The sequence below is a fragment of the Agromyces aurantiacus genome, from assembly GCF_016907355.1.
Lineage (GTDB): Bacteria > Actinomycetota > Actinomycetes > Actinomycetales > Microbacteriaceae > Agromyces > Agromyces aurantiacus.
In genome coordinates, this window is the sequence record NZ_JAFBBW010000001.1 from 3,667,929 (window position 1) to 3,723,694 (window position 55,766).

The window sequence follows — 55,766 nt, forward strand, 5'->3', positions numbered from 1 at the left end:
CCGGCCGCGCGAGGAGGCCGTGCTCGCGTCGGCGCGGAGCCTCATCGAGCTCGGCCTCGTCCGCGCGTAGCGGCTCAGCTCTCGTAGTGCGCGAGGCCCGCGGTCTCGCCGCCGTCGGCGACGAACTCGGCGCCGGTCGAGAAGCTCGACTCGTCGCTCGCGAGGAAGAGGACGAGGTTCGACAGCTCGATGGGCTCGCCGACGCGGTGCAGGGCCACGTGGTTCTGCGGGGTGTCGAGGTCCTCGGTCATCGGCGTGCGGATGACGCCCGGGTGCACCGAGTTGACGCGGATGTTGTAGCGCCCCAGGTCGAGGGCCGCGTTCTTGGTGAGTCCGCGCACGCCGAACTTTGCGGCGTTGTACCCGGGCAGCGCCTCGTAGCCCTGGAGGCCCGCGGTCGACGAGATGTTGATGATGGACCCGGCGCCCGACTCCTTCAGGGCGGGGATGGCCGCCTTGATGCCGTAGAAGACGCCGGTGAGGTTGATGTCGATGATCTTCTGCCAGGCCTCGATCGTGTACTCCTCGATCGGGCCGAAGTTGGCGATGCCGGCGTTGTTCACGACCACGTCGAGCCGCCCGAACGCCTCGGTCGCGGCGGCGACGGCCGCCTCCCACTGCGCGTAGTCGGTGACATCCAGGTGGACGTACTTCGCGTTCTCCGCGCCGAGCTCGTCGGCGAGCGCGCTGCCCTCGTCGTCGAGCAGGTCGCCGATGACGACCTTCGCACCCTCCTGGACGAGCAGTCGCGCGTGCGACGCTCCCATGCCCCGGGCTCCGCCGCTGATGAGCGCGACTTTTCCGCTGACTCGTGCCATGCGATGACTCTCCTTGTCGTTCGGGAGGTCGGCATCGCGGCTCGGATTCGTGGAGCGGGTCTCGGTGTCGACCTCGGCGTCAGGCTTCTAATCTACATCTGTCGAATAGCGGATGGCTGGGCGTGCGCTGTGCATCCGGGGCCACGCATCCGGAGGGCGACCACCCGCTTGTGATCCCTCCGTGACCGTCGTGACCGGATCGCAATCGTCGTGATCGGATCGCAACCGTCCACGGCGGCATCCGCGGCGATCCGCTGCGCCGCGCACGGGAGGATGACATCAGACCCGCCGGTCGCGCGGGCTCGAGGAGGGGGCACGCCGCATGTCGGCCATAGCGCGCCATCCCGCCTCGCCCGAACCGCCCGCGGACCCGCCCGCCCTGCGCGGCCCGCTGCGCGTGCTGGGACTCGTCTCGCTCGGCCTCGGCGCGGTCGCCGCGGCGGTGGCCTTCGTCACCCCGCTGCGCTCGCCGGCGGCGACGGCCGCGCTCGCCGCCCTCGCCATCGCCGCGGTCGCGCTCGCCGCGCTCGTCCAGGCGGGCGCACGACGCACGGGCCGACGCACGAGCGGCCCGGCCACCGCCGGGTTCATGCTCGGCGTCGCGGCACTCGGCATCCTCGCGGTCTCGTTCGTTCCCGCCGCGCTCGGACTCGGGCTCTCGGCATGACCGGGCCAGGCGGCGCCGCCCGGGAGGTGCTCCCCGCGCCCGACTCGGCCCGCGAGGTGGGCTGGGCACGGGCCGCCGCCGTCGTCTCGCTCGGTCTCGGCATCCTGGCGCTCGTCCAGCTCCGGTGGACCCTGCTCCTCGACCTGCCCGGCCTGGTGTGGCTGGCCGCGCTCGCGGTCGCCGCCGTGGTGCTCGGTCTCCTCTCCCGGCGGTGGTCGCGCCGCGCGCGACGCAGGACCTCGGCCATGGCGATCGCGGGGATCTGGCTCGCCTCGGCGTCGCTGTTCCTGGGCATCGTGCCGACGGCGGTCATCACCGTGCTCGCGGAGCGACCCGCCGACGATCCGGTGACGCCGTCCGAGTCGGCCCGCGCGCTCGACACCGAACAGCGAGCACTCGAGGAGGCGGCCGCCCTCGCCGAGGACCGCCTCACCCGGCTCGCCGAGGACGACGCCGCGGCCGAACCCGACGCCGGCGCCGCGACCTACCCGCCCCGGCTGGCCGTCACGACCGACGGCGACCTCCTGCTCACGCTCGACGGCGACGTCCTCGCCGAGCTCCCGTACGGCGCTCGCGTGGGCTACCAGACCTTCGCCGACCAGCAGCACTTCGAGCTGGTGCTCACCGGGTCGCTCGGCGCCTCGGCGGAGGTCACCGACCAGGCGTCGACGCCGACGCCCTCGCCGTCGCGCTGAGCGGGCTCGCGGCCCGCCTCAGGCGTCGCGCCATCCGTGCTCGGGCTCGAAGCCGAGCTCGGTCCGCGCCCGCTCGATCGAGAACAGCGACTCGTGCTCGCCGAACTCGCGGCGCAGTTCCACGCCGGGGAAGAACTCCGCCACGAGCTCGCTCGTGGGCCGCGACATGACGGTGTCCGCGTTCGCGATCACGTAGGCGCGGGCCCCCGCGACCTCCGCTTCGAGCGCTCGGCGCACCGACTGGGCGGCGTCGCGCACGTCGATGTACCCGAATGCGTTGAAGAGGCGCGACGCCGGATCCACCTCGAATGCGGCGAACTCGCCGTACCGATCCGGGTCGATCACGTTCGAGAACCGCAGCGCGACGAACGGGATGCCCGACCATGCCGAGACGTGCTCGGCCATGGTCTCGCCGAGCACCTTCGACAGCGAGTACGTCGACGTCGGCCGTGGGTAGTGGTCCTCGTCGAGCGGGAGGTACCACGGCTGGTTGCCGGGCCCGAAGTCGAGGCCGAGCGTGGTCTCGCTCGACGCCCACACCACGCGTTCGACGCCCGCCTGCGCGGCCGCGAGGAACACGTTCGAGTTCATCGCGTTGTTGACGTTCAGCGTGCGGGCGGGCGTGAAGATCGTCGGCGCCGGGATCGCGGCGAGGTGCGCGACGGCGTCGACCCCGCTGATCACCTCGAAGGCGTCGCCGAAGTCGGTGAGGTCGGCCTGCGTGTACACGAGGTCGGGCCGCGACCAGCGCGCCGGCAGCAGCGGCGACGGCGGCACCACGTCGGTCGCGAGCACCTCGTAGCCGTGCTCGAGCAGGTCGTGCACGACCGCACGCCCCGCGAGTCCCGAGGCGCCGGTGACGCAGATCCGCTTCGACATGTGCTCCTCCTCGGCGCGCGGTCGGGTGCGCTCGCTGTCGGATGCTACCGCCGACCGCTGCGCCCCGCCGCCGCCGCCGTGCCGGAGATCGGCCGGTTCGCAGGACCGGATCCGCGGATCGATCCGGGATGACGGTGATCTCCGGCGAAACGGATGGCGCCGCCTCGTACGATCGAGGCATGACCGACCCGGCCGAGCGCGACGACCGCGACCACCCCGACGGGCACGTCCCGACACCCTGGTGGCAGGACCAGACCGACGTCGGCGGCATCGGCATGGCGCGGTTCTTCGCGTGGGCCGGGCTGCTGCTCGGCGTGGGCGCGCTCGGGATCGCGCTGTTCGCCCCGCTCGAAGGGCAGGCCCTGCGCACCGTCTGGCTCGCCGGCTTCGGCACCGCGGCGATGTGGGTGCCGTGGATGGCGGTTCCCCGCTACCGGCGCGAGGGCGTCCGGGTGTCGTGGGTGGTGCCCGTCGCGATGGGGCTCGGCGCCCTCGCGATCCTCGTCGCGATCTACGCGTTCGTCGTCATCGCCGCGGCATCCTCGGGCCTCATGCTGCCCGCGCCCGAGTACTGGCTGCCGCCGGCCGCACCCGGCGCCCCCGGCATCCCGACCTGATCAGGGCTGCGCCGAGGGCCGGTTGAAGTTCGCGATGGAATCCTCGGCCGCGTCGCGCGAGACGGTGCCGAACTCCTGCCACTCGGGTTCGCCGATCGTGCCGCCGAGGATGCACTCGCTGCCCGCGGCATCCACGAGGTCGGCCGGGCGATTCCCGTCGTCGACCTCGATGTAGACGAACCACTGGCCGTCGTCGCGCTGCAGCACCGTGGCGTCGGCGAACGGCGCGTACTCGAGGAGCCCGAAGTCGCCGGGGTAGTAGGCGTACGTCTGGGCACGGCACAGCGCGTACGCGTCGATGGCCTCGAGCGGGTGGTCGCCGCCGGCTCCCGTCGGGGTGTCGGATGCCGGGGGCATCTCGCTCGCCGTCGCGGCCGGCGTCGTCGCGGCCGGCGTCGTCTCGGCGGGTGGGGCGGAGGTCGCGGGCGCCGGACCGCCCGGGGTGCAGCCGGTCAACGCCAGGAGCAGGACGACCGCGCCGGCTCCGGCGACGGCCAGGGCACTCCGGCGCCTCGTCGAGGTGGGTCGGACGTCGCGACGCATCGGTTCCATGCGGGCGAGGCTACTCATCCGACGCCTGCCCGGGATCAGGGCGCGCCCCGGTCGTCGACCATGCGACGGTGCCGTGCGCCTCAGACCCAGAACCCCGCGTGGACGTCGGCGGCCTCGGGAAGATCGGCGGGCCCCGCGACGACGACCGGCCGCCCGCCGCGGGCGAAGACCTCGCGAGACGGGAGGCTGAGGGTCGGAACGCCCTCCTGCTCGGCGACGATGTCGCGCAGACCCGACTCCGACAGCGCGAACACCACCCGCGAGATGCCGCTCCAGTAGATCGCGCCCGAGCACATGGCGCACGGTTCGGTGCTCGTGTAGAGCGTGCTCGCGGCGAGTTCGTCGGCATCGAGTTCGGCCGCGGCGAGGCGCACGACGTTGGTCTCGGCATGCCCGGTCGGATCCCGCCCGGTCACCACGGTGTTCATCCCCTCGACGACCCGGCCGTCGGCGGACACGACGATCGACCCGAACGGGTGGTCGCCGCGGTCGCGCGCCCGCCGCGCCAACTCGACGCATCGACGAAGGTGCACCACGTCGTGCTCGGTCACCTGCTCGAGGCCGTCCATGCGCCCATTCTGCCGGGGCTGCATGGCCTGTGGATGACTCGCCGCGGCTCGATCGCGATCCCCTACGGTGGACGGCATGCCCCGCACCCCGCGCCGCATCACGGCGCTCCTGCTCGCCGGCGCGACGCTCGCGACGCTCGCCGCGTGCGCGCCGGCCGAGCCGGAGCCGACCGCCGCGCCCACCTCCCCGTCGGAGACGGCGGACGCGCCGGTCTTCGCCTCGGACGAGGAAGCGCTGGCGGCGGCGGTCGCCGCGTACGAGGCGTACTTGGTCGCGAGTGACGCCATCACGGCTGACGGTGGGGAGGGAGTGGACAGGATCGATGGAGTCACGTCTGCAGAGTTCGCAAAGATGAGCAAGACGGATTTCGCAGCCTTCCGTCACGCTGGCCTCCGTACGGAGGGGGCGACAGCCATCGATTCGCCCCGCCTGATCGAGGTGGCGGACAACGCGCAGGCTGTCTCGTTCTACGCCTGCCAAGACGTGTCAAGCGTGCGCGTCCTCAACTCTGCACAGGAGGATGTCACTCCCTCGGACCGAGATCCACGGCTCCCTCTGGTCATCGAGGCCGTCGCTGAGGGGCCACAGTTGGTCATCGATGGGAATCAGGTGTGGTCTGGCGACGACTTCTGCTGACCGCGGCTCTCTCTGTTGGAGCACTTAGCCCCCTCAGCACAGGAGAGTTCTGTAGTCCTGCCATGCACTCGGCCGGGATGTGCGGTGTGACGGGGTCAGTGTCCACCGACGAGGTCCAGCTCGAGGCGGGTTACGAATCCGTCTCTTCGGGCCCGAAGACCGCGAACAACGACCCCGCCGACGGGTACACGCCGGAACTCGTCGGCGACGAGAACGCGAGCAGCGCCGAGCGACCGACCGCCCCACCCAGCGACATCTGCAGTCCGACGAATCCGACCGAGTGCGCGTTCACGGGTGCGGAGCCCGAACCGCCCGCCGCGGGCGAGCCGACGGTCACGCTGCGCGACATCGCGTCGTTCCGGCCCGTGGCGCCGGAGACGGCGATGCAGCCCGACGGCTGGGCGGTCGTCGGGCTGCCGGCGAACTTCGTGACGGAGGCTGCGGTGCAGACGCGGGCGGGCACGCTGCTCGGGCGGTCGGCCGAGGTGCGGTTCCACCCCGTCGGCTACCGGTGGACGCACTCCGACGGGTCGGTCGTCCAGGCGTCGGTGCCCGGCGCGAGGTGGGAGGAGCTCGGGCAGGCGGAGTTCAGCGAGACGGCGACGAGCCACTCGTATGCGGAGTCGGGCGAGTACACGGTCGGGCTCTCGGTGGTGTTCGTCGTCGAGTACCGGTTCGACGGATCGGCGTGGCGGTGGATCGACGGGACGCTGGTGGTCCTCGGCGCACCGCGCGAGGTGCTGGTCGGCGAGTTCGACACCGTGCTGGTCACCGGCGACTGCACCGTGGCGCCGAACGGCCCGGGCTGCTGAGTCCGCACCGCGCAGGATCTCGGCTTCCCTGGATCCCGCGCCCGCGCAGTCTCGGCGTTCGCTGGATCATCTGCGGGCGCGAACCGGGTGGAGAAGTATTCGGCGGATACCTTTCCACCCGATTCGAGCAGCGGATGGCCCGAGCGACCGCCGCGAGCTCGGGTCGCCGGAGCGAGTCCGTCCGCGCGGCCGCGGCCGTCGGCGGGACCGGCGCGCAGCCAGCCGACCGAGCGGCTCGCCGCGGCCGTCAGGTGCGGTCGAGCGCCGCGAGCACGCGCGGCACCGAACCCCCGAGGTTCCACTCGTCGGCGAGCGACTCGATCGCGGCGCGCGCGTCGCCGGTGACCGGCGCGAGCCGGGCGCCGAGCTCGTCGGCCGACGGCAGGTCGAGCGTCCGGACCACGTTCACGACGGTCGGCGCGACCGCGAGGTAGTCGTGCGCCCCGGCGAGCTTCGCGCGCATCGTCGCCGACATGCGGGGCGCCGCGTCGGTCACGTCGGGATCGCCCGACGCGACCACGAGCATCGCGTCGAGCGAGCCGAATTCGCCGAGCAGGCCCGCGGCGGTCTTCTCGCCGATGCCCGCGACGCCCGGCAACCCGTCGGAGGTGTCGCCGCGCAGCGTCGCGAAGTCGGCGTACTGCGACGGCTCGATGCCGTACTTCGCGACCACCCACTCGTCGGTCACGAGTTCGAGCCTGCTCATGCCGCGTGCGGTGTAGATCACACGGACACCGGCGTCGTCGTCGACGAGCTGGAACAGGTCGCGGTCGCCGGTCACCACGTCGACCGGCATGCCCGCGTCGGTCGCGAGCGTGCCGATCACGTCGTCGGCCTCGTGCGCCGCGACGCCCACGACCGGGATGCCGAGCAGCCCGAGCACCTCGCGGATCATCGGCACCTGCGCCTCGAGCGGGTCGGGCACCTCCTCGACGTCGGGCCCGCCGGGCACGACCTCCTCGACGCGATGCGCCTTGTAGCTCGGGATCAGCTCGACGCGCCAGTGCGGGCGCCAGTCGTCGTCCCAGCAGGCGACGACGTGCGTCGGCTCGAAGTCGGCCACGAGGCGGGCGATCATGTCGAGCAGGCCGCGCACCGCGTTGACCGGCGTGCCATCCGCTCGCTTCAACGAATCGGGCACGCCGTAGAAGGCGCGGAAGTACAGCGACGCGGTGTCGAGCAGCATCAGGCGATCGGGCATGTGGCGATCCTCCCATCCCCCGCCGACGCGCTCACAGCGAACCCACAGCCGACGGGCGCATCCTGCGGAACACTCAGGGCGCCGGCGCGGTTCTTCCCTGTGGACGCTCGCGTAACCGGCTCATCCGGTGTCGCGACATCCGGAGGGCGGCCCACCCGGCGCCGCTCGGAGAAGGAGCAACCGTGTCACACGACTACCGCAGGACTCCCGAGGCGCTCGACCGCCTGACCCCGCTGCAGCGCAAGGTCACGCAGGATGACGCGACCGAGCCCGCGTTCCGCAACGAGTTCTGGAACAACCACGAGCCCGGCCTGTACGTCGACGTGGTCTCGGGGCAGCCGCTCTTCGCGAGCGTGCACAAGTACGACAGCCGATCCGGCTGGCCGAGCTTCACGCGCCCCATCGACGACGACGCCGTGACCGAGCACGTCGACCGCTCGCTGTGGATGAAGCGCGTCGAGGTGCGCTCCTCGGGCGCCGACAGCCACCTCGGCCACGTCTTCGACGACGGCCCGGCCGACCAGGGCGGCCTGCGCTACTGCATCAACTCCGCCGCGCTGCGTTTCGTGCACCTCGACGACCTCGAGGCCGAGGGCTACGGCGACTACCGGCACCTGTTCACCACCAGCACTACGACCCCCGAGAGCGAGCACCGCGCATGACCACCCCAGGCACCATCGACACGCGTCCCGGAGCCGAGACCGCCGTCCTCGCGGGCGGCTGCTTCTGGGGCATGGAGGACCTCGTCCGCAAGCTCCCGGGCGTCATCGACACGCGCGTCGGCTACTCCGGCGGCGACGTGCCCAACGCGACCTACCGCAACCACGGCACGCACGCCGAGGCGCTCGAGGTCGTGTTCGACCCCGCGAAGCTGAGCTACCGCGAGCTGCTGGAGTTCTTCTTCCAGATCCACGACCCCAGCACGAAGAACCGCCAGGGCAACGACATCGGCCTGAGCTACCGATCGGCGATCTTCGCGACCAGCCCCGAGCAGTACGACACCGCGATCGACACGATCGCCGACGTCGACGCGTCGGGCATCTGGCCCGGACCCGTCGTGACCGAGGTCGCGCCGGCCGGGGCGTTCTGGGAGGCCGAGCCCGAGCACCAGGACTACCTCCAGCGCATCCCGTGGGGGTACACCTGCCACTTCGTGCGCCCCGGGTGGCGCCTGCCGAAGCGCGACGCCGCCGAGGCGAGCTGACGCGGCGGGGCGCCCGCTAGCGTGGGAGCCATGCGGTTCTCCCAACGGTTCCGCGCGACCAGGCGGGCGCCTCTGCTGCAGGTGCTGAAGTCGGCCGTCGCCACGGTGGCGGCCTGGCTGCTGGCGGGCTGGCTCATCCCGGGCCAGCTGCCGGTGTTCGCCGCGATCGCCGCGCTGCTCGTCGTGCAGCCGAGCGTGAACCAGTCGCTCGGCAAGGCGATCGAGCGCAGCGTGGGCGTGATCGCGGGCGTCGTGATCGCGTCGCTGCTCGGCCTCGCATTCGGGCAGGCGAGCTGGGTGATCCTCGTCGCCATCCTGGTGTCGATGATCGCGGCCTGGGCGGCGCGCATGACGACGCCGACGGCGAACCAGGTCGCGATCAGCGCGATGCTCGTGCTCGCGCTCGGCGGCACCTCGCCCGAGTACGCGTTCGACCGCATCGTCGAGACGCTCATCGGCGCCGCGATCGGCATCGTGGTCAACGCCCTGATCGTGCCGCCCGTGCTGGCGGCCCCGGCGCGCGACCAGCTCGCCGCGCTCGGGCGCGAGCTCGCGGCATCCGTCGATCGCCTCGCGGCCGCGCTCGAGACGCCGCAACGACGGGCCGACCTCGATGCGCTCATGATCGAGGTCCGCCTGCTCCGGCCTATGCGCGAGGCGGCGGATGGCGCGATCGCCGACGCCGAGGAATCCCTCACGCTGAATCCGCGCCGGTCGGCCCACCGCGACGACATCGCCGAGCAGCACCGGCTGCTCGAGCGCCTGAGCCCCATGGTCACGCAGGTCATCGGGATGACGCGCGCCTTCGTCGACCACTACGACGACGACCTCGCGGGCGAGCCCACCGTGCGGGCGATCGCCGAGCAACTGCGCCGCGTCGCGCACGACATCCGGCTCGCCGTGCACCTCGCCGACGTCGCCCCGGAGCCGGTGACCTCCGCGATCCCGGCGCTCACCGCGCCGCTCGTCGTCGCGGCGCCGAAGTCCGACCACTGGATCCTCGTCGGTTCGCTCATGGAGGACCTGCGCCGCATCCGCGACGAGCTCCTCGAGGACGAGCCGCCCGCGCCGGTCTGACCAACCCGCCGCGGTCGCGGCGCGAGGCTGTCAAGGGGCTTCTGCCGAGGCGCCGGGGCGCCTACGTTCGCGGGATGGTCCGATCAGAGGAACCCCCGTCCGTCGCGGTCGCCCACGGCATCGCCCGCACGCCGGCACCCGTCTACGTCGCCGTGATCGCGCCCGTCGTGATCGCCGTGATCGCGGCGGCGACGCAACCGTGGCTGCGGCCCACCGACCTGGTGCGCGACAGCCAGGCCGTCGCGGTCGCGCACGGCGACGCGAACACGGCGTACGGGCTGCTCTCGAACCTAGGGATCGTCGCGATCGCGATCGCGAGCGGCGCGGCGCTGGTCGGATGGCTCGCGACGCGCGGCCGCGGCGAGGCGCTCGGCGCGATGCTGGGCTGGAGTGCCGCGCTCGGCCTCGTCCTGGCCCTGGACGACCTGCTGCTCCTGCACGAGACGGCGACGCTCACGCCGTGGGCGGGCGCGACGTTCGTCGCGGCCTACGGCGTCGGGTTCCTCGTCTACCTCGCCCGCTTCCAGGAGGTGATCCGCGAGCGGCTCGACCCGGGCCTGCTCCTGCTCGCCATGGCCGCGTTCGGCGGCTCCGCCATGGTCGACCTGCTGCTCTCGCCGACGCAGGCGTCGGTCCTGGTCGAGGACGGCACGAAGCTGCTCGGCATCGCGGCGTGGTCGGCGTTCGTGGTGCGTGCGAGCCTGACGGCGCTCGTCGAGCCCGCCCCCAGCCCGACCGAGGCCAGGGCCGCGGCCACGACCGCCCTTCAGTCCAGCCCTTGACAATTTTTCCTGTCAAGGCGTAGCGTTCCGGATGTGGACGACCTCCGAGTACTCGCCGATGCCGCCGCCGTCGAAGCGGCGCTCGATCCGGCGCGGGCCGCGATCCTCGACGCGCTCGCGGAACCGGGCTCGGCGGCCACCGTCGCCGCGGCGGTCGGGTCGACCCGCCAGAAGGTCAACTACCACCTGAAGACGCTCGAGACCCACGGACTCGTCGAGCCCGTCGAGGAGCGCGCGTGGGGCGGGATCACCGAACGCGTGGTCCGCCGCACGGCCCGCCACCTCGTGCCCTCGCCCGGCGTGCTGCAGCTCGGACCCGTCGACCCCGAGGCGGTCTCCGACCGGCTCTCGACCGCGTACCTCATCGCCGTCAACGCGCGAGCCGTCTCCGAGGTCGGCGGGATGACCGACGACGCGGGCGCGGGGACGCGCGTGCCCACGCTGACCATCGACACGGTCATCGGCTTCGCCACGCCGGCGGATCGCGCCGCGTTCGCCGCCGAACTGCAGACCGCGATCGCGGGCCTGGTCGCGCGCTACCACCACGACGACGGGCGACCGCACCGCCTGACGGTCTCGTCCTACCCCCGACCGAAGGAGTCATCATGAGCGGGCCCGACCCGGCACGGCGCACCGAGCACCGGATGGAACGCACGTACCGCGTGGTCGCCACCCCGGAACAGGTGTGGGAGGCGATCGCGACGGCCAAGGGCATCTCGTCGTGGATGGCGCCGACGCGGCTCGACCCCCGCGTCGGCGGCGAGGTCTCGTTCGACTTCGGCCACCTCACCTCGACCGGGGTCGTCACGGCGTACTCGCCTCCGGAGCGGTTCGCGTTCGAGGAACCGTGGCCCCTCGCCGAGCGGCCCGAGGACGTCGACCCCGGCATGGCCGGGTGGCTCGCGTCGCTCGGCGTCCCACTCGACGCCGCGTGCGAGGCGCTCGGGGAGGCGTCGCCGGTCGCGACCGAGTTCCTGGTCGAGTCGGAGTCGGGCGGCAGCTGCGTGATCCGCGTCGTCACCAGCGCGTACGGCGGCAGCGCGGACTGGGAGCGGGAGTTCTTCGCCGAGATGGCGGCGGGCTTCGCACCGATGCTCGAGCGCCTCGCCTCACGGTTCGCGGTCGGGGTGTCGAGATGACGCGCCCCGTCACGGTCACGCCCGTGCTCGTCGCCGACCTCGACATCGAGGGCGAGCGGATGCCGGTCCACGTGCACCTCGTCGACCATCCCGACGGGCGCGTGCTGGTCGACACCGGCATGACCGAGGTCCACCCGGCGCTCTCCGACTTCGTCGCACGCGTGTACCCGCTCGACACGCTGGACCTCGACCTCGCCGGCATCGACCTCGTCGTCAACACGCACCTGCACGCCGACCACTGCGGCGGCAACCGGCTCTTCCCCGGCACGCCGATCCACGTGCAGCGCACGGAACTCGACGACGCCCGATCCGGTCCCGACTACACCATCCCGGAGTGGGTGGACGCGCCGGGGGTAACGTACGTGCCGGTCGACGGCGAACTCGAGCTGCTGCCCGGGCTCCGGCTCGTCCCGGCGCCCGGCCACACGCGCGGCTCGCAGATCGTCGTGATCGAGACCGCCGATCGTCCGGTCGTCATCGCCGGCGACACCGCGGTGTGGTTCGGCGAGCTCGACGAGCCCACCACCGAAGGCCAGCGACTCATTCGCGCCCTCGATCCGCAGCAGGTGTGGCTCGCGCACACGGACGACCCCTGGCGCCCGCCCGCGAGCTGACGGAGACCCCGACCACTCAGGCCAGCAGGTCGCGGACCGCCTCGCCCCACTCGAAGCCGCAGTCGCGGCAGTCGAAGATCGGCGCCTCGGCGTGCAGGCCGGTCGCCGCCACGTCGGCCTCGACCTCGAGGTCGAGCGGCCCGTAGACGATGACGCGCACCGCGGCGGAGCCGCAGCGCAGGCAGGGCTCGTCGAGCACGTCGGGCTCGAGCGTCGGATGCATCGGGTTCGTCATGCCGATCACGGTAGGCGAGTCCGCCGACATCGTCCGAAGGCCGTCCGCGCGTCGCCCCGACGGTGGACGAACGGCCCGCCGATCGACACGACGGCGCTCGGCCCGCGGCATCCGCCCTCGTTAGGGTCGTTGCGGAAAGGGGTGCGCCATGACCGGCTCCGCGGAAGCCAGGGGCTTCGACTTCTTCTCGGCGGGCGAGCTGCCCGCGCCGAACCTGCCCGCCGACGAGGTCGCCGGGATCGTCCGCGACCGGTGGGGACTCGAGGTGGAGCTCGACCCGCTGGGCAGCCAGCAGGACCAGAACTTCCTCGCGCGCGACGCGTCGGGCATGGGCACCCCCGTGGGCGTCGTGAAGATCACGAATCCCGCGTTCACGGCCGACGAGCTCGCCGCGCAGGACCACGCGGCATCCCGCATCGCCGAGGCGTCGCCCGAGCTGCGCATCGCGACCACCACCCGGGCCCCCGACGGCACCCCGCGCTCGGTCGTCGCCGACACGAGCGAGGGACCTCTCGCCATCCGCCTGCTCGAGTACCTGCCGGGCGGCACGCTCACGGGCGGCGCGCACCTCTCCCCCGCGGTCGTCGCGCGCATGGGCGAGCTCGCCGCGCACGCGAGCCTGGCCCTCGCCGGCTTCGAGCACGCCGGCCTCGACCGCGTGCTGCAGTGGGACCTCCGTCACGCCGACCGCGTCGTCGGCCTCCTCGCGCACCACCACCCCGATGCGGCCAAGCGCGCGCGGGTGACGGATGCCGCGGCCCGCGCCTGGACCGACGTGCAGGCCGTCGCGGCCGATCTTCCCCTCCAGGCCGTGCACCTCGACCTCACCGACGACAACGTCGTGTGCACGACCGAGCACGGCGTGCGCACGCCCGACGGCATGATCGACTTCGGCGACGTCACCGCGAGCTGGGCCGTCTCCGAGCTCGCGATCACGATCTCGTCGGTGCTGCACCACGCGGGCGCGGAGCCCGCCTCGGTACTGCCCGCCGTCCGCGCGTTCCACGCCCTGCGTCCGCTGTCGGCCGCCGAGGTGCGCGCGCTGTGGCCGCTGGTCGTGCTGCGCGGCGCGGTGCTCGTGGTCAGCGGCGAGCACCAGGTGCAGATCGACGGCGGAGCGAACGCCTACGCGGCCGCCGGCGTCGAGCGCGAGTGGCGCATCTTCGAGCAGGCGGTCTCGGTGCCGTCGGCCGTGATGACGGCGATGATCGCCGACGCGCTCGGCGTCGACCTTCCGACCGGTGCTCGAGGAGGCGCGGCGGAGGCGGCCCGGATCGAGATCTCGCCCGGGTTCGACTCGGCCCGAGCCGTCCGCCTCGACGTCTCGATCACCTCCGACGACGTCGACGGCGGCGCGTGGCTCGAGGCCGACCTCGAGGAGCGTCTGGCGTTCGCCGCGCTCGACGCGGGCGCGCCGGCGGCCTGGCTCGAACGCGGCACCCCGCGCCTCAGCGCGAGCCGAATCCGCTCGGCCGTATCGTCCGCGACGATCCCGACCGGGGTCGACGTGTGGTTCGCCGAGGCGCAGCACCTCGCCGCCCCGGGCACCGGGCTCCGGCTCGTCGTCGAGGGCGCCGACGGTGCGACCATCCTCGACGGCACGGTCCCCGCTCGCACGCGCGCGCGCATCCGGCTCGAGGCCGCACCCGACGGCGTGCGCGTTCCGCACCTCGTGCGGCCCGAGTATGCGGCAGGTTGGCTCACGCTCACCGCGGACCCCGCAGCCGGGATGGGCCTCGAGACGCGGCAGGCCGAGCCGGGCGCTCCCGGACCGGCCGGCTTCGAGCACGACGCCGCCGCGCTCGTGGAGCGCCGCGACCGCGCGTTCGCCGAGGTGCAGGAGCACTACTACGCCGCGCCGCCGCGCATCGAGCGCGGATGGCGCGAGCACCTGGTCGGCACCGACGGCCGCGTGTACCTCGACATGGTCAACAACGTGACCCCGCTCGGGCACGGGCATCCGAAGCTCGCCGCGAACGTCGCGAAGCAGCTGCGCACGCTCAACACGAACTCGCGCTTCAACTACGGCGCCGTCGTCGAGTTCTCCGAGCGCCTCGCGGCGCTCGCACCCGAACCGCTCGACACGGTCTTCCTCGTGAACTCCGGCTCGGAGGCGACCGACCTCGCGATCCGCGTCGCGATGGCCGCGACCGGACGGCGCGACATGGTGTCGCTGCTCGAGGCGTACCACGGCTGGACGTACGCGTCCGACGCGGTCAGCACGTCGACGGCCGACAATCCGAACGCGCTCGCGACGCGACCCGACTGGGTGCACGCGCTCGACGCGCCGAACCCGTTCCGCGGGCGCCACCGCGGCGCCGAGGCGGCCCGCTACGCGCCGGAGGCGGCCGAGCGCATCCGCGCCCTGGCCGCCGATGGCCGCGCGCCCGCCGGGTTCATCGCCGAGACCTTCTACGGCAACGCCGGCGGCATCCCGTTGCCCGACGGGTACCTCGCCGAGGTGTACGCGGCGGTGCGCGAGGTGGGCGGCCTCGCGATCGCCGACGAGGTGCAGGCCGGGTACGGCAGGCTCGGCCGGTGGTTCTGGGGGTTCCAGCAGCAGGGCGTCGTGCCCGACGTCATCGCCGTCGCCAAGGCCGCGGGCAACGGGTACCCGCTCGGCGCGGTGATCACGACGCGCGAGATCGCCGCGCGCTACCGCACGCAGGGGTACTTCTTCTCGTCGACGGGCGGCAGCCCCGCCTCGAGCGTCGCGGGGATGACGGTCCTCGACGCGTTCCGCGACGAGCGGCTCCAGGAGAACGCGGCCGACACGGGCGCGTACCTGAAGGGCCGGCTCGAGGCGCTCGCGGAGCGGCATCCGCTCATCGGCGCCGTGCACGGCCTCGGGCTGTACCTCGGCGTCGAGTTCGTGCGCGACCGCGCGACGCTCGAGCCCGCGACCGAGGAGACCGCGGCGATCTGCGACCGCCTGCTGACGCTCGGCGTGATCATGCAGCCGACCGGCGACTTCCAGAACGTGCTGAAGGTCAAGCCGCCGCTCGTGGTCTCGCGCGAGAGCGCCGACTTCTTCGTCGACATGCTCGACCGGGTGCTCGCCGAAGGCTGGTGACGCACCCCGCCGGCTCGCACAGCACGGATGACCGCAGGTCGGAAAGCCCTTGACACGACCTCCCGTGCGGCGCAGTCTGCCAGCAGCAGTCGCGCGGGCCGCTGGGGGGCGGAACCTGCGCGGCTGCGGGAGGGGCGGCGATGACGACGTTCGGCATCGAGGAGGAGTTCTTCTTCATCGACCCCTCGACGATGCTCCCAGCGGATGTCGCGGAGCAGGTCTACCGCCGGCTGGCGGCCGACCCGCGCTGGGGCGCCGTCACGCACCGGGAGTTCCTCGCATCGCAGGTCGAGCACGCGTCATCCGTCTTCACCGATCTCGGCGAGGCCGGCGCCGAGCTCGTCGGGTTCCGCCGCGAGGTCGACGCCGACGCCGGACGGTTCGCGGTGTCGGCCGCGAGCATCGGCACCACGCCCGACGCGCATCCGTTCCCCTCGATCACCGACACCGACCGGTACCACCGCATCGTCCGCGACATGGCGGGGGTCATCGCCGACCACCAGATGAGCGGACTGCACGTGCACGTCGGCATTCCGAGCCGCGAGCACGGCGTCGCGGTGCAGAACGCCGTGCGCCCGTGGCTGCCGCTCCTGATCGCGATGACGGGCAACTCGCCGTTCTGGCGCGGCAACGTCACCGGCTACGAGAGCTGGCGCACCATCCAGATGCGTCGCTGGCCGACGTCGGGCTGCCCGCCGCGGTTCCGCGACGCGGCCGACTACGACCGCCGGATCCGGCAGCTGCTCGGCCACGCCGGAACGACCGACCTCGCCCTCATCGCCTGGAACGTGCGCCTGTCGGAGCACCTGCCGACGATCGAGTTCCGGATGGCGGACGCGCAGCTCACCGCCGACGACACGCTGCTCGTCGCCGCGCTCTGCCGCGGGCTCGTGCTGCGCGCCGTCGACGAGTTCGACCGAGCGGGCCAGGATCACGAGGCGATGCTGCGCGGCCTGCGTCGGAGCGAGGATCCCGACCCCGACCTTCCGCCGGAGCTGCTCAGCGCGGGGATCGTGCACGGCGCGCACGCGGGGCTCGGGCGCGACGCGTTCGACCCCGCGACGGGCGACCTGCTGCCGGCCGCCGATCTGGTGCGGCGACTCGAGCGCTTCCTGGCCGAACCGCTCGATCGCGTGGGCGACCGCGCGATCGTCCACGACCTGCTGCGCCGGCTGCTGCGCGACGGCACCGGCGCCACCCGCCAGCTCGCGGCCTGGCGGCGCAACGGCAATGCCGGGCTGCGCCGGCTCTACGCCGCGTCGATCGCGGCGCCCGCATCGGTGCCGCCGGGCACCGCCCGGGTGTCGCGAGCCGCGGCGGCCGACGAGCCCGAGGAACCCCGGCTGGCCGGCGGGCTGGCGTGATCGCGGAGCGCTCGCGGCGGCCGCGAGATCAATCGAACGGTGGAGGCGACCGGGCGGCACTCGTCATACGGTGAGGGGACGCGATGGATCGCCGAGGGGATGCCGAGGAGGCGGGAGATCCGATGACCACGACCACGCACGACCGGAGCGCCGAGGCGACGACACGTCCCCCCGGCCCGTCCGACACGGTCCGCCAGCTCGTCGTGCTCGTCACGTCGCTGCTCGCCATCGCCGCCGCGTTCATCGGCTCGGGCGCCTTCGCGGGCCGGCCGATCCAGGAGGCCGCGGGCGGATGGCTCGACGCCGACTCCACGCTCATCGCCCCAGCCCGGCCGGCGTTCGGCATCTGGAGCGTCATCTACACGGGCCTGCTCGCCTACGCGCTGTGGCAGCTGCTGCCGGCCCAGCGCACGTCGGCGCGGCATCGGCGGATCGGCTACGCGGTGGCGGCGTCGCTCGTGCTGAACGCCGTGTGGATCGGCGTCGTCCAGTTCGACCTGCTCGGGCTCAGCGTCGTCGTGATCTTCGCGCTGCTCGCGGTGCTGGCCTGGCTGTTCGTGCAGATCCGGCGGATGCCGCCGCGCTCCGTCCTCGACGGGATCATCACCGACGGCTCCATCGGGTTGTACCTCGGCTGGGTCGTCGTGGCGACGGCGGCGAACACGACCGCGGCGCTCGCGGCATCCGGGTTCGACGGCTGGGGCATCGCACCGGTCGTCTGGGCCGTCATCGTCATCGCGGTCGCCGCGGGCGTCGGCGTGGCGATCGGGATCGCGGGCCGCGGCCGGCTCGCGCCGATGGTCTCGCTGTGCTGGGGGCTCGCGTGGCTCGGCGTCGCACGCCTGACCGACGAGCCGTCGTCGCAGGTCACCGGCATCGCGGCGTTCATCGCCGCGGGCGTGGTCGTCATCGCGACGGTCGGCGCGCGCATCGGCGCGATGGTCGTCGCGCGCGCCGACCGAATCGACCGCGAGGCGGAGGCCCGCGCGTCGACCTGACCCCCCGGGGGACGCTGCGCACGGCGCAGCACGCGGGACCGGGGTGTGGTTCGGGTCGCCCCGGTCTCGCGGTCCGTCCGGGCGGGGTCGTCCGGCGCCGCGGCGACCGGCGCCGCGGCGACCGGCGCCGCGGCGATCCGGTCCGGGCGCCCGGATGCCACGATGGAGGCATGCGCATCGACGAGGAGCCCCTCGAGATCGAGGTGGGCGACGGCATCGGCGCCGTGCCCGCGGTGCTCGCCCGCCCCGCCGGCGCCCGCGCCACGATCGTGGTCGCCCATGGCGCGGGCGCGGGGAAGGACCATCCGTTCCTCACCGGGTTCAGCCGGGCGCTCGCGGAACTCGGCTTCGCGAGCCTGCGGTTCGACTTCCCCTACGCGGCGGCCGGTCGCCGGTTCCCCGATCGCCCGCCGGTCGCCATCGCGACCTGGCACGCGGCGACGCAGGCCGCCCGCTCGCATGCGCCCGGCGACGAGCCGGTGTGGGCGTCGGGGAAGTCCTTCGGCGGTCGCATGGCCTCGATGGCGGCGGCCGAGGGGATGGAGGTCGCAGGGCTGGCCTTCCTCGGGTACCCGCTGCACCCCCCGGGCCGGCCCGACCGCTCGCGCGACGAGCACTTCGGCTCGCTGGTCGGCGTGCCGATGCTGTTCGTGCAGGGCCGCAACGACCCGTTCGCCATCCCGAACGAGCAGCTCGACGAGCTCGTGCGGCGCATCGGGCCGAGCGCGGTGCTCGAATGGATCGAGGGCGCCGGGCACTCGTTCGACGTGAAGGGCGCGAAGCGGCCGGCCGCCGAGGTGGGTGCGTCCCTCGCGCCGCGCGTCGCCGCGTTCGTCGACGCGCACGGCACGCCGGGGGCGACGGCGACGCCGCCCGGAAACTGAGGGACCTTCGACCTCGCGGCCGCCGCGCGCCGATCGCAGACTGGGCTCGCCGCGCACACCTGGCACGAGGGGAAGTCATCATGAGCGCCTATCCGCCCGCCGCGCCGGGACCGGCCGCGCCGAACCCGCACGTCGCACGCGCCTCGCAGGAGGCCACCTCCACCCGCTCGTTCATCGCGACGTGGCTGTTCGCGTGGTTCCTCGGGGTGCTCGGGGTCGACCGCTTCTACCTCGGCAAGGTCGGCACCGGCATCCTGAAGCTGCTGACCATCGGCGGGTTCGGCATCTGGTGGCTCGTCGACCTCGTGCTCACGCTCACCAACGCCCAGAAGGACAAGGACGGCCGCCGCGTGATCGGCACGCGGCAGGAGCAGACGATCGCCTGGATCGTCACGGCGGTCGGCGTCGTCGCCGGCTGGGTGATGAGCGCCGCGACGCAGGCCTTCTCGGTCCTCACCGACCAGGTGCTGCCGACGCTGCCGTGGTGGCCGGCGGGCTGAGCCGCGCCGGCCACCGGCCGCGGCTCAGACCGCCGTGTAGCCGCCGTCGACGAGGTGGTAGCTGCCCGTGATGAAGCTCGCGGCGTCGCTCGCGAGGAACGCGACGAGCGCCGCGACCTCCTCGGGCTGGCCGAGCCGGCCGATGGGGTGCTTGCCGACCAGGAACTCCTGCGTGGCCTCGTCGAGGTTCGCGTCGATCAGCGGCGTCTTGATGAACGCCGGCCCGACCGAGTTCACGCGCACGCCCTCCGTGGCGTACTCGAGCGCGGCGTTCTTGGTGAGGCCGACGAGGCCGTGCTTGGCGCTGACGTAGGCCGACGAGTTCGCGAACCCCACGGTGCCGAGGATCGACGCGATGTTGACGATCGCCCCACCGCCGTTCTCGGCGATCGCGGGCAGTTGCGCCCGCATGCCGTGGAAGACGGAGCTGAGGTTGACCGCGATGACCTTGTCCCAGCTGTCGACCGGGTACTCGCCGATCGGCGCGGCCGCACCGCCGATGCCGGCGTTGTTCACCGCGATGCGCAGCGGCGCGAGCGCGTTCGCGGCGTGGATCGACGCGTCGACCCACGCGGGGTCGGTCACGTCCCCGACCGACGCCTCGGCGTCGCCGCCGGCCGCGCGGATCTCGTCGACGACGGCGTCGGCGTGGTCGCCGTTCATGTCGTTGACGAGCACCGACGCGCCGTTCGCCGCGAGCAGCAGCGCCACGGCGCGGCCGATGCCGCTGCCTCCCCCGGTCACGATCGCCGATCGGTCCGCCACGTCGTACTGGGCCATGAGCCTGTCTCCTCCGGTCGATTGCTCGGTTCCGGCGGGCGGATGCCTCGGGCCTCCGCCCGCCGTCCCCTCACCGTAGGCACGTCGCGGCGCGCGCGGACAGGGCCTTGCGTCCCATCCGCGGCCGGAGTCGGTCGAGCAGCGTCAGCCGAACGGCGGCATCAGCCGAGCGGCGGCGTCAGCCGAGCGGCGGCGTCCGAGGCGGCGCGACGCGTCGGGGCGCGAGGGCCTCGAACGCGGCGGCCAGGCGCAGCAGGGCCGAGTCGTCGTGGGCGCGTCCGGCGAAGGTGAGGCCCACGGGCATCCGGATGTCGCTCATGAGGCCCATCGGCACGGTCACCGTCGGGATCCCGAGGTGGCGGGGCACGAGGTTGCCGTTGGCGACCCAGACGCCGTTGCGCCAGCCGAGGTCGGCCGAGGCGGGGTTCACGTCCATGTCGGCGGGGCCGACGTCGGCGACCGCGGGGAAGGCGACCGCGTCGAGTCCGAGCTCGTCCATCCACTGCTCGAGGTCGACGCGGCGGGTCTCCTCGAGGCCGCGCAGGCCCCCCTCGAGCTCGGCCATGTCGGCCCACGTCGCTCCGGGGTGCGCGCGCACCCAGCCCGGATACTCGGCGATGTCGTCGTCGAAGCCCGTGTAGCGATCGGGCAGCGCGCCCTCGGGCTGCGGGAAGATCCGGGCGCCGTCGACGTCGGCGAGCGTGTGCAGCGCGGGGTCGCCGTTGGCCTGCAGGAAGTCCTCCCACGCCCACGCCGACAGGTCGACGATCTCGCGCCTGAGGTACTCGGGGCTCACGAGCCCGCGCGTCGCGATGGTCGGCGCGCCCGGCCGGTCGCCCTCGTAGTTCGAGACGACCGGGAAGTCGACGAGCACGACCTCGGCGCCGGCGGCCTCGAGGTCGCGGCGAGCGGCATCCCACAGCTCGATCACGCTCGCGCGCGTCTCGATGCGCTGCCCGGTCGGGCCGCCGATGCCGACCGCGCCACCGGGCTCGGCCGTGCCCGCGTCGGGATCGGCGTTCACGTACATGCGCGGCACGCCGATGCGCGTGCCCGCGAGCGGCCCGCGCACCGCGCGCGCCGCGCGTGCACCCGCGCCGGGGTCGTTCCGCGACGGCTCGGCGGGCTGCGCCGGCTCCGGATGACGCGAAGCGACCCCCTGCGCGGATGGCTCGGGAGCCGACCCGGGCAGCAGGTCGAGGTACGAGTCCGGGCGCACGGCGGATGCCGCGGGCAGCGCGATCCACGGCTGCGCGCGCCAGAAGTCGCCGCGGGTCTCGGGGTCGTCGGCGACGATCACGTCGAGCACCTCGAGCAGGTCGGCAATGGTGCGCGTGTGCGGCACGACGACGTCCATGGTCGGCACGAGCGGCCAGTTGCCGCGCACCGAGATGACGCCGCGGCTCGGCGTGTAGGCGCACAGCGCGTTGTTCGAGGCGGGCGCGCGCCCCGACGACCAGGTCTCCTCGCCGAGGCCGAACGCCGCGAACGACGCCGCGGTCGCGGTGCCCGAGCCGTTGGACGAGCCCGAGCCGAACGCGGCCGTGAGGTACTCGGCGTTGTACGGGCTCTCGGCGCGGCCGTAGACGCCGCGCTGCATGCCGCCGTTGGCCATCGGCGGCATGTTCGTCAGGCCCAGGCAGATCGCTCCGGCGCCACGCAGCCGCTCGATCGTGAACGCGTCGCGCTGCGCGACGAGGTGCTCGAACGCGGGGCTGCCCGCTGCGGCCGTCAGGCCCTTCACGAGGTAGGAGTCCTTCGCGGTGTAGGGGATGCCGTCGAGCGGGCCGAGCACCTCGCCGCGAGCGCGGCGCTCGTCGGAGGCCTGCGCGTCGGCGAGCGCGTCGGGATTGCGCACGACGACCGCGTTGAGCGAGGTGCCGGTGCCGGGCGCGTCGTACGCGTCGATGCGCGCGAGGTACGCCTCGACGAGCTCGACCGCGGTCGTCCGGCCCGACTCGAGCGCCGCGCGCAGGTCGGCGATCGAGGCCTCGACGACGTCGATGCCCGGGGCGGCGCTCATCGGGCGACCTCCGCGGAGGTCAGCGCGGGCTGCTGCTGCGTGATGCAGTGGATGCCGCCGCCGCGCGCGAAGATCGGGCGCGAGTCGACGGTGACGACCCGCCGCCCCGGGTAGGCGTCGGCGAGGATCGCGGCGGCGCGCGCGTCGGCCTCGGGCTCGCCGAATCCGCAGGCGACCACGCCGTCGTTGACGACGAGGTGGTTCACGTAGCTCCAGTCGACGAAGCCCTCGTCGTCGCGCAGCGTCGCGGGCGCGGGAAGGCCGACGATCTCGAGCGCGCGGCCCGCGGCATCCGTCTGCCCCTCGAGCAGCTCGCGCAGCTCGCTCGTGACGGCGTGGTCGGGGTGGCCGGGGTCGCGCTGGTCGTGGAGCAGCACCCGCCCGGGCGCGGCGAACGTGGCGACGATGTCGACGTGCCCGTTCGTGCCGAAGTCGTCGTAGTCGCGCGTGAGGCCGCGCGGCAGCCAGATCGCCTTCGTGGTGCCGATCGTGCGGGCGAGCTCGGCCTCGACGCGCGCGCGGTCGGCATACGGGTTCCGACGCGGGTCGAGCTGCACGGTGTCGGTGAGCAGCACGGTGCCCTCGCCGTCGACGTGGATGCCGCCGCCCTCGTTCACGAGCACCGAGCTCACGAGCTCCGCGCCGACGTGGGCCGCCGCGAACCGGGCGATCTCGGCCGACACGCGCCACTCGGCCCACTCCGGCGCGCCCCAGCCGTTGAAGATCCAGTCGACCGCGCCGAGCACGCCGGGGCGCTCGTCGTCGACCACGAACGTGGGGCCGAAGTCGCGCATCCAGAACTCGTCGAGCGGCGCCTCGAGGATCTCGACGTGCGAGCCGAGCATGCGCCGGGCGCGGTCGAGCTCGGTCGGGTCGACGACCATCGTCACGGGCTCGAACTCGGCGACGGCGTGGGCGACCGCGGTCCACGCCGCGTAGCCCTCCTCGCGCTCGGACGCCTCGGAGCCGAGGGTCAGGCCCTCGCGGGGGAACGCCATCCAGGTGCGTTCGTGCGGGGCGGTCTCGGATGGCATGCGCCAGTTCATGCGGGTTCCTCCTGGGTGCGGGCGGATGCCGCGGCATCCGTGGTCTCGATGATGACAGCGTGGGGGTCGGATGTCGCGGCCGGCCGCTTCGCCGGGTCGCGGTACGGGTCGATGGTCAGCCACAGGCCGGCGTACAGTGCGGCGGCGAGCACGGGCCCGACGACCGCCGAGAGGTCGGCGCCGCCGAGCGCCTGCGAGATCGGGCCGACCCACAGCGTGGTGTTCGCCGACATGACGGCGACGGCCGTCGCGACGACCATGGCGATCGCGCCGGCGGGGAACACGCCGCCGCGATACCAGAACGGGCTCGCCGGCGACGTGTCGGCGAGCGCGCGGCCGTCGTATCGGTTGCGGCGCAGCACGATGTCGATCGCGTAGATCGAGACGAGCGGTCCGAACACGGTGACCGAGAGCTCGAGCGACGCGCCCAGCACGTCGAGGAAGCTCGGCGTGAGGAAGAGCACCCAGCCCGCGGCCGCGGTCGCGACCACGCCGGTGACGACGGTCGTCGCGGCACGCGAGACGCGCGCGCCGAGGGCTTGGGCGTAGAAGCCCGTGGAATAGGCCACGAGCACGTTGTTGGCGATGCTCGAGAGCACGATCATGGCGAGGAACACGGGAGTGAACCACGCGGGCACGATCTCGCCGATGGTCAGCTGCGGGTCGGTCATGTCGATCGCGGTTCCGGCCACGGCACCGAGCGCGCCGATGAGCACCGCGGGCAGGAAGCCGCCGAGGGCGGTGTACCCGGCCACCTTGCGCTTGGAGACGTTCGCGGGCAGGTAGCGGGCGTAGTCGGCGCCCGTGCCCCACGAGAGCGGGCTCGAGGCGACGATCGCGAACCCCAGCATGACGAGCGCCCAGTGGTCGGCCACGGGGAGCGGCTCGACGGCGTACGCCCAGTCGGCCGTGTCGAACACGAAGACCGCGAGCACCGCGAACACCACGGCGAGCGCCGCCGAGAACCAGGGCGCGAGCGCGAGGATCGTCGCGTGGCCGTAGACGCCGATGACGAAGCTCAGCGCGCCCACGACGAGCAGCACCGCCCACTCGCCGCCGGGAGGGAGGCCGATGCCGAAGGCGCCGAGCAGCGCGAGCGCGGCGAGGGTCGCGAACGCGACGTTGATGACCTCGTAGAAGAGGCCGATGAGCACGCCCAGGCCGGCCCCGAAGACGGTGTTGCCGCGCACGCCGAACATGGCCCGCATGATCGTGACGCTGGGCGATCCGGCGGCCGGGCCGCTGACCGCGAGCCAACCGACGAGCGCCCACCAGAGGTTGCCGACGACCGTGATCGCGAGCGCCTCCCAGAGCGGCAGGCCGAGCAGCATGAGCACGCCGCCGACGACGAAGTAGAGGTACGCGACGTTCGCCGACATCCACACCCAGAACAGGCTCGAGGGTCGGCCGTGCCGGTCGGACTCGGGGACGGCCTCGATGCCGTGCGTCTCGATGCGACCCACTCGGTCGGATGCCGGGTCGTGGATGTCGCTCGTGCCGGCCGGGGGCGCGGCCCCCGTGGCCTCGTCGGTGCGGATGCTCATGCGGAACCTCGTCGTTCGCGGCGGACTTTATTGATCATGTGATCAATAGTGTGGAAGGCTACATAGACTGGCGGCACGATGTCAACACCCACCCGCACGCGGGCCTCGCGGAAGAGCCCTGCCGAGCGATCGGCCGAGATCGCGGATGCCGCCCGCGAGGTCGCGCTCGAGCACGGCCTCGCCGCGGTGACCCTGCGCTCCATCGCGGCCCGCGTGGGCGTCGCCCCGGCCCTGGTGGCGCACTACCAGCCCAACATGGACGCGCTCGTCGCGGCCACCTTCGGCCGCGTCGTCTCCGACGAGCTCGCCGAGGTCCGCGACCTCGTCGACGCCCTGCCGACGCCGCGCGAACGCCTCGCAGCCCTGCTCGACACCCTGCTCGACGGCACGCGCGACGAGGTCACCGTGATCTGGGTCGAGTCCTGGGCGCTCGGCCGCCGCAACGAGGCGCTCGCCGAACGCGTGCGCCAGGAGATGGACGACTGGCGCGGATTCGTGCAGGGCATCGTCGAGGCGGGCGTCGCCTCCGGCGAGTTCGAGACGGATGACGCGGCCTCCGTCGCCTGGCAGCTGCTGGGCATGATCGACGGGCTCAACGCGCACGCCCTGGTGCGCTGGGAGGACGCGACCGACCGCGGCTCGCGCATCGGCCACGCCGTCGAGGGCATGCTCGGACTGCCGCGCGGCGCGCTCGCGCCGGCGCGCGGCTGAGCCGCGGCATCCGCCCCGCCCTCAGTCGTCGTGGCGGGCGTCCCACTCGTCGGCGAGACGCTTCGGCGGCCAGCCGGGCGTCCGCCACGACCTCCTCGAGACCTCGTGACCTCCGGCCGCACCATGGGGAAGGTCGTCCCGACGCGCTGAGCGTGCGCGCGCGGCCGGGGCCCGGCGGTGCGTCGATGTCGGATGCCGCGGCTAGCGTGGTCTCGACGACGACGGAGGGAGCCCGATGTACCTGGTAGGCGAGACCGTCGTCACGAGCGCGAGCGACCTGAAGAAGGCGTCCGACTGCGAGTTCGCGTTCCTGCGCGAACTCGACGTCAAGCTCGGCCGCGAGACGCTCTTCGAACCGGTCGCCGACGCGATGCTCGAGCGGGCCGGACGGCTCGGCGACGAGCACGAGATCCGGGTGCTCCAGCGCTACCGCGACGAGTTCGGCGGGGGCGTCGTCGAGATCGCGCGCCCCGACCTCCGCGATGCCGACCAGGTCACGGCGGCGGTCGAGGCGACCCGCGAGGCGTTCGCCTCGGGTGCGCCGGTGGTGTTCCAGGCGACGTTCGTCGACGACGGCTTCGTCGGCTTCGCCGACTTCATCGTGCGGCAGCCCGACGGCCGCTACCTCGTGCAGGATTCCAAGCTCGCCCGCCGGGCACGCGTCACCGCGCTGCTCCAGCTCGCGGCCTACGCGACCCAGCTCGACCGGCTGGGCATCCCGCGCGCCGACACCGTCGAGCTGCTGCTCGGCGACGGCACCACGAGCTCGCACCGGCTCGAGGACATCGAGCCGGTCTACCTCCTCCGCCGCGATCGGCTCCGGCAGATCGTCGACGAGCGCGTCGCGGCCGACGGTCCCGTCGAGTGGGGCGATCCGCGCTACACGCTCGACGGCCGCTGCCCCACGTGCGATCTCGAGGTGCAGGCCAACCGCGACCTGCTGCTCGTGGCGGGGCTGCGCATCACGCAGCGGGCGCACTTCCTCGAGGCGGGCATCACCACCATCGACGAGCTCGCCGCGTCATCCGGGCCCGTCGAGGGCGTGCTCGACGCGACGCTCGACGCGCTGCGCGTGCAGGCGCAGCTGCAGCTCGCCGCCGAGGCGAACGAGCTCGCGGCCGCGGCATCCGGCGAGCGCGCTCCCGACGCCCCGCCGCTCCCGCCGCCCGTCGTCGTGCGCGAGCCGGGCGCGCTCGCGGCGATCCCCGAGCCCGATGCGGGCGACCTGTTCTTCGACTTCGAGGGCGACCCGCTCTACACCGAGGGTCCGGCCACCGACTGGGGCCTCGACTACCTGTTCGGCATGATCGACACGGCCGAGCGGTTCACGCCGATCTGGGCGCACAGCTTCGCCGAGGAGCGCGAGGCGCTCCTGGAGTTCCTCGCGTTCGTGAAGGAGCGCCGCGAGCGACACCCGAACCTGCACATCTACCACTACGCCAGCTACGAGCGCACGCACCTCACGTCGATCGCGGCGCGCCACGGCGTCGGCGAGGCCGAGGTCGACCAGCTGCTCGCCGACGGCGTGCTCGTCGACCTCTATCCGATCGTCAAGCGCGCGGTCCGCGTCGGCAGCCGGTCCTACTCGATCAAGAAGCTCGAGCCGCTCTACATGGGCGCCGAGCTGCGCGAGGCCGATGTGAAGTCGGGCGGCGACTCGATCCTCGAGTACGTCCGCGCACGCGAACTGCAGGCGACCGGCGGCGTCGACCCGGCCACCGGGCTCTCCGGTCCCGAGGCCGCGCAGGTCGTACTCGACGACCTCGCCGAGTACAACCGGTACGACTGCGTGTCGACGCTGCGGCTGCGCGACTGGCTGCTCGGCCTGGCCCGCGAGCGCGGCATCGCGCCGGTGCCGGCGCTGCTGCTCGCCGAGCCCACCGGCAAGCACTACGCCGCGAGCCCGCTCGCCGTCGAACTCGACCGGCTCGCGGGCCCCGACGAGGCACGGCGGGGCGACCCCGACCGCACCGCGCTCGCCCTCGCCGCCGCCGCGATCGACTACCACGACCGCGAGATGAAGACCTTCTGGTGGGGGCACTTCTTCCGCGTCGAGCAGCCGCTCGAGGCCTGGGAGGATCACCGCGACGTCCTCGTCGTCGATCCGGCCCGCACGCTCGTGCTCCAGGACTGGTACCGCGAGGGCCGGATGCAGCAGGACCGCCGCGAGCTGCTGCTGCGCGGTCGCGTCGCGCCCGGGTCGCGGTTCAGCCCCGGCGCCGACCTCTACCTGCTCTACGAGTGGCCCGCGCCGTTCCCATCCGACGTGCGGCGCCCCGGCTCGCGCGCGTCGACGCGCGCGACCGTGATCGAGGCGACCGCCGACGGCGTGCGCATCGCCGAGCGCTCGGTCGCCGGCGAGACGTGGCGCGAGCTGCCCGCGGCGCTCGTGCCGGGCAACCCCCCGCCCGCCGGCCGCCAGAAGGATGCGATCGCCGAGTGGGCGCGCCCCATCGTCGAGCAGCACCCGCGGTGGCCGAAGGACGCCGCGATCGACCTGCTGCGCCGCATCCCGCCGCGCACGCGCTCGGGCTCGCTCGCCCCGCTGCCCGACCACGAGTACGTCGGCGCAGTGGTCCGCTCGCTCGGCGACCTCGACGACTCCTACCTCGCGGTGCAGGGTCCCCCCGGCACCGGCAAGACCTACGTCGCGTCGCGCGTCATCGCGCGCCTCGTCGGCCACCACGGGTGGAAGGTCGGCGTCGTCGCGCAGTCGCACGCCGTCGTCGAGCACCTGCTCGACGCGATCGTGTCGGCCGGCCTCGACTCGCGCCTCATCGCCAAGGCGCCGAAGGAGCGCGACGAGCCGGTCGAACGCGGCTGGACCGCGATCGAGAAGGACGGCGCGTCGGCGTTCATCGCGGCGCACCAGTCGACCGGGTTCGTCTACGGCGGCACCGCCTGGGACTTCGCGAACGCCGGCCGCGTCGGCCGCCGCGCACTCGACCTGCTCGTCATCGACGAGGCCGGCCAGTTCTCCCTCGCGTCGACCATCGCCGCGTCGGTCGCCGCTCGCCGGCTGCTCCTGCTCGGCGACCCGCAGCAGCTCCCGCAGGTCAGCCAGGGCACGCACCCCGAGCCGGTCGACATGTCGGCGCTCGGCTGGATCGCGGACGGCCACGATGTGCTCCCGCCCGAGCTGGGCTACTTCCTCGCCGAGAGCCGCCGCATGCACCCCGCGCTGGCCGCACCGGTGTCGCAGCTCTCGTACGAGGGCGAACTCGAGTCGCACTCGTGCGCGGCGCTCCGGCGCATCGAGGGCGTCGAGCCGGGTCTCACCCCGGTGCCGATCGAGCACGAGGGCAACACGACCGAATCGGCGGAGGAGGCGAGCGAGGTCGTGCGGATCGTCGCATCCGTGCTCGGCCGGCCCTACGTCGGCACGACCGACGGGCCCGACGGACCGCAGGCCGCCGAGGCGCGGCCGCTCGCGCAGTCCGACCTCATCGTCGTCACGCCGTACAACGCCCAGCTCGCACTCGTGCGCGACGCGCTCGACCGGGCCGGCTACCGCGACATCCCGGTCGGCACGGTCGACAAGTTCCAGGGCCAGGAGGCCGCCGTCGCGATCGTGTCGCTCGCGGCGTCATCCGCCGCGGCGGCGCCACGGGGCGTCGAGTTCCTGCTGCTGAAGAACCGGCTCAACGTCGCGATCTCCCGCGCCCAGGTCGCGGCGTTCCTCGTCTACTCCCCGGGCCTGCTCGACGCGCTCCCGCGCACGCCCCAGGGGGTCGCCCAGCTCAGCGCCTTCGCCCGGCTCGTCGACGTCGAACTGCCGTCCCTCGACCGCGCACCGGCCGGGCTCGCGACGTCCGATCGGGCCGAGCCGGCCGCGGCGCCCGCCTGATCCGGCCGGGCGACTCGGGCCTAGCGCCCGGAAGGCTGAGAATACCTCACAGGGTATCCACGTAGGGTATCGGCATGACCTCCCCCAGCGATCTCGCCCCTGCCCGGATCACGATGTACGGCGCCGCCTGGTGCGGCGACTGCCGTCGGTCGAAGGCCCTGCTCGACCGACGCCGCGTCGAGTACGACTACGTCGACCTCGAGGTCGTCGTCGAGGGGGCTGCGCGTGCCAAGGCGATCTCCGGGCGCACGAACATCCCCGTGATCGTCTTCCCCGACGGCGCGCACTTCACCGAGCCGACCGACGCCGAGCTCGGCGCGAAGCTCGACGAGGTCGAGCAGCAGGGCGACGGCGCGGCCGCCTGATCGCGGCATCCGACCCCGACACGACGCGAACGGCCCGTCGCCCCTCGGCGGCGGGCCGTCGGCGTGCCCGGGGACCTTCGCCCCTGCCGCGCCGCGCGATGCGCCCGCACGCTGGAGCCAGGCAGTCCTGACGGGAGACGTCCATGGCCAGCTCCGACCCGGAACCCGGCGCACACCCGGGACCGCTCGTCGTCGTCGCCGGGGACGTCACGGTCGACTGGAACCTCGCCCGGCGGCCGGTGTCGGCGCAGGCGCAGTCGCAGTCGCAGTCGGACGGTGGCCGGGCGCCCCACCGCGGCGGCGCGGCCCTGCTCGGCGATCTGATCGCGCTCACGGCCGCCGGGATGCCCGACCGCCGGCCTGCGCGGGTCAGCCCGCCCGAGCCGTTCGGCACGGTCGCGCCGGGAGACGGACGCCACAACCACTCCTACGCGGTCTGGAACCCGGCCGCGGGCGGCGATGGGTCGAGCGCACCGGCATGGCGTGTCGGCACGTTGCTCGGCACCGACCGAGCACGCTCGGACGAGCGCACGCGGCAGGAGTGGCAGCGCCTGGCGTCGGCGGCGGCGCGCGCCGACGTGATCGTGCTCGACGACGCCGACCTGGGCTTCCGCGACCTCTCCGACGCGACGGTGTGGGAGGCGACGCGGGCGAGGCGGCCGTGGATCGTGCTGAAGCAGTCGAGGCGCATCGCGCAGGGCCCGCTGTGGGAGCACCTGACCGCCGACGCGGCCGACCGGCTCATCGTCGTCGTCGCGATCGACGACCTCCGCGCCGACGAGATCCAGGTGAGCCGGGCGCTCTCGTGGGAGCGCACCGCCCAGGACCTGCTGTGGGAACTCGTCAACGCCCCCGCCATGAACGCCCTCTCGCAGGTCGCCCACACGCTCGTGTCGTTCGGACCGTCCGGCGCCATGCTCGTCTCCCGGGACGCCCACGCGCCGCATCCGAGCTGCACGCTCTTCTACGACCCCGCGATCGCCGAGGGCGGCTGGGAGCTCGAGCACGCCGACGGGGTCATGGGCGGCACCGACTGCCTCGTCGCGGCGATCGCGTGCCGACTCCTGGGACGGCCGGAGACCCCGGACCTCGGCGGCGCGGTCGAGGACGGCGTCGCCGCGGCGCGGCTGCTGCACGTGCGCGGCTACGAGGAGGCCGGACCCGGTCGCACCGACCTGGCCTTCCCGCTCGACGCCGTGGCCGGGGCCCTGCGATCCGAGTCGGAGCCGCTCGTCGCGGTCGCGGTCCCCGAGCCGTCGGCGGACCGGTACTGGACCATCCTCGAGGACCGGTGCCGCGGGGCCCTCGACGCCACCGCGGCCGACGTGGTACGACGCGGCCCCTCCGCCGCGCTCGCGGGCGTGCCGCTGGGCCGCTTCGCGAGCCTGACGACCGCCGATCGCAGCGAGATCGAGTCGTTCCGCGGCGTCGCGGCGCTCATCGGCGAGTACCTCACCTCGCCCGCGACCGCACCGCTCTGCATCGGCGTCTTCGGGCCGCCGGGCGCCGGCAAGTCGTTCGGCGTGAAGCAGGTCGCGAAGGCCGTCGCGGGCGGCCGGGTGAGCTCCGCGCTCGAGTTCAACCTGGCGCAGCTCGGCTCGACCGACGAACTCGCCGACGCGTTCCACGTCGTCAGGGACACCGCCCTGTCGGGCCGGATCCCGCTCGTGTTCTGGGACGAGTTCGACAGCGACCTGATGGGCGAACCGCTCGGATGGCTGCGGCACTTCCTCGCCCCCATGCAGGACGGCGAGTTCCGCCACGGCCAGCTCACGCACCGCATCGGACGGGCCATCTTCGTGTTCGCGGGCGGCACGGCCGCGCGCGTCGAGGAGTTCGGCCGTGGACTCGGGGAGGCGGACTTCCGCCGAGCCAAGGGACCCGACTTCGTCAGCCGGCTCCGCGGCTTCGTCGACGTCCTCGGGCCGAACGCGCACGGCCCGCAGGACCACTACGCCGTCATCCGTCGAGCGCTCCTGCTCCGCGCGATCCTCGAGCGGCAGGCCCCGCAGCTCTTCGACGGCTCGCGCCTGCGCATCGACAGCGGAGTGCTTCGCGCCTTCCTCGAGGTATCGGAGTACCGGCACGGTGCGCGCTCGCTCGAGGCGATCGTCGCTTCGTCGCACCTCGCGGGTGCGAGCACCTACGCGCGGTCCGCCCTGCCGCCGACCGCGCAACTCGGCCTGCACGTCGAGCCGGAGGACTTCGAATCGCTCGTGCAGCATCCCGACCTGGAGGGAGCGCTCCTCGAACGCCTCGCCCGCGCGGCCCACCGCGTGTACGAGGAGCGCCTCCCCGGCAGCCGGACGCTGGTCGCCTTCGACGACCTTCCGTCGTACCAGCGGGAGCAGAACCGCGCGAACGTGCGCGACATCCCGACCAAGCTCGCACGGATCGGCTGCGTCATGGTGCCGGCGAGCGCGGCGGCCGCGCCCACGGAGCTCACCGCCGACGAGGTGGAGCGCCTCGCGGAGGACGAGCACGCGCGCTGGCTGCGCGACCTCGGGCCCGGATGGCAGTACGGCGCGACGAGCGACCCCGAGCGGCGGATCCACGAGGCCTACCTGCCATGGCCGGCGCTGCCCGACGACCAGCGCGACAAGGACCGCGAGCTGGTCCGCCGGATCCCGACGATCATCCGCGAGGCCGGGTACGCCATCGTCCGCACCCACCGGATGCCGGGGGCGCCGTGACGCACGAGGTGTTCATCTGCCACGCCTCCGAGGACAAGCCGATCGCGGACGGCGTGTGCGCGGTGCTCGAGCAGGAGCGGATCCCGTGCTGGATCGCGCCGCGCGACATCCTGCCCGCCGACGACTACGGCCGGGCCATCCTCGAGGCGATCACCTCGAGCCGGCTCGTCGTGTTCGTCTTCTCGGCGAGCGCCAACGCGTCGCCGCACATCCGCCGCGAGCTCGAGCTCGCGGTGAGCAACGGCATCCCCATCCTGCCGTTCCGCGTCGAGGACACCCTCCCCTCGGAATCGCTCCAGTACTACCTCGGCGGCATCCACTGGCTCGACGCGCTGACCCCGCCCATGGAGGCGCACCTGCACCACTTGGCCGGGACCGTGCGCGTGATCCTGGATCGCGACCAGCCGACGCTGCGCGGCAACCGGGCGGCGACAGCGGCGGGGGCGGCGCCCGGGGCGCCGGCATCGCCCGGGGGCTCGGCGCCGCCGGCCCCAGCACCCGCGGCGCCGGCTGCGGCGTCGGCGACGTCTCCGCCCACGGTGCAGCCTCCACCCGCGGCGTCGGCACCGCCCGGCGGGCCGCCGCCGGCGACACCGCCCGCGACACCGCCCGCGGCCTCGCCTCGGCAGTCGCCCGCTGCGCGCCGACGATCACCGCTGCTCTGGGTGCTCATCGGCGTCGGGGTGCTGGTCCTGGCCGGCGCCGGCGTCGCGATCGCCCTCGCGACAGGCCTCATCGGCGGCGGCGAGAGCGGCACCGGAGGTTCGACCGCGACTCCCGGCGCGAGCACCTCGCCCGAGATGGTCCTGTCGGAGCGCTCGTGCGAACTGCTCGATCCGGCGGATGTCACGGCCGTCTACGGCGCGGGCGCGGGTCCGCCGACCCCCGCGGGCGACGGGTACTGCGACTTCGCCGCGTACGAGTCGATCACGATCTACGTCGAGCCCGCGGGAGCGGCCGATCTCGCGGAGTGGCGCTCGACCGCGCCGGCCGGCACCGTCGACCTCCCCGACCTCGGCGGCGGGGCGTACCAGCAGCCCGACGGGACGCTGCTCGTGTACGACCCGCAGCGCGAGATCATCTTCCTCATGCTCACCGGCGGGAGCACCGACGACGACTACCGCCGCCTCGTCGAGCTCGCCGGTCTCGTCGTCGCGACCTCCTGACCCACGCGCCCACCACCCCTCCCGAATCCCGCCTTCGCGCGGGTGCACCCGCAAATACCCGGGACTCGCAAGCCAACCGCACCCCACCCACCCCGAATCCCGCCTTCGCGCGGGTGCACCCGCAACAACCCGGGACTCGGAAGCCAACCGCACCACTCTCGCCCCCGCGAAGCGCTCGCCACCCCGGGGCGAGCATCCCGAATCCCGCCTTCGCGCGGGTGCACCCGCAACAACCCGGGACTCGCGATGAACGAGTATCCCGCGCGATCGAGCGACGAGGCTCCGAGATGACACGAACGGCGCGTCCCGACAGCGGGAAGCGCCGTTCACGTCATCTCACGGCCGAGGGGGCCGGGCTCAGCGCAGCGCGGGAAGCACCTCGCGCTCGTACAGGTCGAGCACCGACGTGTCGAACGCGAGCTCCGGGAAGTAGTGGATCGCGTAGCCGAGACCGCGGCGCTTCATGTCGAGCAGGCGCTCGATCACCTGGTCGACCGTGCCGACCGCGATCGCCGCGTGGGAGCGGTAGTCGCCAATGAAACGACGGGTCGCACCGGTGCCGAGGTACGGCGCGACGCGCGCCTCGAGGCGCTCGAGGCGCGCCGCGACATCCGCCTCGGACGTGCCGATCACCGTGTTGAAGTTGGCGCTGCGCACGATCGAGTCGAAGTCGCGCCCGAGCCGGTCGGTGTGCCCGCGCAGCACCTCGCTCTTGTGGCTGAACTCGTCGGGGCTGCCGTAGAAGTTCGTGTACGCGGCGTACTTCGCCGCGATCTTCAGCGTCACCTTCTCGCCGCCGCCGGCCACCCACATGGGAATGCCGCCCTCCTGGAGCGGCTGCGGCTGGAAGATCGCGCCGTCGACGGTGTAGTGCTCACCGGAGAAGTTCGCGCGCCCGGTGGCCCACGCCTGGTGCATGATCTCGACGCCCTCGCGCAGCATCCGCAGCCGCTCGGGGGCGTCGGGGAACCCGTAGCCGTACGCGCGCCACTCGTGCTCGTACCATCCGGCGCCGATGCCCATCTCGAGCCGGCCGCCCGAGATGACGTCGACCGTCGCGGCGACCTTCGCGAGGTAGGCCGGGTTGCGGTAGGCCATGCACGTGCACATCTGGCCGAGCCGCACGCGCGAGGTCGACGCGGCGAACGCCGACATGAGCGACCACGCCTCGTGCGTGGCCTCGGTCTCGCTGTGCACCGGCACCGTGTGGAAGTGGTCGTACACCCAGATCGACTCCCACGGCGACCCGTCGCGGTCGGCGTGCGCGGCGAGGCCGTGCATGGTCGACCAGTGCTCGGCGGGGTCGATGCCGACGAGGTCGTGGCGCCATCCCTGGGGAACGAAGTATCCGAATCGCATCCCGTCAGCCTACGGCCGCGGTTTCAGCGCCAGCACTGAGGCCGCCGGGCCTTGACTTCCGTATCGTCCGGAGCATGCACGACCCGACCGATCATGCGCATGTGCACACCGAGGACCTGATCGCCGTCGCGATCACGACGGGCGGCGTCCGCGTCATCCACCTCTCCGGCGTCGCCAGCTGCCCGAGCGAGCTGTGGCGCGTCGAGATCGTCCCGTCCGGTCCGACCCTTCCCGGCAGCGCGAGGCCCGAGCGGCTCACGCTGGGCGTGCGCGGCACGCCGCCGCGTCGGCGCGGCCGCACGCGCTCGGCGCGCGTGAGCTTCGAGGCGATCATCGAGGACTCGCGCACGCGCGAGGTCGAGGTGCGCCTGGAGTGCCAGCCGCCCGTGGTCGTGCCGGTGCTCGAGGCGAACGGGTCGTTCGGCTCGAGCGCGCGCGCCACCCGACCGGACGCCCGCGATATCCAGGGTGCTCGTCCCGAGCGGGTCATGGCGAGAACGGATGGCGCGCGGCCCGCCGCACCCGTGGGCGCGCGGGGCTTCGCCGTGGCGCGCACCAGCGCGGTCTGACGCCCGGCACCGCCGCCGTGCATGAACGGCGGGCGCTCGCGTCGCCGCACGGCCGCTCGAGCAGGGCAGCAGCGCCGGCCGCCGGCGCCGCCGTCCGCCGTCCGCTTCCGGCCTACGTCAGCGCGAACCTCAGCTCGGCGATCGCCGGCCCCTGCCACACCGTGTCGTCGAGGTCCTCGCCGCGCACGGTGACGACCTTGCCGCCGCGCGAGAGCACGAGCATCGCGAGCTGCGGCAGCAGGTCGCCGGCGTGCCGGCCGTCGGAGAGGGCCTGGCCGCTGCCGTTCCCGGTCGCGAACTCGACGGCCCCGGACTCGGGGTCGATCGTGCCGTTGACCGAGGTGGTGAAGTCGAACCACAGGGTCTCGACGGCGCCCTCGGCGGCGAGCCGGCCGATCGCGGCGAGGTCGCGCTCGACGCGACCGGCGCTGCCGTCGGCGAGCCGCTGCAGGGCGGCCTTCGCCTCGTCGACGTTGAGCTGGGCGAGGCGTCGTCGCAGTTCCTCGTCGATCTCTGCGGCGCCGAGCCGATCGGGCCCGCCCTGCACCGGGATCACGCGCCGGCCGTTGCGCGCACGCTCGAGGAACGAGCTGAGCATGGGCTCGGCCGCGAACACGAACAGCGGCACGCGCTCGTCGGCGTCGTGCGTCATGAGCTCCTGGCGCACCGCGTCGGCGACGCGCTTGGCGTAGATGTCGTGCTGCTCGGGGCGTCGGTCCTCCTCGCTCATGCCGCGGTCGCCGTGCCCGCCGGTGCGTCGCTGGCCGGCGTCGCCGCGTTCGCGGTTGGTCGCCTCCTCCATGTTCTTGGGCAGGCTCGGATCGAGCGGCATCTGCTCGGCGCGCGCGGTCGGCTCCGCGTGCCACAGGCTCCACTCGTTCGACGAGAGGCAGACCGCGAAGGCCTCCTGGTCTTGGCTGGGTGCGCGCAGGAGCTGTCCGAGGGTGAAGTGCGAGCCGACGTGCACGGCGTCGTCGAGCCGGTTCGGCAGCACGTACACGTCGGTGAAACCCGGGGCGACGAAGATCGCGAGCGAGCGGGCGAGCCCGCTCCAGATGTCCTTGTCGGCGACCACCGCGTCGCGCCCGGTCTTGAGCGCGTCGACCTCGGACGCGTCGGCGTCCATCGCGCGGAGGCGCTCGAACGCCTCGTCGAAGAGGCTGCGCACGGCGACTTCGGCACGCTCGCGCTCGCTCACGACGGGTGAGGTCGATGCGTAGACCGTGATGGCCGGATGGTGCTCGCCTTGCAGCGCGGCGAAATCGGTCGTGGTGGGCAGTTCGTAGTGGACCGTCATGCATCCTCCCCCGAGATGGGCGACGACGTCGTCGCACCCCCCAGCCTATGAAGGGCGCGTCGCGAGCGACACCCCCGATACGGATCGACCGGGCCCGGCAGGTCGCCGGGCCCGGTCGGGCGAGGGGATGCGTCGCCTCAGCGCCGCACGGGGTGGTTCGAGCGGATGACGCCCGCGGGGTCGATCGCGGACTTGAGCGCGCGCAGTCGCGCGAGCCGTCCGTCGTCGCCGAAGAACCGCTCGCCGGTCTCGGGCCGCTCGGTGAAGTTGAGGTACGCGACGGGCGCGCGCCACGGCTCGATGCGGGCGAACAGGCGGCCGAGCGAGGCGATCACGGCCTCGATCGTCTGGGGCGCGGCGATGCCGACCGCGTACACGGCGTAGCGGCCCTCGAAGCCGGCGATCGCGCCCGGCGCCGGCAGGCCGGCCTCGGCGGCGATCTCGATCGCGGCAGCGGGCTCGAAGGCGCCACCGAGGTGGCGGATCTCGGCCGAGAGCAGCGCGGTGTCGGCGTCGGGGCCGACGCCGTCGACGAACGCGCGCACGGCCTCGGCCGGCAGGTCGGCGAGCATCATGCCGTCGCCGTGGCCGGGGGTCGGCCCGGGCGGGTCCATGTGCAGCTGCAGCAGGTCGGCGGGCGCCTGCGGGTGCACGGTGTCGATCTCGGGGTGCAGGGCGCGCAGCGGGGCGAGCAGCTCGTCGGTGCGCTCCGGCGACTCGAGCGACACGGCCTCGACGACCACGAAGGAGCGGCCGGACAGGAACGGGGGCAGGTCGGGGATGGGCGGGAACCGCAGCACGCGCCCGACGGAGGTGACGGTGTCGGGCACCGACCGGGTCCACTCGGCCCAGGTCTCGAGGACCTCGCGGGTGCGCTCGATCGGGAAGAACAGCGTGCCGGCGACGACCTGCGCGATCTCGAACAGCCGGAACTCGATCGCGGTCACGACGCCGAAGTCGCCGCCGCCGCCGCGCACGGCCCAGAACAGCTCGGCGTCGTGCTCGGCGTCGACGCGGCGGAACTCGCCGTCGGCCGTCACGAGCTCGACGGCCACGACGTGGTTGGCGGCGAGCCCGTGGGCGCGGCCGAGGAACGACACGCCCCCGCCGAGCGTGTACCCGACGACGCCGACGTCGTGGCTCGACCCGGCGAGCGCGGCGAGCCCGTGCGGCGCCGTCGCGGCGACGACGTCGCCCCACAGGGCACCGGCCTCGACGCGGGCGATCCGCTGGTTCGGGCGCACCTCGACGGCGCGCAACTCGTGCGTCTTCAGCAGGATGGCGTCGGCGAGGCCGTCGCCCTCGGCGAGCGGCGCGGCGTTGTGGCCGGTGCCCTGCGGCGCGACGCCGAGCCCGAGCTCGCGTGCGGCCCGGACGGTGCGGGCGACGTCGGCGGCGGACGCCGCGATCACGACGGCCGCGGGGCGCTGGTCGACGGCGAGGTTCCAAGCCGAGCGGGCGGCGTCCCAATCGGCGTCGCCGGGCAGCACGAGCCGTCCGTCGAGGCGTTCGGCGAGCATCGCGAAGGCTTCGCGGAGCGAGAGGGCGGGGGTGTCGAAGGCGAGGGAGTTCACTGGTGGTTCCTTTCACGGCGTGGGGGTCGCGGGCCGGGCGGCGGATGATGCCTGGTTCCGACGGCCGCCCGGATCTCCGGGGGCGCGCACGACCAGGTTCCATCCAATGCGGAGGTGCCGGCGCGGGGATCAGGACGGACCCGGCGATCGGCTCAGGGTTATCCCGAGAACAGGGGCTCCGGAATAGCGTGCCGACCGGCCCGGTTGCCCTGAGGGATGTCACTCTCGCCACGTCTTTCGGTCCTGGATCTCGTGCCCGTGCGCAGCGGCCAGTCGTCGTCGCAGGCCGTCGCGGCCTCCGTCGCCCTCGCGCAGGCCGCCGACCGGCTCGGCTTCACGCGCTACTGGTTCGCCGAGCACCACAACATGCCCGCCGTCGCCTCGACGACCCCGCCCGTGCTCATCGCGGCGACGGCGGCGCGCACCGAGCGGATCCGGGTGGGCTCGGGCGGCGTGATGCTGCCGAACCACGCGCCGCTCGTCGTCGCCGAGCAGTTCGCCGCGCTCGAGGCGCTCGCGCCCGGGCGGATCGACCTCGGCATCGGCCGGGCGCCCGGCAGCAACCCGGTGATCACGCAGCTGCTGCGCATCTCGGGCCCGACGGCCGACGTCGACCGGTTCCCCGACCACGTCGCCGACATCCTGAGCCTGCTGTCGCCGGATGGCGCGACGCTGCGCCTCACGAGCGGCCGCGAGTACCCCATCCAGGCGACCCCGGCCGCCACGGGGGTGCCCGAGCTGTGGCTGCTCGGCAGCTCCGACTACTCGGCGCGGCTCGCGGCCGAGCTCGGGCTGCCGTACGTGTTCGCGAACCACTTCTCGGGCGAGGGGCTCGAGCAGGCGCTCGAGCTGTACCGCTCCGGCTACCGGCCGAGCGAGCGGCATCCGGCGCCGCAGACGATCCTGACCCTGAACGCCTCGGTCGCCGACAGCGCCGAGGAGGCCGAGGATCGCGCGCTCCCCCAGTTGCGCTCGATGGCGCGCCTGCGCCTGAACCGGCCCATGCGCGCGCTCGAGACGGTCGACGACGCCCTCGCCGCGCCGCACGACTCCGACGCCGACGAGGTCATCGCGCGCATGCGCCCGCGCTGGGTGATCGGCGACGCCGACGCCGCGGCGGCGGCCGTGCGCGCCCTCGCCGTGCGGCACGGGATCGACGAGGTCATGGTCGCGCCGATCGCGGGCGCGCGGGCCGACGAGCCGGCGGATGCCGCACCCGGCCGGGTGCGCACGCTCGAGCTGCTCGCCGAGCGCCTCGCCGCGTAGGCGCCACCGCACCCGCGGCCCGACGCATCCGCCGCCGCGGCGCGGGAGCACGCGTATGGCGCCTGAGCGGACGCCGGCGCCGACTCCCGCGCCACCCGGGCGCTCCCCCGCCCGGGACGGCGCAGCGGCCGCGCGGCGCGTCAGGCGCCCGCGGCGTAGACGCGCGCCTCCCACGGCGCGAGCGGGGCGTCGAACGGCGCCGGCGAGTCGGGGATCGTGTTCGTGAGGATCGGCACGTCGCCCGGCTCGCCCGCGCCCGTGGTCCAGCGCGCGGCGAGGTCGAGGTCGAATGCGGGCGCGTGCTCGGCCGAGGAGAGGTTCGCCACGACCAGGAGTCGCTCGGCCCCGTGCACGCGCTCGTAGGCGAAGATCGCCGGGTGCCCGGCATCCGCCCGCTCGAAGGAGCCGTGCCCGACGACCGGCCGCTCGTGCCGCAGGGCGATGAGCGCGCGATAGTACTCGAACACCGACCCGGGGTCGCCGGCCTGGTCGGCCGCGTTGATGCGGTCGTGGTTGGGATTGACCGGAAGCCACGGTTCGCCGCTCGTGAAGCCCGCGTTCGGGCTCGCATCCCACTGCACGGGCGTGCGCGCGTGGTCGCGGCTCATGAGGCTGAGGCCGTACAGCGCGTCGGCGACGGCGGTGCCGCTCGCGACCTCCTCGGCATACGCGTTCAGCGACTCGATGTCGCGGTACTCGTCGATGACCGAGAACGGCGCGTTCGTCATGCCGAGCTCCTGCCCCTGGTAGACGTAGGGCGTGCCGCGCATGAGGTGCAGCATCGTGGCGAGCGCCGTCGCCGACCCGTACCAGTGCTCATCGGCGTCGCCGAAGCGGCTGACCGAGCGGGGCTGGTCGTGGTTCTCGAGGTAGAGGCTGTTCCATCCGGTCTCGCGCAGGCCGTCCTGCCACTTGGCGAGCGAGGCCGCGAGCTCGCCGGGCTCGAGCGGCCGCGGCCGGAACTTGCTGACGCCGTGGTCGAGCCCGACGTGCTCGAACTGGAACACCATGTCGACTTCGCGGCGCGCGGGATCGGTGAACAGGACCGCGTCGTCGACGGTCACGCCGGGCGTCTCGCCGACCGTGATGAGCCCGTCGCGCCCGTCGAACACTTCGCGGTGCATCTCCTGCAGGAACTCGTGCAGGCGCGGCCCGTTCACGTACGACGCGCTGCCGTCGCCGTACCGCTTGCCGTCGCGCACGGGCCCGTCGGGCAGGCCCGGATGCTTCGAGATCAGGTTGATGACATCCATCCGGAAGCCGTCGACGCCCCGGTCGAGCCACCAGCGCATCATCTCGTACACCGCGGTGCGCACCTCGGGGTTCTCCCAGTTGAGGTCGGGCTGCTTGCGGTCGAAGAGGTGCAGGAAGTACTCGCCGGTGGCCTCGTCCCACTCCCACGTGGGGCCGGAGAAGAACGACTCCCAGTTCGTCGGCTCGGCGCCCGGGTCGCCGCCCCGCGCACCGGGACGCGGCGGGCGCCACCAGTACCAGTCGCGCTTGGCGCTGTCGCGGCTCGCGCGCGACTCGACGAACCACGGGTGCTCGTCGGACGTGTGGTTGACGACGAGGTCCATGACGAGCCGGATGCCGCGCGCGTGCATCGCCGCGAGCAGCTCGTCGAAGTCGGCGAGCGTGCCGAACACCGGATCGATGTCGTGGTAGTCGCTGATGTCGTAGCCGTTGTCGGCCTGCGGCGAGCGGTAGATCGGCGAGAGCCACACCACGTCGACGCCGAGCCGCTCGAGGTGGTCGAGCCGCTGCAGGATGCCGCGGAGGTCGCCGATGCCGTCGCCGTCGGAGTCCTGGAAGCTGCGCGGATAGACCTGGTACACCACGGCCGACTTCCACCAGTCGGGGGCGGTCGACGGATGGCGCGGCTCGGCTGCGTTCGACATGCCCCGATCCTCGCAGCCCCGCGCCGTCACGTCAGCCCTTTCCGCGCACGCGCGCCCCCGTCGCGCCCCGGTCGCACGCGGATTGCCGGTTCCGCCGGGTTCGCGCGATCGATTCCCGGCGGAAGCGGCAACCCGACGAACGTGAGCGGGGCGCGGGCGGCGGCCGCGGGCTCCGCAGGCACGACGATGCCCCGGGCGCGTGCCCGGGGCATCCGTTCCCTTCCAGGCCGGCGGCTCAGGCCGCGAGGCCGAGCCGGCGCAGGTCGTCGCCCGACGCGCGGTGCTCCGCGCCCTCGGCGACGTGCGCCTCGCGCGGCACGCGCGCGCCGTTCTGCACCCGCGCGCCCGCGCCCACGGCCGCGTACGGCCCCACGACCGCGAAGCGGCCGATGACGGCGCCCCGGCCGACGCGTGCGTTCACGCCGACTGTCGCGTTCTCGGCGACGATGGCGTCGCCCTCGACCCAGGCGCCGTGCGAGATGGTCGCACCGCGCTGCACCTCCGCGCCGGGGTCGACGTAGGCGGTCGGGTCGACGAACGCCGTCGGGTCCACCTTCGCGGTCGTGGCCACGAGGCCGCGGCCGTTGACGTGCTTGCGGTAGCGACGCAGGATCCCGGCTTCGTCCTCGAACTCGACGTAGCTGATGCCCACGTGTCCTCCATTCGCCGGGTGCGGTGTCTCCGCCTCCCGGATACAGGTACAACATCCCGGCTGACCGGGACATTCCCCAAGTCTCGGTGCCTGCCCTGAATACCGGCGGGGATATCCCTGATTCCCGGCTGGAAGCCTTGTCGGCGCGGTTTCCGCGGTCGTAGCTTCGCTTCCCATGTCCACGTACCTCCTCTGCGCGAGCCCGATCCAGGGTCACGTCGCGCCGATCATCACCATCGCCCGCGACCTCGTCTCGCGCGGCCACGACGTCACCGTCCTGACCGGCTCGCGCTTCCGCGACGCCGTGCTCGCGACGGGCGCCGAGCACCTCGCCCTCACCGGCATCGCCGACTACGACGACCGCCGCATGCAGGACTACCTGCCGGACCGCGACCGCCACCGGGGCATCGCCAAGCTCGAGTACGACGTCCAGACGATCTTCGTCCGCCCGGTCGCCGTGCAGTTCCGCGCGCTCGAGGCGGCGATCGCCGAGCTCGCACCCGATGCGGTGCTGATCGAGGGGGCGTTCGCCGGCGCGGTGCCGCTGCTGCTCGACGACCCGGCGACGCGCCCGCCGATCATCGGCGTCGGTGTCATCCCGCTGATGCAGGCGAGCGTCGACACGGCGCCCGCCGGGCTCGGCCTCGCTCCCCGTCCCGGCGCCCTCGGTCGCACCCGCAACCGGCTGCTCAACGCGTTCGTCCGCAAGGTCGTGTTCCGCAAGACCCAGGCGCTCGCCGACTCGATCGTGCGCGAGCTCGGGCGTGGCGGACTCGACTCGTTCATCTTCGACTTCACCCGCATGTGCGACCGGTACCTGCAGCTCTCGCCCGCCGAGTTCGAGTACCCGCGCAGCGACCTCAGCCCCAACCTGCGCTTCGCCGGCACCGTGCTGCCGCCCTCGGCGATCGCGGGCGAGCTGCCCGAGTGGTGGGACGAGCTCGACGGCGAGCGCCCGGTCGTGCACGTGAGCCAGGGCACGATCGACAACAAGGACTTCGGCCGGCTCATCCGCCCCACCCTCGAGGCCCTCGCCGACCGGGACTTGCTCGTCGTCGCCGCGACCGGAGGCCGCCCCGTCTCGGAGCTCGGCGAGCTGCCCGCGAACGCCCGGGCCGCCGAGTTCCTGCCGTACGACCTCCTGCTGCCGAAGACCGACGTGTTCGTGACCAACGCGGGCTTCGGCGGCACGCAGTACGCGCTCAGCCACGGCGTGCCGATCGTGGCGGCGGGCGACACCGAGGACAAGCCCGAGGTCGCGATGCGCGTGCAGTGGAGCGGCGTGGGGCTCACGCTGAAGACCGGCACGCCGACGCCGGCCGCGGTGCGCACGGCCGTCGAGCGCGTGCTCGCGGACCCCGGCTTCCGCGGCCGTGCGCAGGGCATGGCGCGCCGGATCGCCGGGTACGACACGTTCGGGATCATCGCCTCCGAGCTCGAGGCCGCGGCATCCGCTCGCGGTGCTGCCGCGACCGAGGCGGCCTCGGTCGGCTGACCTCCGCACGGAGCGGACACGGAAACGCCGCGCCCGCGGCATCCGCTCGCCTCAGGTGAGGCGCGAGCACGGATGCCGCGGGCGCGGCGTGGTCGGGTGGGTCCGGGATCAGCCCGCCGACTCGGTGTCCTGGATCTCGACGACGAAGACGAGGGTCTGGCCGCCGAGCCCGTTGGCCGACTCCTCCTCGCCGTAGCCGAGCGCCGGCGGGATCGAGACGATGAGCTTGGTGCCGACCGTCTGGCCGACGAGCGCGCCGCCGAAGCCCGGGATCACGTCGCCGGTCCCGAAGCGCGCGGCATCCTTGCCGTAGCTCTGGTCGAAGATCTCCTTGGTCGCCCAGTTCAGGCCCTGGTAGTGCAGGGTGACGGTGTCGCCCGCCTTCACCTCGGCGCCGTCGCCCTGCTCGAGCACCTTGACGAGCAGCTCGTCGGAGGGCTCGGCGTCGGGGATGGTGACGGTCGGCGGCTGGTCGCCGTTGAACTTCACCTCGGGCACGTTCTCGGTCCACTCGCCGGGCTTGGGGAGGTCCTCGGCCTCGACGATGTCCTGCACGTCGGTGACGATGACCAGCGTCTCGCCGGCGGCGACGCCGATGCCCTCGTTGCCCTGGTCGCCGTAGATGGCCGACGCGGGCGCGACCGTCACGACGCGCGAGCCGACCGCGACGCAGTCGACGCCCGCGAGGAAGCCCTCGTAGAGCGAGTCGTCGCCGAGGGTGAGGGTGGCGGGCTGCGAGAAGACCTGGGTGCCGTCGGACCCCTTGAAGGCCGTGACGACCGCCGAGACCTCGTCGCCCGACGTCGTGGTGTCGCCGTCGCCCTCGATCGCGATCGTGCGCTGGAGCTCCTCGGCTTCGAGCGGCGTGTCGAACGTCGCCGTCGGGGCGGCGCCGAAGTCGCCGGTCACCTCGATCGCGTCGCTCTGCTCGCCGGCCTCCACCTCGAGGCAGGCGGCCGCGTCGTCGGTGGCGCTGGCGGTGGGGTCGGGCTCGGAGCCGCTGCCCGCGCAGCCGACGAGGAGCAGGGCGGTCACGGAGACCAGTGCGATGGGCGCGCCACGGCGGAGGGCACGGTTCATGTGGGAGTTCTCGTTTCGATTCGGGTTCGAGGTCGAGGAACCAGTCTGCACGATCCTGGTCTCGATTCCCTGAGTCTTCACGGATCGGCCGGTCCGACCGAGAATATGCGCATGGGGGATGTCAGGGAGGGGTTCGGTGCCGCCGCCGTGTCGGTCGACGCCGCGGCGGCGTTCGCCGAGCTGGACGAGGTGCTGTGGGATCCGATCGCGGCGGCGACCGTGCTGCGGTCGGCGCCCCGGTTCGACGAGCGCGTGCTCGACGCGGCCGCGGGCGACGGGTCGTCCGCGCTGCCGACGGCCGAGCTCGTGGGCCCGGGCGGGGTGGTGGATGCGGTCGACGCGTCCGAGGCGCTGGTCGCGCTGCTGCGCGAGCGCGCGGGCGAGCGGATGCCGCAGCTGCGCACGCACGTCGGCGACCCGGCCGCGTGGCCGTACACGGGGTACGACCTCGTGCAGTGCGTGCTCGGCGTGTTCCGCTTCGACGAGGTCGAGGAGGGCACAAGCCACCTCGTGGAGTGCGCGCGGCCCGGCGGCCGCGTCGCGCTCACGGTGTGGGCGCACGGCGCCCTCGACCCGCTGGGCGAGGTGCTCGCGTCGGCACTGCCTCCCGACGACGAGCGCGTTGCCGCCTTCGATGACGCGGCCCGGCCCACGCTCGCGCGCGCCGAGACCGCGGGCACCTTCGCGCAGTGGGTCGCCGATCGCGGGCTCGTCGACGTGCGCGCCGAGGCGGTGCCGCGCCACCTCGACCTCACGGACGGGCTCGCGTGGCGCGTGGTCATGGGGACCGGGCTCCGGTCGCTGCTGGGCGAGCTCGACGACGAGGCGGTCGAGGGCGTGCGCGAACGGTTCGCCGCCGACCTGGACGCCCGCTCCGTCACGATCCTCGACGTGACGACGCTCGTCGCGGTGGGTCGGCGCCCCGAGACCTCGTGACGCCCGGCCTCCGACGTCAGTCGGGGTCGCCCTCGGGGCGCGGGCCGGTGGCCACCGGTCGTTCCGGATGGTTCGACCACTGGCTGAACGAGCCCGGATACAGCGCCGCATCGATGCCGGCCATCGCGAGCGCCGCGACCTCGTGCGCCGCCGTCACGCCCGAGCCGCAGTAGGCCGCGACGGGGTGCGCGCCGTCGATGCCGAGCGCGGCGAACCGGGCGCGCAGTTCGGCCGCGGGCCTGAACCGTCCGTCGGCGTCGAGGTTGTCGACGGTCGGCGCCGACACCGCGCCCGGGATGTGCCCGGCGCGGGGGTCGACGGGTTCGACCTCGCCGCGGTAGCGCTCGCCGGCTCGGGCGTCGAGCAGCACGCCGTGGTCGGTCGACGCCAGTGCATCGGCCTCGTCGAGGTCGATGACGGGCATGGAGCCGAAGTGCGCGGTCGCGTCGCCGGGTTCGGGCTCGACGTCGCCCTGCTCGAGCGGCAGGCCCGCGGCGCGCCACGCGGCCAGGGCTCCGTCGAGGATCCGCACGTCGGTCACGCCGGCATGGCGCAGCAGCCACCACGCGCGCGCGGCGGAGGTGCCGCCCGCGTCGTCCGCGACGACCACCGCATCCCCGTTGCGCAGACCCCAGCGTCGCATCGCCCGGGTGAAGGCGGCCTCGCTCGGCAGGGGGTGGCGCCCCGCACCGGTCACGGTGTGGTCCGCGAGCTCGGCGTCGAGGTCGACGTAGACCGCGCCCGGGATATGCCCCGCGCGGAATGCGGCGCGGCCGTCGGGTTCGGCAAGGGTCCACCGCACGTCGAGCACGACGGGGCGGGTCGACTCCGGCCGCCCGAGGCGCTCGGCGAGTTCGGCGGGCTCGATGAGGATGGCCATGCCCGCCATCCTCGCACCCGGCGCGTCGGCGCCATCCGCTCATCGTGGAACCGGCCGACCGGTGCCCGCGGGGGCCCCACGTAGACTGGATGCCGGACTGACGGTGGCGGCGTGACGGGAGAGCGGATGATCTTCTCCCTCGTGACGTTCGCCGCAGTGGCCCTCGCCACGCCGTTCGCCGCGAGGCTGCTCGGTCGGCACATCTTCCCCGTCGTCGCGATCGTCCCGACGGCGGTGTTCGCCTGGCTGCTCACGCTCGTGCCGGCGGTCGCGGGCGGCGCCGTCCTCACCGAGCGCATCGAGTGGATCCGCGCGCTCGACATCGCCCTGTCGTTCCGCCTCGACGCGCTCTCGCTGCTGCTCGCCCTCGTCGTCACGGGCATCGGCGCGCTCGTGCTGCTCTACTGCACCTGGTACTTCCGCGACGACGAGCCCTCGCTGGGCCGGTTCGCGGCGCTCCTGCTCGGGTTCGCGGGCGTCATGCTCGGGCTCGTGACGGCCGACGACGTGTTCGTGCTGTTCACGTTCTGGGAGGCCACGAGCGTGCTCTCCTACCTGCTCATCGCGCACGACGCCGGCAAGCGCGAGGCGCGCGGCGCCGCACTGCAGGCCCTGACCGTCACCACGTTCGGCGGCCTCGCGATGCTCGTCGGGCTCGTGATCCTCGTCGTCGCCGGCGGCACGACGTCGGTCGCCGAGCTCGTCGCGAACCCCGTGACGGGCGTCGCGGGCGAAGTGGCCATCGCGCTCGTGCTCGTCGGCGCGATCTCGAAGAGCGCGCTCGTGCCCTTCCACTTCTGGCTGCCCGCCGCGATGGCCGCGCCGACCCCGGTCTCGGCGTACCTGCACGCCGCCGCCATGGTGAAGGCGGGCGTGTACCTCGTCGCGCTCCTCGCCCCGGGGTACGCCGACCTCGCGGTCTGGTCTCCGATCGTCGTCGGCCTCGGCGCGTTCACGATGCTGGTCGGCGGATGGCGCGCCCTCCGCCAGACCGATCTGAAGCTGCTGCTCGCGTACGGCACGGTGAGCCAGCTCGGCTTCCTCGTGCTCGTCGTCGGCCTCGGCACACGCGACGCCGCCCTGGCCGGCACCGCGCTGCTGCTCGCCCACGCGCTCTTCAAGGCGGCGCTGTTCCTCACGGTGGGCATCGTCGACCACGCGTCGGGCACGCGCGATCTGCGCCTGCTGTCCGGGCTGGGCCGCCGGATGCCGTGGCTCGCGGCGTTCGCGACCATCGCCGCGGCATCGATGGCGGGCGTCCCGCCCCTGCTCGGCTTCGTCGCCAAGGAGGCCGTCTTCACCGCCGAGCTCCACGCGGGCGCCGCCGGCGACCCGTGGGCATGGGTCGGGCTCGCGGCGGCCGTGATCGGCTCGATGCTGACCGTGGCCTACAGCGTGCGCTTCGTGTGGGGCGCCTTCGGCACCAAGCCCGAGGTCGCCCCCGTCGAGTTGCACCGCGAACCGGCCCTGATGTCGCTCGCGCCGGGCGTGCTCGCCGCGGCATCGCTCGTCACGGCCGTCGCGGCACCGGTCATCGAGCCGCTCCTCGCGACCTATGCCGCCGCGCTCCCGGGCTCCGACGCGTACCACCTCGGCCTGTGGCACGGGCTCGAGCCCGCGCTGGCCGTGTCGGCGCTCGTGTTCGGCGTCGGCATCCTGCTCGTGTGGGCCCGAGCCGGCGTCGCGCGCCTGCAGGCCGCCGTGCCCGACCTGGTGGAGTCGGCGCGCGGCTACGTGCACGTCGTGAGCGCCGTCGACCGCGGCGCCGCTCGCGTGACGAGCGTCATCCAGTCCGGCGGGCTGCCCGGCTACCTCGCGGTGATCGTCACGGTGTTCGTGCTCGGGCTGGGCGGCGCGGCCCTCGCCGACTCGGTGTGGCCCGACGACGTCCGCCTCGCCGACGACCCCGCCCAGCCGCTCATCGGCCTCGTGATGGTCACCGCGGCGATCGCGGCGGTCGCGATGCGGCAGCGGATCGCCGCGGTGCTGCTCGTCGGCGCGACCGGGTACGGCATGGTGCTCGTGTTCGGCATGGCCGGCGCACCCGACCTCGCGCTCACCCAGGCGCTCGTCGAGACGATCACGATCGTGATCGTCGTCCTGGTGTTCCGGCGCCTCCCGCGACGCGTCACCACGCGCCGCGCGGTCGTGCGCGCGCCCGTCCGGATCGCGCTCGGCGTGCTCGCCGGCACCGTCATGGCCGTGATCGGCGTGGTCGCCCTGGGCGCGCGGACCGAGCCCACGATCGCCGAGGGCCTGCCGGCGCTCGCCACCGAGGCGCACGCGAAGAACATCGTCAATGCACTGCTCGTCGACCTGCGCGCGTGGGACACGCTGGGAGAAATCTCGGTGCTCGTGGCGGTCGCGACCGGCGTCGCGAGCCTCATCTTCGTCTCGGGCCGCCAGGGCGGCGCACCGCGCCTCGACGACGTCGAGCACCGCGACCGGCTGCGCCCGCTGCCCGAGCAGGCCGACAGCATGCGGGCGCCCCGGCGCCGGCTCGCCGATGTCGAGCACGAGACGGATGCCGCGGCCGAGGCCGCCTCGACGCGCCAGACCTGGCTCCTGGCCGGTCGCACGCTCTCGCCCCGCAATCGCTCGATCCTCGTCGAGGTACTCGTGCGCCTGCTGTTCCATCCGGCGATCGTGGTCTCGGTCTTCCTGCTCTTCGTCGGGCACAACGCGCCGGGCGGCGGCTTCGCCGGCGGGCTCGTCGCCGGGCTCGCGCTCGTCGCGCGCTACCTCGCGGGCGGGCGCTACGAACTCGGCGAGGCGGCACCCGTCGATGCCGGCGCGCTGCTCGGCACGGGCCTGCTCATCGCGGCCGGCACCGCGGCATCCTCGCTCGTGTTCGGGCTGGCGGTCTTCGAGTCGAGCTGGTTCGAGACCGAGGTGCCGGTGCTCGGCACGATCTCGATCGGCACCTCGACGCTGTTCGACATCGGCGTCTACCTGGTGGTGGTGGGCCTCGTGCTCGACATCCTGCGAACGCTCGGCGCCGAGATCGATCGCCAGATGGACGAGGCCGGCCCCGACGCGGTCGCCGAGGACCCCGCGGAGGTGCGCGCATGAGCCCCTCCCTGACCCTCGTGATCGTCGCCGCGGTGCTCTTCGGCTCGGGGATCGCCGTGATGCTCGAGCGCAGCCTCACGCGCGTGCTCATCGGGTTCCTGCTCGTCGGCAACGGCGTGAACCTGTTCATGTTCACGATGGGCGGCGAACCCGGCATCGCGCCGATCCTCGCCGACGGCGTGGATCCGGCCGAGCTCTCCGACCCGCTCCCCCAGGCCTTCATCCTCACCGCGATCGTGATCAACCTCGGCATCACGGCGTTCATGCTGGCCCTCATCTACCGCAGCTGGTGGCTCGCGCAGCTCGGTGAGGCCGGCGACCTCATCGGCGACGAGGACGAGATCGCCGAGGACGCCGAGGAGGCCGCCGACCTCATCCGCAGCTCGGCGGCCGACGAGCGGGCGATCCTCGAGGTGCTCGATGCGAGCGACGAGGACGGGGGTCGCGCGTGAACCAGGCCCTCGTCCCGCTGATCGTCCTGCTGCCGCTGCTCGGCGCGGCGAGCGCACTCATCCTCGGCCGCCGCCTGCGCGCGCAGATGGCCGTGAGCACGATCGTGCTCGCCGCGGTCGTCGTGATCGCGGCGATCCTGCTCGCGGAGGTCGACGGCGACGACGCGGGCGTCGCGGTCGCGGTCGGGGCCTGGCCGCCGCCGTACGGCATCGTGCTCGTGGTCGACCGGCTCTCGGCGATCATGGTGATCATCTCGGCGCTCATGCTGCTGGGCGTCCTCGTCTACGCCGTCGGGCAGGGCATCGCCGACCAGCACCGCGAGACCCCGGTGTCGATCTTCCATCCGGCCTACCTGATCCTGTCGGCCGGCGTCTTCAACGCGTTCATCGCCGGCGACCTCTTCAACCTCTACGTCGGCTTCGAGATCCTGCTCTCGGCCAGCTACGTGCTGCTGACGCTCGGCGGCACGGGCGAGCGGATCCGCGCGGGCGTGACGTACATCATCGTGAGCCTCGTCTCGTCGCTGTTCTTCCTCAGCGCGATCGCGCTGGTCTACGGCGCGACGGGCACCGCCAACATCGCGCAGCTCTCGGTGCGCATCGCGGAGCTCCCGCAGGACGTCCAGCTGATCCTGCACCTGCTGTTGCTCATCGCCTTCGGGATCAAGGCCGCGGTCTTCCCGCTGTCGTTCTGGCTGCCCGACTCGTACCCGACCGCGCCGGCGCCGGTCACGGCGGTGTTCGCGGGCCTGCTCACGAAGGTCGGGGTCTACGCGATCATCCGCACCGAGACCGTGATCTTCCCCGAGAGCGACCTCACGACGCTCTTCCTCGTGATCGGCGGGCTCACGATGGCGATCGGGATCCTCGGCGCGCTCACGCAGGCCGACATCAAGCGACTGCTCTCGTTCACGCTGGTCAGCCACATCGGCTACATGATCTTCGGCATCGGGCTGGCGAGCGTGGCGGGGCTCGCCGCCACCATCTATTACGTCGTGCACCACATCAGCGTCCAGACCACGCTGTTCCTCACGACCGGGCTCATCGAGCGTTTCGGCGGGTCCACCTCGATCACGCGGCTCGGCGGACTGCGGCGTGCCTCGCCGCTGCTCGCCATCCTGTTCTTCGTGCCCGCGATGAACCTCGGCGGCATCCCGCCGTTCTCGGGCTTCCTCGGCAAGGTCGGCCTGTTCCTGGCGGGGGCGGATGCCGCGAACGGCACGACCTCGACCGAGACCCTCGGCACCTCGAGCACCGGTCCCGACTGGCTGATCTGGACGGTCATCGCGGTCGGCGCCGCGACCTCGCTCGTCACGCTGTACGCCCTCACCCGCTTCTGGAACCTCGCGTTCTGGCGGCCGCGCGGCGAGCTCGAGGGCTACCGCTCGCGCCTGATCGACTCGGTGCAGGAGGCGCCGGCGGGGGCGACGATGGTCGCGACCCGCACGACCCCGGTCATGATGACGGCGGCCACCGCGGCCATGGTGGCCCTCACCGTCGCGCTCACCGTCTTCGCCGGCCCGCTGTTCGAGCTCTCCGGCCGCGCGGCCGAGAACCTCCGCGACGCGAGCACGTACGTCTCGCTGGTCTTCCCCGAGGGGGTGGTGCGATGACGGATGCCGTAGGCCCGCCCGACGCGCCGGCGATCCCGCCGACCCGCCCCGACGAGCTCACCCGCTGGCAGGTCGTCTGGCGGCAGGTGCCGCTGCTCGTCGGCCTCGTCGTGCTGTGGGTCTTCCTCTGGGATCACGTCGACGTGCTCACGGTCACGACGGGCGTCGTGCTCGCGATCGCGGTCACCCGCACCCTCTACCTCCCGCCGGTCCTGCTCAGCGGCCGGTTCGACCCGTGGCGCGGACTGCTCCTCGGGCTGCGCATGATGTTCGACGTCGCGGTGGCGTCGCTGCAGATCGCGTTCCGGGCCGTGCAGCCCGGGTGGCGCCCCATGAACGCGCTCATCGCCGTGCAGCTGCTCACGCGGTCCGACCTCGTCACGACGCTCACCGCCGAGGCGATCTCGGTCGTGCCCGGCACCGTCGTGGTCGACATCGACCGCGAGCGGGGCCTGCTCTACCTGCACGCCTTCGCGACCCGGACCCCCGCGGATCTCGACCGGGTCCGACGGCAGGTGCTCGGCACCGAGGAGCGGATCGTCCTCGCGATCGGCACGCGCGAGCAGGCGGCGGCGGTGCGGGCCGCGCGCCGCGAGCGACGCGGCGACCGACGGTCCGCACCGGAAGCGCCGGGGAAGGAGCACGCATGACTCCGCTCGTGATCATGGGCCTCGCGGCCGGCGTGATGTTCGGCGTGGGGGCGATCGCCGCGCTCGTGCGGGTGATCAAGGGACCCTCGATCCTCGACCGGGCCCTCGCGACCGACGTGCTGCTCGCGATCGCGATCTGCGGGCTCGGCGCCGAGATGGCGATCAACCGGCACACCGACACGCTCGTCGTGCTGCTCGTGCTCGCGCTGTTCGCGATCCTCGGCTCGATCGCGATCGCCCGATTCATCGGCAAGGAGGATGCGTCGTGACGGCCAGCGAACTCGGCATCGGCGTGCTCATCCTGCTGAGCGGCTTCCTCTCGATGGCCGCGGGGATCGGCGTGCTGCGCTTCCCCGACGTGCTGACGCGCCTGCACGCGGCGACGAAGCCGCAGGTCCTCGGCCTCGCCGTGGTCCTGCTCGCCATCGTGCTGCGCGTGCCGACCTGGGGCGTGCTCTCCACGGTCGTGCTCATCATGACGTTCCAGCTGCTCACGCAGCCGATGACCGCGCACATGCTGGGCCGCGCCGCGTACCGCTCCGACTTCGTGCGGCGCGACCTGCTCATCGAGGACGACCTCGGCCGCGACATCGCCGAGCACGAGCACGACGACGCGCCCGATGGGAGCCACGAGGGGCGGGAGGGCGACCCGGCCCGCTGAGCGTCCGCCGTGCGTTGCGCGCCGGTGCCCCCGCGAGGACAATGAGCCTCGAGTCCGGGGCTCCGCCCGCGGTCTCGAGGGGATGGCAGAGATGGCCCGGGCCGTCACCCTCGCCGAACTCGACGAGGACGATCGCAACCTCCGCTTCTGGAGGCTGCAGCGCCGCATGCCCGCGGCGTGGGCCGCAGCGGCGGATTCCGGCGGCGAATCCGTGGTCGTGCTCCCCTCGATCGCGAGCGGGCCGACCGTCACGCGCAGCGGAAGCCTCGCGCAGGCCTACGAGGAGCGGTTCCTCTTCCTGCTGCTCCTGCTCCGACGCCCGGGCCTCCGGATCGTGTACGTCACGTCGACGCCCGTCGACCCGCGGATCGTCGAGTACTACCTCGCGCTCCTGCCGGGCGTCGTGCCGAGCGATGCACGATCGCGGCTGTCGATGGTCTCGGTCGGCGACGGATCGGCACGTCCGCTGAGCGCGAAGCTGCTCGACCGGCCGCGCGTGCTCGAGCGGATCGCCGCTTTCATCCCCGACCGCGCGCGCAGCCACCTCATCCCGTACGCGACCACGCGGCTCGAGCGCGACGTCGCCCTCACGCTGGGCATCCCCGTGTACGGCGCCGAGCCCGCCCTCGCGACCTGGGGCAGCAAGTCCGGCGGACGCCGGCTGTTCCACGAGGTCGGCATCGCGCATCCCGCGGGCGCCGAGGCGCTGCACGGCCTCGACGACGTCGCCGAGGCCATCGAGCGGTTGCTCGCGGAGCGCCCCGGCCTGCGGTACGCGATCGTGAAGCTCGACTACGGCGTATCGGGCTCGGGCAACGCGCTCGTCGACCTCGACGGCATCGCCGACCTGCCGGCTCGGCAGCGGAGGGCGGCGATCGACGAGCGGGTGCGCGAGATGCGCTTCGACTGGCCCGAGACGCCGCGCGAGCGGTACCTGTCGGTGCTGGCCTCGGAGGGCGGGGTGGTCGAGGAGCGGCTCGCCGGGGCGGAGGTCCTCAGCCCGAGCGTGCAGCTCCAGGTGCTGCCCGACGGCACGGTCGAAGTCGTCTCGACGCACGACCAGCTGCTCGGCGGGACGAGCGGCCAGAGCTTCCTCGGCTGCGTCTTCCCCGCAAACCCCGCGTACTCGCGGCTGATCGCCGAGCCCGCGCTCGCGATCGGGCGGAGGCTCGCCGCCGAGGGCGTGATCGGACGGTTCTCCGTCGACTTCATCGTCGTGCCGGACGACGCCGGCGACTGGTCGGCGTACGCGATCGAGGTCAACCTGCGGATGGGCGGCACGACCCATCCGTTCCTCGCGCTGCAGTTCCTGACCGACGGCCGGTACGACGCCGGCACGGGACGGTTCCTCACGCCGTCGGGCGCCGAGAAGCACCTCGTCGCGACCGACCACCTCGAGTCCCCCGAGCTGCGCGCGCTCACGATCGACGACCTCTTCGACGCGGTGACGCGGCACGGCCTGCACTTCGACTCGGCCCGCGAGACGGGCATCGTGCTGCACATGATCAGCTCGGTCACCGAGCACGGCCGCGTCGGGATGACGGCCGTCGGGGACACCCCCGAGGCAGCGATGCAGCTGTTCGCGCGCGCACGGCGCGTGCTGCTCGACGAGGCGATCGCGGCCGCCCGGCCGAGCGCGCTGCCCGACTGAGCGGGGTCGGTCAGCCGCGGCCCGTGAACTGCGGCGCGCGCTTCTCCTGGAACGCGGCGAACCCCTCGCGGTAGTCCTCGGTGTCGCAGAGCGCGGCCTGCGCGCGGTTCTCCTCCGACATCGAGGCCCAGAGCCCCAGCCGGTGGTCGCGGAGGTCGGCGATGAGCCGCTTCGACGCGACGAAGGCCTGGGTGGGTCCGGATGCCGCGTCGCGGGCCGCCGCGCGCGTGGCCTCGAGCACGTCGTCGGCCGGCATGGCCTGCGAGAAGAGGCCCGCGGCGACCGCCTCGCTCCCCGACATGAGCCGCCCGGTGACGATGAGGTCCATCGCGCGGTGCGCGCCGAGCCGCTCGTAGAACAGCGCGTGCCCGCCCGAGTCGAGCGTCGCGCCGAGGTTCTTGAAGGGCGAGCCGACCTTCGCGCTGTCGGCCACGTACACGATGTCGGTCGCGATGAGCAGCCCGAGGCCGACGCCGAGGCACGCGCCGTGCGCGACCGCGAACGTGGGCGCCGGGAACCGCGCCATCCGCTTCAGCAGCGGCTCCACGAGCCCGCCGAGGTAGCGTTGCACGTCGTCGTCGCGCGGGTCGACGCCGGCGATGTCGCGGCCGGCGCAGAACGCGCGGCCCTCGCCGCGCAACACGAGCGCGCGCACCTGCGCGAACTCGGCCTGCGCGTACGCGTCGCCGAGCTCGGCGAGCGCGTGCTCGTCCAGCGCGTTGAGCTTGCCGGGCGCGTTCAGCACCACCTCGGCCACGCCGTCGTGGATCTCGAGCTCGATCATGCGATCTCCTCTGTTCTGGACGCCGAGCGCGTGTACTTCCGACGAGGGCCTCTGCGGACGCAATTGCGCTCGACGGATCTGCACGCGCTCGGCGCGGAGGTGGTGGAGGTAGTGCGGGTGGTGCGGAGGTGGTGCGGGCGGGTCACACGTCGTAGTCCACCACGACGCGGTCGGACGTGGGGTGCGACTGGCAGGTGAGCACGTAGCCGCGCTCGAGCTCCTCCGGCTCCAGCGCGTAGTTCTCGGTCATGTTGACGCTGCCGTCGACGACCCGCGCGCGGCACGTGCCGCACACGCCGCCCGCGCAGGCGAACGGCACATCGCCGCGCACGCGCAGCGCCGCGTTGAGGATCGACTCGTTCGCGCTCACCGGGCTCTCGACGGT

The 55,766-nt window shown here is 73.4% G+C and carries 53 protein-coding genes (2 of these 53 cut by a window edge); 34 read left to right on the forward strand and 19 right to left on the reverse strand.

Features of this window, described 5'->3' with window-relative positions; genetic code table 11:
* On the forward strand, positions 1–70 hold the 3' end of the coding sequence (locus tag JOD46_RS17295; protein WP_204395694.1) for an SDR family oxidoreductase. It extends 992 nt beyond the left edge of the window; only the last 70 of its 1,062 coding nucleotides appear in the window; its start codon lies off the left edge, out of view; it ends in the stop codon at positions 68–70.
* A gap of 4 nt (positions 71–74) precedes the next feature.
* Here the strand turns inward: JOD46_RS17295 and JOD46_RS17300 are convergent, their stop codons facing one another.
* Complete coding sequence (locus JOD46_RS17300; protein WP_204395695.1) at positions 75–818, reverse strand: glucose 1-dehydrogenase; 744 nt, start codon at positions 816–818, stop codon at positions 75–77.
* 322 nt (positions 819–1,140) lie between these two features.
* Here JOD46_RS17300 and JOD46_RS17305 point away from each other — a divergent pair, with 322 nt between their 5' ends.
* Both JOD46_RS17305 and JOD46_RS17310 read left to right on the forward strand, forming a co-directional pair.
* Entirely contained in the window at positions 1,141–1,485 is a 345-nt protein-coding gene (locus JOD46_RS17305; RefSeq protein WP_204395696.1) for a hypothetical protein, read from the forward strand.
* On the forward strand, positions 1,482–2,180 hold the full coding sequence (locus tag JOD46_RS17310; protein ID WP_204395697.1) for a hypothetical protein: 699 nt from the start codon (positions 1,482–1,484) through the stop codon (positions 2,178–2,180). Before JOD46_RS17305 ends, JOD46_RS17310 begins: the two co-directional genes overlap by 4 nt.
* A gap of 18 nt (positions 2,181–2,198) precedes the next feature.
* Here the strand turns inward: JOD46_RS17310 and JOD46_RS17315 are convergent, their stop codons facing one another.
* Complete coding sequence (locus JOD46_RS17315) at positions 2,199–3,059, reverse strand: NAD-dependent epimerase/dehydratase family protein (RefSeq protein ID WP_204395698.1); 861 nt, start codon at positions 3,057–3,059, stop codon at positions 2,199–2,201.
* Between the two features lie 179 nt (positions 3,060–3,238).
* Here JOD46_RS17315 and JOD46_RS17320 point away from each other — a divergent pair, with 179 nt between their 5' ends.
* Positions 3,239–3,676 carry a hypothetical protein gene (locus tag JOD46_RS17320; RefSeq protein WP_204395699.1) on the forward strand — a complete coding sequence of 146 codons (438 nt, stop codon included), beginning with the start codon at positions 3,239–3,241 and terminating at the stop codon, positions 3,674–3,676.
* On the opposite strand, the gene JOD46_RS17325 is transcribed toward JOD46_RS17320, so the two are convergent.
* Positions 3,677–4,228 (reverse strand): hypothetical protein, encoded by a 552-nt coding sequence (locus tag JOD46_RS17325; protein WP_204395700.1) that lies wholly within the window; start codon positions 4,226–4,228, stop codon positions 3,677–3,679. It lies immediately after the preceding gene.
* A gap of 80 nt (positions 4,229–4,308) precedes the next feature.
* Positions 4,309–4,797: a nucleoside deaminase gene (locus JOD46_RS17330; protein ID WP_204395701.1), complete on the reverse strand. Its 489-nt coding sequence runs from the start codon at positions 4,795–4,797 to the stop codon at positions 4,309–4,311.
* Between the two features lie 76 nt (positions 4,798–4,873).
* On the opposite strand from JOD46_RS17330, the gene JOD46_RS17335 reads away from it, so the two are divergent.
* Both JOD46_RS17335 and JOD46_RS17340 read left to right on the forward strand, forming a co-directional pair.
* Positions 4,874–5,434 (forward strand): hypothetical protein, encoded by a 561-nt coding sequence (locus JOD46_RS17335; protein ID WP_204395702.1) that lies wholly within the window; start codon positions 4,874–4,876, stop codon positions 5,432–5,434.
* Positions 5,435–5,532: 98 nt separating this feature from the next.
* Positions 5,533–6,246: a hypothetical protein gene (locus JOD46_RS17340; RefSeq protein WP_204395703.1), complete on the forward strand. Its 714-nt coding sequence runs from the start codon at positions 5,533–5,535 to the stop codon at positions 6,244–6,246.
* 247 nt (positions 6,247–6,493) lie between these two features.
* On the opposite strand, the gene JOD46_RS17345 is transcribed toward JOD46_RS17340, so the two are convergent.
* On the reverse strand, positions 6,494–7,447 hold the full coding sequence (locus JOD46_RS17345; RefSeq protein WP_204395704.1) for a 5'-3' exonuclease: 954 nt from the start codon (positions 7,445–7,447) through the stop codon (positions 6,494–6,496).
* Positions 7,448–7,629: 182 nt separating this feature from the next.
* On the opposite strand from JOD46_RS17345, the gene msrB reads away from it, so the two are divergent.
* The 7 genes from msrB (at position 7,630) to JOD46_RS17380 (ending at position 12,263) form a co-directional block, all read left to right on the forward strand.
* The gene (gene msrB / locus JOD46_RS17350; protein ID WP_204395705.1) at positions 7,630–8,109 is read left to right on the forward strand and encodes a peptide-methionine (R)-S-oxide reductase MsrB; all 480 of its coding nucleotides are present in this window, start codon (positions 7,630–7,632) and stop codon (positions 8,107–8,109) included.
* Positions 8,106–8,651 carry a peptide-methionine (S)-S-oxide reductase MsrA gene (msrA, locus tag JOD46_RS17355; protein ID WP_204395706.1) on the forward strand — a complete coding sequence of 182 codons (546 nt, stop codon included), beginning with the start codon at positions 8,106–8,108 and terminating at the stop codon, positions 8,649–8,651. Before msrB ends, msrA begins: the two co-directional genes overlap by 4 nt.
* A 30-nt stretch (positions 8,652–8,681) precedes the next feature.
* A complete protein-coding gene (locus JOD46_RS17360; protein ID WP_204395707.1) occupies positions 8,682–9,728 on the forward strand; it encodes an FUSC family protein in 1,047 nt (348 codons plus the stop codon).
* Between the two features lie 74 nt (positions 9,729–9,802).
* Positions 9,803–10,510 carry a DUF8692 domain-containing protein gene (locus JOD46_RS17365; RefSeq protein WP_204395708.1) on the forward strand — a complete coding sequence of 236 codons (708 nt, stop codon included), beginning with the start codon at positions 9,803–9,805 and terminating at the stop codon, positions 10,508–10,510.
* 33 nt (positions 10,511–10,543) lie between these two features.
* Positions 10,544–11,119: a winged helix-turn-helix domain-containing protein gene (locus JOD46_RS17370; RefSeq protein WP_204395709.1), complete on the forward strand. Its 576-nt coding sequence runs from the start codon at positions 10,544–10,546 to the stop codon at positions 11,117–11,119.
* Positions 11,116–11,649, forward strand: coding sequence for an SRPBCC family protein (locus JOD46_RS17375; RefSeq protein WP_204395710.1), 534 nt, complete (start codon positions 11,116–11,118; stop codon positions 11,647–11,649). The genes JOD46_RS17370 and JOD46_RS17375 overlap by 4 nt, the downstream gene beginning before the upstream one ends.
* Positions 11,646–12,263 (forward strand): MBL fold metallo-hydrolase, encoded by a 618-nt coding sequence (locus JOD46_RS17380; protein WP_204395711.1) that lies wholly within the window; start codon positions 11,646–11,648, stop codon positions 12,261–12,263. Before JOD46_RS17375 ends, JOD46_RS17380 begins: the two co-directional genes overlap by 4 nt.
* A gap of 16 nt (positions 12,264–12,279) precedes the next feature.
* Here the strand turns inward: JOD46_RS17380 and JOD46_RS17385 are convergent, their stop codons facing one another.
* The gene (locus JOD46_RS17385) at positions 12,280–12,498 is read right to left on the reverse strand and encodes a hypothetical protein (protein WP_204395712.1); all 219 of its coding nucleotides are present in this window, start codon (positions 12,496–12,498) and stop codon (positions 12,280–12,282) included.
* 148 nt (positions 12,499–12,646) lie between these two features.
* On the opposite strand from JOD46_RS17385, the gene JOD46_RS17390 reads away from it, so the two are divergent.
* From JOD46_RS17390 to JOD46_RS17410, 5 genes are all read left to right on the forward strand, one after another.
* Entirely contained in the window at positions 12,647–15,571 is a 2,925-nt protein-coding gene (locus JOD46_RS17390; RefSeq protein ID WP_204395713.1) for an aminotransferase class III-fold pyridoxal phosphate-dependent enzyme, read from the forward strand.
* A 140-nt stretch (positions 15,572–15,711) separates the two neighbouring features.
* Complete coding sequence (locus JOD46_RS17395) at positions 15,712–16,935, forward strand: carboxylate-amine ligase (RefSeq protein ID WP_204395714.1); 1,224 nt, start codon at positions 15,712–15,714, stop codon at positions 16,933–16,935.
* Between the two features lie 122 nt (positions 16,936–17,057).
* Complete coding sequence (locus JOD46_RS17400; protein ID WP_204395715.1) at positions 17,058–17,933, forward strand: TspO-related membrane protein; 876 nt, start codon at positions 17,058–17,060, stop codon at positions 17,931–17,933.
* Between the two features lie 170 nt (positions 17,934–18,103).
* Positions 18,104–18,817: an alpha/beta hydrolase family protein gene (locus JOD46_RS17405; RefSeq protein WP_204395716.1), complete on the forward strand. Its 714-nt coding sequence runs from the start codon at positions 18,104–18,106 to the stop codon at positions 18,815–18,817.
* Between the two features lie 80 nt (positions 18,818–18,897).
* On the forward strand, positions 18,898–19,317 hold the full coding sequence (locus JOD46_RS17410; RefSeq protein ID WP_204395717.1) for a TM2 domain-containing protein: 420 nt from the start codon (positions 18,898–18,900) through the stop codon (positions 19,315–19,317).
* Between the two features lie 24 nt (positions 19,318–19,341).
* Here the strand turns inward: JOD46_RS17410 and JOD46_RS17415 are convergent, their stop codons facing one another.
* The 4 genes from JOD46_RS17415 to JOD46_RS17430 all read right to left on the reverse strand — a co-directional run bounded on the left by JOD46_RS17415 (position 19,342) and on the right by JOD46_RS17430 (position 24,710).
* Positions 19,342–20,097 (reverse strand): SDR family NAD(P)-dependent oxidoreductase, encoded by a 756-nt coding sequence (locus JOD46_RS17415; protein WP_204395718.1) that lies wholly within the window; start codon positions 20,095–20,097, stop codon positions 19,342–19,344.
* A 178-nt stretch (positions 20,098–20,275) separates the two neighbouring features.
* Positions 20,276–22,120, reverse strand: coding sequence for an amidase (locus JOD46_RS17420; RefSeq protein WP_204395719.1), 1,845 nt, complete (start codon positions 22,118–22,120; stop codon positions 20,276–20,278).
* Positions 22,117–23,166 (reverse strand): agmatine deiminase family protein, encoded by a 1,050-nt coding sequence (locus tag JOD46_RS17425; protein WP_204395720.1) that lies wholly within the window; start codon positions 23,164–23,166, stop codon positions 22,117–22,119. The genes JOD46_RS17420 and JOD46_RS17425 overlap by 4 nt, the downstream gene beginning before the upstream one ends.
* Positions 23,163–24,710 carry a purine-cytosine permease family protein gene (locus JOD46_RS17430; RefSeq protein ID WP_204395721.1) on the reverse strand — a complete coding sequence of 516 codons (1,548 nt, stop codon included), beginning with the start codon at positions 24,708–24,710 and terminating at the stop codon, positions 23,163–23,165. Before JOD46_RS17430 ends, JOD46_RS17425 begins: the two co-directional genes overlap by 4 nt.
* Before the next feature lie 78 nt (positions 24,711–24,788).
* On the opposite strand from JOD46_RS17430, the gene JOD46_RS17435 reads away from it, so the two are divergent.
* The 5 genes from JOD46_RS17435 (at position 24,789) to JOD46_RS17455 (ending at position 33,492) form a co-directional block, all read left to right on the forward strand.
* Complete coding sequence (locus JOD46_RS17435) at positions 24,789–25,421, forward strand: TetR/AcrR family transcriptional regulator (RefSeq protein WP_204395722.1); 633 nt, start codon at positions 24,789–24,791, stop codon at positions 25,419–25,421.
* A gap of 235 nt (positions 25,422–25,656) precedes the next feature.
* Positions 25,657–29,268, forward strand: coding sequence for a TM0106 family RecB-like putative nuclease (locus tag JOD46_RS17440; protein ID WP_204395723.1), 3,612 nt, complete (start codon positions 25,657–25,659; stop codon positions 29,266–29,268).
* A gap of 74 nt (positions 29,269–29,342) precedes the next feature.
* Positions 29,343–29,633, forward strand: coding sequence for a glutaredoxin family protein (locus JOD46_RS17445; protein WP_204395724.1), 291 nt, complete (start codon positions 29,343–29,345; stop codon positions 29,631–29,633).
* 143 nt (positions 29,634–29,776) lie between these two features.
* A complete protein-coding gene (locus JOD46_RS17450) occupies positions 29,777–32,326 on the forward strand; it encodes a RyR domain-containing protein (protein ID WP_204395725.1) in 2,550 nt (849 codons plus the stop codon).
* Entirely contained in the window at positions 32,323–33,492 is a 1,170-nt protein-coding gene (locus JOD46_RS17455; RefSeq protein ID WP_204395726.1) for a toll/interleukin-1 receptor domain-containing protein, read from the forward strand. The genes JOD46_RS17450 and JOD46_RS17455 overlap by 4 nt, the downstream gene beginning before the upstream one ends.
* Positions 33,493–33,849: 357 nt before the next feature.
* On the opposite strand, the gene JOD46_RS17460 is transcribed toward JOD46_RS17455, so the two are convergent.
* Complete coding sequence (locus JOD46_RS17460) at positions 33,850–34,851, reverse strand: LLM class F420-dependent oxidoreductase (RefSeq protein WP_204395727.1); 1,002 nt, start codon at positions 34,849–34,851, stop codon at positions 33,850–33,852.
* 74 nt (positions 34,852–34,925) lie between these two features.
* On the opposite strand from JOD46_RS17460, the gene JOD46_RS17465 reads away from it, so the two are divergent.
* Positions 34,926–35,420, forward strand: a complete 495-nt coding sequence (locus JOD46_RS17465; protein WP_204395728.1) for a hypothetical protein — start codon at positions 34,926–34,928, stop codon at positions 35,418–35,420.
* A gap of 112 nt (positions 35,421–35,532) precedes the next feature.
* Here the strand turns inward: JOD46_RS17465 and JOD46_RS17470 are convergent, their stop codons facing one another.
* Both JOD46_RS17470 and JOD46_RS17475 read right to left on the reverse strand, forming a co-directional pair.
* Complete coding sequence (locus JOD46_RS17470) at positions 35,533–36,717, reverse strand: baeRF3 domain-containing protein (RefSeq protein WP_204395729.1); 1,185 nt, start codon at positions 36,715–36,717, stop codon at positions 35,533–35,535.
* Between the two features lie 137 nt (positions 36,718–36,854).
* Entirely contained in the window at positions 36,855–38,291 is a 1,437-nt protein-coding gene (locus JOD46_RS17475) for an FAD-binding oxidoreductase (RefSeq protein WP_307835083.1), read from the reverse strand.
* Positions 38,292–38,507: 216 nt separating this feature from the next.
* Here JOD46_RS17475 and JOD46_RS17480 point away from each other — a divergent pair, with 216 nt between their 5' ends.
* Positions 38,508–39,557: an LLM class flavin-dependent oxidoreductase gene (locus tag JOD46_RS17480; protein ID WP_204395730.1), complete on the forward strand. Its 1,050-nt coding sequence runs from the start codon at positions 38,508–38,510 to the stop codon at positions 39,555–39,557.
* 140 nt (positions 39,558–39,697) lie between these two features.
* Here the strand turns inward: JOD46_RS17480 and JOD46_RS17485 are convergent, their stop codons facing one another.
* The gene (locus JOD46_RS17485; protein WP_204395731.1) at positions 39,698–41,455 is read right to left on the reverse strand and encodes an alpha-glucosidase; all 1,758 of its coding nucleotides are present in this window, start codon (positions 41,453–41,455) and stop codon (positions 39,698–39,700) included.
* A gap of 235 nt (positions 41,456–41,690) precedes the next feature.
* On the reverse strand, positions 41,691–42,107 hold the full coding sequence (locus JOD46_RS17490; RefSeq protein ID WP_204395732.1) for a transferase: 417 nt from the start codon (positions 42,105–42,107) through the stop codon (positions 41,691–41,693).
* A gap of 175 nt (positions 42,108–42,282) precedes the next feature.
* Between JOD46_RS17490 and JOD46_RS17495 the strand changes: the two genes are divergently transcribed.
* Positions 42,283–43,602, forward strand: coding sequence for a glycosyltransferase (locus tag JOD46_RS17495; RefSeq protein WP_204395733.1), 1,320 nt, complete (start codon positions 42,283–42,285; stop codon positions 43,600–43,602).
* Between the two features lie 108 nt (positions 43,603–43,710).
* Here JOD46_RS17495 and JOD46_RS17500 read toward each other — a convergent pair whose 3' ends face one another.
* Positions 43,711–44,682: an FKBP-type peptidyl-prolyl cis-trans isomerase gene (locus tag JOD46_RS17500; RefSeq protein WP_204395734.1), complete on the reverse strand. Its 972-nt coding sequence runs from the start codon at positions 44,680–44,682 to the stop codon at positions 43,711–43,713.
* A 111-nt stretch (positions 44,683–44,793) separates the two neighbouring features.
* Here JOD46_RS17500 and JOD46_RS17505 point away from each other — a divergent pair, with 111 nt between their 5' ends.
* A complete protein-coding gene (locus JOD46_RS17505) occupies positions 44,794–45,618 on the forward strand; it encodes a class I SAM-dependent methyltransferase (protein ID WP_204395735.1) in 825 nt (274 codons plus the stop codon).
* A gap of 16 nt (positions 45,619–45,634) precedes the next feature.
* Here JOD46_RS17505 and JOD46_RS17510 read toward each other — a convergent pair whose 3' ends face one another.
* Positions 45,635–46,498 (reverse strand): sulfurtransferase, encoded by an 864-nt coding sequence (locus JOD46_RS17510; RefSeq protein WP_204395736.1) that lies wholly within the window; start codon positions 46,496–46,498, stop codon positions 45,635–45,637.
* Between the two features lie 126 nt (positions 46,499–46,624).
* Between JOD46_RS17510 and JOD46_RS17515 the strand changes: the two genes are divergently transcribed.
* The 7 genes from JOD46_RS17515 to JOD46_RS17545 all read left to right on the forward strand — a co-directional run bounded on the left by JOD46_RS17515 (position 46,625) and on the right by JOD46_RS17545 (position 54,597).
* A complete protein-coding gene (locus JOD46_RS17515) occupies positions 46,625–49,570 on the forward strand; it encodes a Na+/H+ antiporter subunit A (RefSeq protein ID WP_204396824.1) in 2,946 nt (981 codons plus the stop codon).
* Positions 49,567–50,022 (forward strand): sodium:proton antiporter, encoded by a 456-nt coding sequence (locus JOD46_RS17520; protein WP_204395737.1) that lies wholly within the window; start codon positions 49,567–49,569, stop codon positions 50,020–50,022. The genes JOD46_RS17515 and JOD46_RS17520 overlap by 4 nt, the downstream gene beginning before the upstream one ends.
* Complete coding sequence (locus JOD46_RS17525) at positions 50,019–51,635, forward strand: Na+/H+ antiporter subunit D (RefSeq protein WP_204395738.1); 1,617 nt, start codon at positions 50,019–50,021, stop codon at positions 51,633–51,635. The genes JOD46_RS17520 and JOD46_RS17525 overlap by 4 nt, the downstream gene beginning before the upstream one ends.
* Positions 51,632–52,285 (forward strand): Na+/H+ antiporter subunit E, encoded by a 654-nt coding sequence (locus tag JOD46_RS17530; protein ID WP_204395739.1) that lies wholly within the window; start codon positions 51,632–51,634, stop codon positions 52,283–52,285. The genes JOD46_RS17525 and JOD46_RS17530 overlap by 4 nt, the downstream gene beginning before the upstream one ends.
* Entirely contained in the window at positions 52,282–52,554 is a 273-nt protein-coding gene (locus tag JOD46_RS17535; RefSeq protein ID WP_204395740.1) for an MrpF/PhaF family protein, read from the forward strand. Before JOD46_RS17530 ends, JOD46_RS17535 begins: the two co-directional genes overlap by 4 nt.
* Positions 52,551–52,946, forward strand: coding sequence for a monovalent cation/H(+) antiporter subunit G (gene mnhG, locus JOD46_RS17540; RefSeq protein ID WP_307835085.1), 396 nt, complete (start codon positions 52,551–52,553; stop codon positions 52,944–52,946). The genes JOD46_RS17535 and mnhG overlap by 4 nt, the downstream gene beginning before the upstream one ends.
* A gap of 91 nt (positions 52,947–53,037) precedes the next feature.
* Positions 53,038–54,597, forward strand: coding sequence for a peptide ligase PGM1-related protein (locus JOD46_RS17545; RefSeq protein WP_204395741.1), 1,560 nt, complete (start codon positions 53,038–53,040; stop codon positions 54,595–54,597).
* Positions 54,598–54,607: 10 nt separating this feature from the next.
* Here the strand turns inward: JOD46_RS17545 and JOD46_RS17550 are convergent, their stop codons facing one another.
* Both JOD46_RS17550 and paaE read right to left on the reverse strand, forming a co-directional pair.
* On the reverse strand, positions 54,608–55,381 hold the full coding sequence (locus tag JOD46_RS17550; protein ID WP_204395742.1) for an enoyl-CoA hydratase/isomerase family protein: 774 nt from the start codon (positions 55,379–55,381) through the stop codon (positions 54,608–54,610).
* Positions 55,382–55,523: 142 nt separating this feature from the next.
* Positions 55,524–55,766, reverse strand: the 3' end of a protein-coding gene (gene paaE / locus JOD46_RS17555; protein WP_204395743.1) for a 1,2-phenylacetyl-CoA epoxidase subunit PaaE. Its footprint extends 972 nt past the window's final position; only the last 243 of its 1,215 coding nucleotides appear in the window; its start codon lies beyond the right edge, outside the window — the gene reads right to left on this strand; the stop codon is at positions 55,524–55,526.

Bases quoted from the DNA above. Each gene is read 5' to 3' on its own strand.
- JOD46_RS17450 (WP_204395725.1), top strand. From the start codon at position 29,777: ATGGCCAGCTCCGACCCGGAACCCGGCGCACACCCGGGACCGCTCGTC.
- JOD46_RS17485 (WP_204395731.1), bottom strand. From the start codon at position 41,455: ATGTCGAACGCAGCCGAGCCGCGCCATCCGTCGACCGCCCCCGACTGG.
- JOD46_RS17405 (WP_204395716.1), top strand. From the start codon at position 18,104: ATGCGCATCGACGAGGAGCCCCTCGAGATCGAGGTGGGCGACGGCATC.
- JOD46_RS17325 (WP_204395700.1), bottom strand. From the start codon at position 4,228: ATGGAACCGATGCGTCGCGACGTCCGACCCACCTCGACGAGGCGCCGG.
- JOD46_RS17550 (WP_204395742.1), bottom strand. From the start codon at position 55,381: ATGATCGAGCTCGAGATCCACGACGGCGTGGCCGAGGTGGTGCTGAAC.
- JOD46_RS17365 (WP_204395708.1), top strand. From the start codon at position 9,803: ATGGTCCGATCAGAGGAACCCCCGTCCGTCGCGGTCGCCCACGGCATC.
- JOD46_RS17335 (WP_204395702.1), top strand. From the start codon at position 4,874: ATGCCCCGCACCCCGCGCCGCATCACGGCGCTCCTGCTCGCCGGCGCG.
- JOD46_RS17470 (WP_204395729.1), bottom strand. From the start codon at position 36,717: ATGACGGTCCACTACGAACTGCCCACCACGACCGATTTCGCCGCGCTG.
- JOD46_RS17480 (WP_204395730.1), top strand. From the start codon at position 38,508: ATGTCACTCTCGCCACGTCTTTCGGTCCTGGATCTCGTGCCCGTGCGC.
- JOD46_RS17510 (WP_204395736.1), bottom strand. From the start codon at position 46,498: ATGGCCATCCTCATCGAGCCCGCCGAACTCGCCGAGCGCCTCGGGCGG.
- JOD46_RS17310 (WP_204395697.1), top strand. From the start codon at position 1,482: ATGACCGGGCCAGGCGGCGCCGCCCGGGAGGTGCTCCCCGCGCCCGAC.
- JOD46_RS17345 (WP_204395704.1), bottom strand. From the start codon at position 7,447: ATGCCCGATCGCCTGATGCTGCTCGACACCGCGTCGCTGTACTTCCGC.
- JOD46_RS17445 (WP_204395724.1), top strand. From the start codon at position 29,343: ATGACCTCCCCCAGCGATCTCGCCCCTGCCCGGATCACGATGTACGGC.
- JOD46_RS17425 (WP_204395720.1), bottom strand. From the start codon at position 23,166: ATGAACTGGCGCATGCCATCCGAGACCGCCCCGCACGAACGCACCTGG.
- JOD46_RS17465 (WP_204395728.1), top strand. From the start codon at position 34,926: ATGCACGACCCGACCGATCATGCGCATGTGCACACCGAGGACCTGATC.
- JOD46_RS17520 (WP_204395737.1), top strand. From the start codon at position 49,567: ATGAGCCCCTCCCTGACCCTCGTGATCGTCGCCGCGGTGCTCTTCGGC.
- JOD46_RS17410 (WP_204395717.1), top strand. From the start codon at position 18,898: ATGAGCGCCTATCCGCCCGCCGCGCCGGGACCGGCCGCGCCGAACCCG.
- JOD46_RS17495 (WP_204395733.1), top strand. From the start codon at position 42,283: ATGTCCACGTACCTCCTCTGCGCGAGCCCGATCCAGGGTCACGTCGCG.
- JOD46_RS17330 (WP_204395701.1), bottom strand. From the start codon at position 4,797: ATGGACGGCCTCGAGCAGGTGACCGAGCACGACGTGGTGCACCTTCGT.
- JOD46_RS17530 (WP_204395739.1), top strand. From the start codon at position 51,632: ATGACGGATGCCGTAGGCCCGCCCGACGCGCCGGCGATCCCGCCGACC.
- JOD46_RS17430 (WP_204395721.1), bottom strand. From the start codon at position 24,710: ATGAGCATCCGCACCGACGAGGCCACGGGGGCCGCGCCCCCGGCCGGC.
- JOD46_RS17460 (WP_204395727.1), bottom strand. From the start codon at position 34,851: ATGCGATTCGGATACTTCGTTCCCCAGGGATGGCGCCACGACCTCGTC.
- JOD46_RS17545 (WP_204395741.1), top strand. From the start codon at position 53,038: ATGGCCCGGGCCGTCACCCTCGCCGAACTCGACGAGGACGATCGCAAC.
- JOD46_RS17380 (WP_204395711.1), top strand. From the start codon at position 11,646: ATGACGCGCCCCGTCACGGTCACGCCCGTGCTCGTCGCCGACCTCGAC.
- JOD46_RS17320 (WP_204395699.1), top strand. From the start codon at position 3,239: ATGACCGACCCGGCCGAGCGCGACGACCGCGACCACCCCGACGGGCAC.
- JOD46_RS17390 (WP_204395713.1), top strand. From the start codon at position 12,647: ATGACCGGCTCCGCGGAAGCCAGGGGCTTCGACTTCTTCTCGGCGGGC.
- JOD46_RS17415 (WP_204395718.1), bottom strand. From the start codon at position 20,097: ATGGCCCAGTACGACGTGGCGGACCGATCGGCGATCGTGACCGGGGGA.
- JOD46_RS17505 (WP_204395735.1), top strand. From the start codon at position 44,794: ATGGGGGATGTCAGGGAGGGGTTCGGTGCCGCCGCCGTGTCGGTCGAC.
- JOD46_RS17315 (WP_204395698.1), bottom strand. From the start codon at position 3,059: ATGTCGAAGCGGATCTGCGTCACCGGCGCCTCGGGACTCGCGGGGCGT.
- JOD46_RS17440 (WP_204395723.1), top strand. From the start codon at position 25,657: ATGTACCTGGTAGGCGAGACCGTCGTCACGAGCGCGAGCGACCTGAAG.
- JOD46_RS17535 (WP_204395740.1), top strand. From the start codon at position 52,282: ATGACTCCGCTCGTGATCATGGGCCTCGCGGCCGGCGTGATGTTCGGC.
- msrA (WP_204395706.1), top strand. From the start codon at position 8,106: ATGACCACCCCAGGCACCATCGACACGCGTCCCGGAGCCGAGACCGCC.
- JOD46_RS17500 (WP_204395734.1), bottom strand. From the start codon at position 44,682: ATGAACCGTGCCCTCCGCCGTGGCGCGCCCATCGCACTGGTCTCCGTG.
- JOD46_RS17400 (WP_204395715.1), top strand. From the start codon at position 17,058: ATGACCACGACCACGCACGACCGGAGCGCCGAGGCGACGACACGTCCC.
- JOD46_RS17385 (WP_204395712.1), bottom strand. From the start codon at position 12,498: ATGACGAACCCGATGCATCCGACGCTCGAGCCCGACGTGCTCGACGAG.
- JOD46_RS17420 (WP_204395719.1), bottom strand. From the start codon at position 22,120: ATGAGCGCCGCCCCGGGCATCGACGTCGTCGAGGCCTCGATCGCCGAC.
- JOD46_RS17305 (WP_204395696.1), top strand. From the start codon at position 1,141: ATGTCGGCCATAGCGCGCCATCCCGCCTCGCCCGAACCGCCCGCGGAC.
- JOD46_RS17360 (WP_204395707.1), top strand. From the start codon at position 8,682: ATGCGGTTCTCCCAACGGTTCCGCGCGACCAGGCGGGCGCCTCTGCTG.
- JOD46_RS17300 (WP_204395695.1), bottom strand. From the start codon at position 818: ATGGCACGAGTCAGCGGAAAAGTCGCGCTCATCAGCGGCGGAGCCCGG.
- JOD46_RS17435 (WP_204395722.1), top strand. From the start codon at position 24,789: ATGTCAACACCCACCCGCACGCGGGCCTCGCGGAAGAGCCCTGCCGAG.
- JOD46_RS17515 (WP_204396824.1), top strand. From the start codon at position 46,625: ATGATCTTCTCCCTCGTGACGTTCGCCGCAGTGGCCCTCGCCACGCCG.
- JOD46_RS17395 (WP_204395714.1), top strand. From the start codon at position 15,712: ATGACGACGTTCGGCATCGAGGAGGAGTTCTTCTTCATCGACCCCTCG.
- JOD46_RS17375 (WP_204395710.1), top strand. From the start codon at position 11,116: ATGAGCGGGCCCGACCCGGCACGGCGCACCGAGCACCGGATGGAACGC.